This window comes from Paenibacillus sp. Leaf72, assembly GCF_001422685.1.
In the GTDB taxonomy this organism is placed as follows: domain Bacteria; phylum Bacillota; class Bacilli; order Paenibacillales; family Paenibacillaceae; genus Pristimantibacillus.
The window spans coordinates 288358-346028 of the sequence record NZ_LMLV01000032.1; the positions used below are offsets into that span (position 1 = coordinate 288358).

Here is a 57671-nt window from a genome sequence, read left to right on the forward strand (position 1 = left end):
ATCTGACGCCATTTATGGAAAAAGCGGCTGGCGATCTGAAGAAATCGATTGATGACAATTCCTTTACGGCCTTCCAGCTTGACGGCAAGCAGTATGCGGTTCCGGTAGGCAATAAGCCAAACTCGGGGGAGTTCTACAGCGTGCTGGCGCGCCAGGATTTGCTGGAGGAGGTTGGAATGACCAGCCTTTCATCGTTGGCGGAGCTGGAGCAATTTTATGACAAAGTCCATGCGAAGCATCCTGAGCTGATTGGCTTTGCAAGCACGGACGCCCGCAGATTGCTGATGTACGAATATACGGACAAAAATTTGTTCTGGCAAAATGATATGCTCGCTATTGATGAATCAGCCAAGGATGACAAAGTGATCAGCTGGTTTGAAAGCGAGGAGTTCAAAGCGTATGCCGCGATAATGAAGGGCTGGTACCAGAAGGGCATTATTCCTAAATATGCTGCGACTAACCTGCCTCAATTGCAATCCGATTGGAACTCCGGCAAGGCGATGTTCTGGGCTGGAACGGCAGCGCGTCCGTTTGAAGGCGCGGCTTCGATAACGCAGGCTGTTCCGACAGCGAAGCTTGCCAACTATTTTTTGAACAAGGATCAGCCAAAGATTAGCCGTGGCACGTATAGCACCGCATGGTTTGTATCGGCTAATGCTGCTGATCCCGAGCGTTATGTGATGTTCTTCAATTTGCTTCAGAAAAATCAGGAGCTGTACGATTTGTTCGCGTATGGCATCAAGGATAAGGACTACACGCTTGATGAGAGCGGCAGACTGACACGTACCACTACCGATTCGCTTATACCGGATTGGCTGCTGATGAATAAAAACTTTATGCGTTTCGACAATACGGTTCCAGAAGACTTTATTGCCCAGTATAAAGCATGGGACGATGATGCGATTATTTCGAAGGGTGCAGGCTTCAACTTCGATAATACGCCAGTCAAAAACGAGGAAACCAAAATCAATGGCGTATTCTCGGAGCTGTTGTCGCCAATAGCCAGCGGCTTCCTGGACTACGATACGTATTTCCCGAAAGCATTGGATAAGCTAAAGGCCGCAGGCTTTGACAAATACAAGGCGGAATACCAGAAGCAATTTTCCGCATGGTACGCTGCCAAGCCGTAAGGCAGTCTGTCTTATGGGAAGCAGTCGAATAGTGCAAGGCGAGTTAGGAAAGAGAAAGGCGGTACAGCTGCTTACACGAGCGCTGTACCGCCCTTTTTATGTGCAGCCTGCTTTACGGACTTGCCAGCTGCCCTGACTCCAAGCGCCGCCGATTCATGAATACCAAGGAAATTGCAATTACCGTAAGGATAATGCCAAGCACTCGAAATCCCCCAGCGTTGAACGCACCTCCCATTACGATGCTTATCAGTAAGGATGAGAGAATGGTCCCCAAATATCTTGATGTATTAAACAACCCGGAAGCTACACCAATGATTTCTCTAGGAGAGCTTTGGAACAAAGCGGCTTGCATGCCGACATTATTCAACCCGTTGCTAACACCGAATGCGGCTAAAGCGAAACACACACTAATAACTGGTGAAGAAGCATCCAAGGTCATGATCCAAATGGACCCCAGTGCCATCAGTATTGCAGATACTAGCAAGGCGGGGCGAGGACCTGATTTATCGATCCATCGTCCTGCTATTGGAGAAACAACGAGCGAGCATAAACCCAAGCTTAGCATGAGGATGCCTGTATGGAATTCATTGATATGACGTACCATTTGCAAGTAGGATGGAAGCCCGAAAAAGATCGAGTAAAAAAGCAGGTTAACGAGCATAAATTGGACGTTGACCCAAGTCATCGCAGGATATTTGGCGAATGCGCGCAAAGGAATAAAAGGGGATGCTGCCTTTAGCTCGTGTCGTACGAAAGCGACCAGCAGCGCAAGTCCTGCAAGCAAGGCAATGACATTCCAAGCGGAGACGTGCCCTACTGATTTTGCTGACAGCAAGCCAACGAGCAGCGCAACCAGACCTGCTGTGAAGAGCACTATCCCTGGCGCATCCATCAAAGCAAACCATTTACGGAAGGACATGTCCCGAGTAACGGTTGTTGGCGGCTGGTCATTTGGAATCGTCCTCCAAGCTAATAGAAAGCTTGCTACTACGAACGGAATATTGACGAAGAAAATCGCATGCCAATCCCACCAGTGAATCAAAACTCCGCCAATAAAGGGGCCGATTGCCGCCGCTCCTGAAAGGAATATGGACATAACGGACAGCGCAGTCGCTTGTTTCTCCGTAATATGAATCCGTACAATGGCCATGCCAACCGCAACCATCATGCTTGTTCCGATTGCTTGTACAATGCGAAACACGATGAGCAGCCCAAAGCTTTGCGATAGTGGAGCTAATAAAGAAGCAACGAAGGCTACAACAAGCCCCGTAAGAAATATTTTCTTGCGACCGAATAAATCGCTGGCTTTTCCCATCACAGGCTGAGCGACAGCACTCGCAATGTAGAATACAAAAATAATCCATGAAACATCTGTAAATGCAAGGCGGTACACATCCTGCAGCCTTGCAATAGCAACAGCAATCATTGAGGAATTTAATGGGTTCAAAAGCACACCCAGTCCAACGGAAATCAATAACCATCTGTTGCGAACATTCATTTTTGGTCACCCCCAACGTGTATATTCTCATCGTACTTGAAATCGCTTATTCATTCCAACGCATTTTATGTTATGATTTCATTCACTTGAAGGAATGAGTGAATGAATGGAGGGCGGAAATGGAACTTCTTCAATTGCAATATTTTATCACAGTGGCTCGATTGGAACATATGACCGAAGCAGCCCAAAGCTTGCACGTTACGCAATCGTCATTAAGCAAAACGATTCAACGCTTAGAGGAAAATCTAGGGGTCCCTTTATTCGATCGAGTTGGAAGGAAGCTGCGGCTCAATGAGTACGGAAACCGCTTCCTTCAGCGTGCAGAAAGGGCTTTATTTGAATTGGAACAAGGGAGGCAGGAGCTTAGCGATTTATCCAGCCCGGAGCATGGCGCCTTGAAATTGGCGGTGACCGCCGCAAGTACGCTGCCCCATATCCTTCGCGAGTTCCGAAAAAAGCGGCCCAATCTCCAATTCCATGTGCAAATGCTGACTACGCAGGAAATGGTAACGCTTCTGCATAGAGGAGAGGTCGATTTTTGCTTGTCGTCCCCTCCTATAAATGGAGATGACATTGAATGTGAAATCGTGTTCATGGATCCCATCCTCGTAGCGGTTCCAGTGGGGCATCGGCTGGCAGACCGAAGCAGCATATCCTTAACAGAGCTAAGAAATGAATCGTTCGTCGGTGTGAAAAAAGGCTATGGGACCCGCGATTTGGTGGACTCTGTTTGCCAATCGGTTGGATTTGCCCCTCACTATGTGTATGAGGGCAATGAACCTGCAAGGCTAAGCGCACTGGTGGAAGCCGAGATTGGCATCGCCTTCATACCAAGCACGGCAAGGAATTCACGGGAAGCTATCAACTATGTCCAAGTAGAAAAATACGAATTGGTTCGGGAGATCGCTTTATTGCGGCACAGGACTCGGTACCTTTCCCGGGCTGCACTGGAATTCCGCGAGGTTGTTATCGAGTACTTTCGGGGGCTGTCCGAACAGAGCATTTAATCAGATGATTGATCACGAATTCGCCGTTTTTAGAGGGGGATAACAAAATAAAAGCAGGCCTATTTATATTATAATAGTCTTATGGCCCAGTACGAACCGGGACTATTAGGTTGGAAGCAAGGTGATACGGAGAAAAAAGGTTGAGACAGTCAAATTTTTCTATGATATAATACTAAATACCTACAAATTGGAGCTGAAAATGTCGATGAATAGGAATATAAGCCTCTATGAAGCACTTGGTGGAGATAGGTCTTTAAGGCTTATTGTAGAGTCGTTCTACCCAAAGGTACAGGCACATCCATTACTCGGTCCATTGTTTCCGGAAGATATTAATCCGGTGATGGAGAAGCAGCATATGTTTCTCACCCAGTTTTTTGGAGGGCCGACGTTATTCTCCGATGCTTTCGGGCATCCGATGATGCGTGCACGGCATATGCCATTCGAGATTACGCCTGCGCGTGCCGAAGCTTGGCTGGATTGCATGAACAGAGCGCTTCAGGAAGTAGGCATTGAAGACGAGCTGAGACAATTTGTTATCGAAAGACTATCAGGACCTGCCCATCATTTTGTAAACACACCAGAATAGGAGATGTGGTCTGTATGGAACCGCTATATGAAACGAAAGTACAATGCATTTGCTGTGAGACAAGTTTTATGACCTCGCGCGTGCGTCCTAGTTTTAAGAAAGCGGTGAAGTCAGACACAGACTTCTGCGGTTATTATAAAGCGGATATAAATCCCGATTATTATGTCGTTCGCGTATGCCCAACTTGCGGTTATGCATCGACAGAGAATGGCACAGAACGGCTGAGCGATAAACAGAAGCTGAGCTATTATGAAAATGTCGGCTCGCGCTGGGTTGCTCGTGAGTTCAGCGGTGAGCGCTCGCTGCAGCAGGCTATGGCGACGTACAAGCTGGCGCTGTTGTCGGCTCAATCGGTGGGCGAATCCCCGCGTGTGATCGCTGGCATTTTGCATCACATTGCATGGTTGTACCGCTATGAGGGCAACCACGCCCAGGAGCAGCGTTTTCTGAGATTTGCGCTGCAAGCGTATGTGAAAGTTTTTGAAGGGGAAGGCGCGGAGCTCAATGGGGCCAAGCTGATGTATTTGATTGGCGAGCTGAACAGACGCATCGGCGAACGCGCAGAGGCTGTACGCTGGTTCTCGCGCATCGTCAATGACAAGCGCATTATGGATGCCGCGATGATACGGGCGAGCCGCGAGCAGTGGCAGCTCATTCGCGAGGAACAGGAAACGAGCAGAATGCTGGAGCAAGAGCCGCATGGCGAGCTGACATCTGCATAATACGCTTCAAGCAAGCTTGAAGCAGCCTGGAACGAATGAAGAAGCTTCCGCATTTCCGCTGTAAGCAGCGGGTGTGGAAGCTTCTTGTTTTTGCTATGCGGCAAGCGGCTAATAGTCCGAGGCTTCCATTAGTTGAACGGGAGCAGGATGCTTCGGATATGTGATAGGACCTGTCCGCGCTAACGAGTTAGCCGTCCAGCTTGCGCAAGCGCTCGGTTGCCAGCAAGTAGTCGCCATCTACATCGATAATCGTTACTCGGTTGTGGCAGCAGGGAAAGACCAGCAGCTTTTTTTTGCCTTGCTGGATGAGCGGGATTTCCTTGGGACGAATCGGGATTAGCACATTGCTGGCCTGGCAAAACGGGCAATCATGTACATAGATGTCATTCATCATAATGTCGTAGGGCCAGGTGTTCTCAAACGGAATCATACAGGCTTGTCTCCTGAAGCTTCATCTTCTGATGGGTTCGCAGCGGCTGTGTTAGCCTCGGCTTCGGCTTCGGCTTCGGCTTTGGCGAGCTCACCGAGCTTTTGCAGCAAAATATGTTTTGGCATATGCATTAAGTGCTCAATCGGGATGCCGAGCTGCTTGGACAGCTTGATTGCAGTATCCGCTGAAATTTGTAAAGGCTGGGACATGGTAGAAATCCTCCAATCTGTATATAATTAAGTTATACACCGCCTCCAAAGAATGCGCAAATGAAAAGCGAATCTTACGGGCGGTTTTTAATGAAATATAAGCATTAATAAGTTTCACACCTATAAATAGGCTTATATTTCACCCTTGAAACGACAGCTTTGCCGCCGAAGGACGGCTTCAGCCGTTTACGCTTGAAATATAGGAAAGTATATGATTTTCTCATCCTTTCTCTATATTTCTCGGACTGAAACGCGCTGCGCCACCAAAGGACGGCGATAGCCGTTTCACCTTGGTTGATTTAGTCATTAAGGAAGATTGGGCTAGGAGAGGAGATAGACGGATGTCAGTTGGTCATTATTCATTAACATGGAATTTGGACTCGATTTATGCAGGAGGAGCGGGCTCGGAGGCTTTTGCAGCGGAGATGGCTGCGGTGCAGCAGGAACTGTCGGAGCTAGAAGGACTGCTTGCAGCACCGCAGGAGGGAGCCGCTTATTTAAACAGGGCAACGGAGCTTGTGCAGTCGGTTTTGCTGCGGATGCGCCAGTCGGATTCATTCGTAGCTTGTTTGACCGCGCAAAATATGAAGGACAAAGCTGCAACCGCCTTGAATGATCGCATCAAGACGCTGAATGCGGCCTTCCAAGGCGCATTGACGCGCTATGATAATGTGCTGCGCAGCGTTGATGATGCAAGCTGGACAGCATGGATCAGCGAGGGACCAGCGGCTGAGATTGCATTCAGCTTGACGGAGCGCCGCGAGCAAGCGAAGGAGAAGCTGTCTCCAGAGCTGGAGTCTTTAATCGAAGATATGGCGGTAGACGGCTATCATGGCTGGGGAGATTTGTACAATCTCGTCGTATCGCGGGCGAAATTCAATGATGTCGGGGCAGATGGCGAGAAGCGCGAGCTGTCGGCAGGACAGATGTTTAATAAGCTGTCAGCGAGTGACCGTTCGGTTCGTCAGGCGGCTTTTGCCGAGTGGGAACGGGAATGGGGCGAGCAGGCTGATCTGTGCGCAGACGCCTTGAACCGGATTTCCGGCTTCCGCCTGAAATTGTATGGCAAGCGGGGCTGGGACTCAGCGCTCAAGGAGCCGCTGCAAATGAACCGGATGAGCGAGAAGACGATCGGGGCTATGTGGTCGGCGATCAACGAGGGCAAGCCGGAGCTGGTTAAATATATGCAGCGCAAAGCGAAGCTGCTTGGTGTCGAGCAAATGGATTGGCACGATATGTATGCATCCATCGGTACGGCGGAGAAGGTCGTCAGCTATGACGAGGGCGCGGCGCAAATTTTAGAGCAGTTTGCGAAGTTCAGCCCGGAGCTGGCCGCTTTTTCAGAAAAAGCATTTGTAGACCAATGGATCGAGGTCGAGGATCGTCCGGGCAAGCGTCCTGGCGGCTTCTGTACTTCATTGCCGAAAAGCAAAGAGACAAGAATTTTTATGACGTATTCGGGTACCGCATCGAATGTGTCGACACTTGCGCATGAGCTGGGACATGCTTACCATCAGCATGTGATGAATGATTTGCCAGCCTATTCGCAGGAATATGCGATGAATGTGGCCGAAACAGCCTCGACGTTCGCAGAGCTGATCGTATCGGATTCCGCGCTTAAGGCAGCTACGGACAAAGATGAGAAAATCGCTCTGCTGGAAGAAAAATTGAGCAGCGCGGTATCCTTTTTCATGGATATCCATGCGCGGTTTTTGTTCGAGACTCGTTTCTATGAGCGTCGTGCCGAAGGCATGCTGACCGTAGATGAGCTCAACAAGCTGATGGAGGAAGCGCAGCGTGAAGCGTTCTGCGGCGCATTCGGACAGGTGCACCCGCTGTTCTGGGCTTCAAAGCTGCATTTCTACTTCACAGATGTGCCTTTCTACAACTTCCCGTATACGTTCGGCTACTTGTTCAGCGCGGGCATTTACGCACGGGCCGTGAAGGAAGGGGCAGCTTTTGCCGACCGCTATGTGGCGCTGCTGCAAGATACCGGCCGCATGACGGTTGAGGATTTGGCGCAAAAGCATTTGGGCGTCAATTTGGAGGAGCCCGATTTCTGGCGGGAGGCGGTCGCGTTGACGACGGCCGATGTAAAGCTGTTCCTGGAGATGACAGAGGAATAACATAGATCGCTTAATAATGAAGAAAAAGAAGCCAGCAGAGCCGGGAAAAGCTTCCCGAGGCCTGCTGGCTTCTTAGGTTTAGGTTTAAATTTAGGTTTCCGCGCCAATGAGCTGCTTCAGGAGCTGTTGATCTGCTTCGTTGAAAGCTGATCCGAGGCTTGTCTCCGCAGGGCGCATGTTGCTCGTTTGGTATTCTTCGCTGACTTGGATCAGATGATGGGCTTCATGAATGTCCAAGGCTATTGAGGCGGGGGAGCCTGCTAGCAGAACGATTCTCGAACCAAGCCGTAAAGCTTCTTCGCAGTCATGGGTGACGAGAAGCACGGTGGGCTTGTCCATCTCCCACAGCTTGAGCAGAAGCTGCTGCATGTTAAGCCTTGCGGCCGGATCAAGACTTTGAAACGGCTCATCCATCAGCAGCAAATCAGGGCTGGCGGCGAATGCCCGCACGAGCGAAACACGCTGCCGCATGCCGCCACTGAGCTGGTGGGGGTAGTGATGGATGGCAGCCGCAAGTCCTGCTTCGCGAAGCAGCTCCATGACCTTATCGGGTGTGCAGCTGTTTTTAGCAGGCTTGGCGCTGTTTGGACCTAGCACCCAAAGTACATTTTCGAGCACCGTTTTGCCGGGCAGCAAACGTGGCTCTTGGAACACGCAGCTAATGCGATGCTTGTTGATGCTGCTGTTGCGAATCACCCGGCCTTGCTCGGGCTTCTCCAAGCCTGCTGCACAGCGAAGAAGCGAGGTTTTGCCAATGCCGGAGGCGCCCATCAGGCAGGTGATGTTTCCTTCGCCCAATTGCAGGGAAAAATCTTGGAAAACGGTTTTGCCGCCAAAGGTCAGCTTGATGTTGACGAATTGCATCAGCGTTTCTCCTTCTAGATCATGTTAATCGGCAGCTGCCGGTTCTTTGCGATGGAGCAGCTTTCGTGCGATCTGCTCCATTGAAAGGCCGAGCAGGGCAATGACGAGCGTCCATGCCATAACGTCCGGTATTTCCAAATAAATTCGCGCCGTATTCATCGACGCGCCGATCCCCGTATGACCGCTAATAAGCTCCGCCATGACAACCGTTTTCCAGCCCATACCGAGATTGACCATAACAGCGGCCGACCAGAAGGGCTTCAATGCGGGCATATAAATGCCGGCAATTCGTTTGCCTGCGCCTACTTGGTACACAGCGGCCATTTCCAGCAGCTCGCGCGGAGCCTGCCTGACCCCTTCGACCGTATTGAAAAAGAAAACAGGAACAAGCGCAATCGTGACGATTAGCACCTGTGCCCCGCCATTCGTGCCCAGCCACATGATGGCTAACAGCATCCAAGACACAGGCGGTACCGCCTGAAGCAGTGAAATGGCGGGGCGAATATATGCCTGTACGCTGTCCCGCCATCCGGCAGCCACGCCTAGTCCGGCTCCAAGCAGGAAGGCGAGCGCGAAGCCTGCGGCAAAACGGGCGATGGTCCGCTTCAGCGGCTCCCACAGTGCTCCTTCGGCAACGAGTGCTGCCAATGCTTGCAGCGTTTCGATGGGACCGGGCAAAATGACCGGCGGATACAAACGCGCCGCCCCCGCCCAAACGAGCAGCAGGAGCAATGCGGCGCTTATTGGCCGCAAGCCATTACGGCGCGTAGTAGAAGCCATCATCCGGCAGCTTGCCCCCGACCGACTCTGGCGCCATTTTCAGCAATATATCGAAGTAGCGATCCGTTTCTTGACGTGATTCCGCAGCTGTCTTGAAGGAAAGTGTAATTTTGCCCATGGCCTGCGTCAAAACAGCTTCCGGCATGCCGAAGGCTTCGGCAGCCGCAGTTAAATTAGCGCCTGGCAGAATGGCTTCCTCGAGCGCTGATTTATACTGGCTTTGGAAGGCGGCAATTGCTTCTTTATTGGTTTTGGCCCATTCGCGGTTCACGAATACGCCGGTTTGCGGCAAGCTTTCGCCAAATGCTTTCTGCCATTCCGCATCATAATCGACCACCTCGGACAGCTTGCCTCCCAGCTTCATGCGCAGTCCGCTAAGGAATGGCTCCGGCAGCACGGCATGCTTGATCGTACCCGCAGCAAGCTGCTGCATCATATCCGGAATCGTCGAATAGGCGAGCTCAATATCCGAAGCAAGTGCTGCTTCGCTAATCAAATATTTCGTCAACGTGTCGGGAGGGCCGCCTTGGCCGGGAATATAGACGGTTTCGCCTGCAAGATCGGCGAGCGTTTGTTTTTCCGTATCCGTCGATATGAGGTACATGGAGCCCCATGTATTGACTTGAATGAGCTGAACCGGCAAGCCTTTGGCATAAAGATTGCTGCCCACATTAAGCGGAGCTGCAATAAAGGCGGCATCGCCGTTTTGGACGCGGGCGAGCAACTGCTCAATCGTATCCCAAGTTTCTATTTTAAGCGCAATCGTATCCGCAGGCTTGTCTGCTGCAAGAAGTGCTGGAATGAGCGAAGGCGCCTTTGGCGTTAGAAAAGTGACAGCCTGTGCTTCCTGTGCTGGTGCTGCTGTTGCTGTTGCCTGCTGCTGTGCAGCGGTTTCTGCCGATGTTTCCGCTGACGCCGTTGCATTCGAAGCAGGGCTTGAAGCCTGGGGCTCCTTCTCGCTGCTGGAACAGCCGGCAATAATCATGGATACAGCAAGTGTCCCTGCCATTAGCAGCCTGCTGATCTGGTGACGAAATGTACCCATTCGTTTGTCCAACTCCTTAAGTGTTTGTGTGGTTTTGTTAAGAATCATTCTCAATTATAGAGGGTGGAGGAGAATGCACCATCCCATAAATGTGGGATTCACTTGCGCCTGAGGGGCAAGGGGCGTCATATAGCGGTCATTTTTCTCGAAAAGGGGATTTATGAGCATTATATCGTTCTCTTTCATACGCTATCAGAAACACTAATAGCATTATGTTGTCTTATATATTGTGCATCATATTTATATGTGTTATATTAATTGCGGATAATGACCATTCAATATGATGACTATCTTATAGATAGATATGGTCGAGAGGGGGAGAGAACGTTATACAGCTATCATCCAGGCAGTTAGAGCTTATTGAGCTGGTAAAGAAGCATGCGCCTGTTACCGGAGAGCAACTTGCAGATTATATAGGCGTGAGCCGTCCTACTCTGCGCTCGGATTTTTCGCTGCTCGTGATGCTGGGGCTTCTTGATGCCAAGCCGAAAGTCGGTTATTTCCTAGGCAATGCCTACCGCGGCGTGGACAATTCGGAAACGAGGCAGCGCTTTGATCATATGAAGGTTGCCGAAATACAAGGAGTACCAGTGAACATACCGGATACGCTTTCCGTTCATGATGCTGTAATCACTCTGTTTACCGAAAATGCGGATACGCTGCTGATTGTTAATGAAGAGAAAAAATTTGTCGGCATCGTAACGCCTAAGGATTTGCTGAAAATTACGCTAGGCAATGCGGGAGCTGCATCCATTCCTGTAAGCATGGTTATGACGCGTTTTCCGAATATCGTGACGCTTTCCAGTGATGATTCGGTGGCGGATGCGATTCGCAAAATGATTTTACATCAAGTGGACTGTTTGCCGGTTATTACGTCGGTGGACGAGTCCGGTCAAGGTCCCGAGGTTACCGGTTGGGTGTCCAAATCCAATATTATTCGTCTGATGTCGGACATCGCAGCAGCAGAGGAACTGGGGGAACAAGGTTTATGACAGAAGAAATCATATACGTGTGCTCCGATGCGGTGGGCGAGACAGCAGAGGCAGTGGCGAAAGCAACGCTGCGGCAGTTTTCTTCGGAGCATGTCAAAATTAAACGTTATGGCCATATGAAGACGGAGGATGAGGTTATTCAGGTTGTTGCTGAAGCAGCCCGCACCGGCGGCTTTATCAGCTATACCCTCGTACAGCCGGAGCTGCGCGAGCTGATGAAGGAAGAAGCTTTACGCTGGGGTGTACGCGCAGTCGATGTGATGGGACCGATGATGCAAGCCTACGTGGATACCTTTGGCAGCTTTCCGAAGCGTAAGCCAGGCTTGCTCCATTCAATGGATGATGAATATTATCGCCGTATGGAAGCGATTGAGTTTGCGGTTAAATACGATGATGGCAAAGATGCAAGAGGATTTATACAGGCCCAAGTGGTGCTGATTGGGGCATCGCGGACGTCGAAGACGCCGCTTAGCGTATTCTTGTCCCACAAAGGCATTAAGGCAGCGAATTTGCCGCTGATGCCCGAGGTGAAGCCGCCTGCTGAGTTGTATCCGCTGCCAGGCCGCCTTATTGTCGGCTTGACGATGCAGCCAGAGCAGCTGCTGCACATTCGCTCCGAGCGTCTGAAGACGCTGGGCTTGCCGGGTTCGGCCCAATACGCTTCCATGGAACGCATCATGGAGGAGCTTAATCATGCGTCACGCGTCATGGAGGAGCTTGGCTGTCCAGTCATCGATGTAACGAGCCGGGCTATTGAGGAAACAGCTGGCATTATTATAGAAATGATGAACAGCTAGCAGCGCAGCCTTTTTCCACCACACTTCCAGGGTTGCTGTGCGAAGAGGTATAGATGACGAAAAGTTGGCAATACGAAGGAGAGGGAGATTACAGATGCTGGAACGCGAATTATCTTTGGAGCTTATACGAGTAACGGAGCTTGCCGCACTTGCGGCTTCTCCTTGGATGGGACGCGGGGACAAGCATAGCGCAGACGGCGCGGCAACGGAAGCAATGCGCAGCATGTTCGACACCGTATCGATCCGTGGAACCGTTGTAATTGGCGAAGGCGAAATGGATGAGGCGCCGATGCTGTATATCGGAGAGCAGGTCGGCAGCATGAACGGTCCTGAGGTTGACGTGGCAGTAGACCCGCTGGAGGGAACTGAAATCGTTGCCAAAGGATTGAATAATGCGATGGCTGTCCTTGCTGTAGCGCCGAAGGGCCAATTGCTGCATGCGCCTGACATGTATATGGAGAAGCTCGCAGTGGGCCCCGCACTTGCCGGGAAGCTGTCGCTGCGCGATCCGATCGTGACAACGCTTGAAAAAGCGGCCCTCGCCCTTGATAAGCCAGTATCTGACCTCACCGTCATGATTCTCGACAGAGAGCGTCATGCAGATACCATTCTAGAGCTGCGCAAAGCAGGCGTGCGAATCAAGTTTCTGTCAGATGGAGACGTAGCGGGCGCGATGGCACCGTCCTTTCCTGAAGCGGGTATTGATTTGTATGTAGGCTCTGGCGGCGCGCCTGAGGGTGTGCTGGCAGCTGCCGCACTTAAATGTCTGGGCGGAGAAATTCAAGGCCGTCTCATGCCGGAAAATGAAGAGCAGTATGAGCGCTGCATTTCTATGGGGCTGTCTGATCCTCGCAAAATTTTGTATATCAACGATATGGTCGGCACGGATGATGTGATTTTCGCTGCTACTGGCGTAACACCAGGCGAATTTATGGGCGGTGTTCGTTATTTGCCCGATCAGCGGGCGGAAACACATTCCATCGTCATGCGGGCCAAAACACGTACAATCCGTTACGTGAAGTCGCTTCATTACTTACCGAACAAACCGCTTTTGCGATAGGGTGCTTTGATGAAAATGGAATTTTTTGCTGAAAATGATAGGTTTGCCTTTGATGTTCGCAGAAGCATTTTGCTTAGTGCTTATATGGAGCAGTGGGGCATGCCCGAATATCGGGTAATCATGTCCAAGATGGAGAGCGGCGTCTATATTGAAATGTACCTTTTTCCTGATAGGGGAGGGGTTTCAAGATTTGTGACAATTGGCTTGTCCAATACGGTTTACAAGTCCGGGCAGCCCGCAGCCTGTGAATGGATGATGGCTCTTCCATCGGATTTGGGCGGAGAGAAGGCAGATCGGATTTTTAATTATTTTGCCGATTTAATCGCTCATCATATTGAAAGCGCCACCGACTTGTCCGTACCTCTCGTCATGGGCTCAAGTGCTTTAGCGCCGGAGAACTGGCATGCGAAAGCTTTGTTGCTTGATGAGCTGCGCGGTGAAAGCGATAGCTTGGAGGAGCTGCAGGTCGGCAGCGAAGTTTTTCCACTCTTATGGGCAGTTCCGATTACCGAAAAAGAAGCAGCGATCATTTTGGAAAAAGGAATTGAGGATTTCGACGAAATCTTTGAAAAGTCAGATTATTCTATAATTGATCCTTGCCGTCCGTAATCTAGCATTAGATCAGACAGGAAATGAAATGGATAAAAACAGTTTAGAATAGAAGAGAGGAAGTTAGCGTATGAGTCGTACTTTTGTAATGGTGAAACCAGATGGGGTTAAACGCGGCCTAATTGGCCATATCGTAGCAAAGTTTGAGGGAAAAGGGTTTGAGATTGTGCAGGCCAAGCTGATGAATGTAGATGTTGCCCTTGCCAAGCAGCATTATGTGGAGCATGTCGAAAAGCCATTTTTCGGCGAATTGGTAGATTTCATTACTTCGGGCAAAGTGTTTGCGATGATTTTGGAAGGACCGGATGCGGTGCAAAATGCAAGAAACATTATTGGCAAAACCAATCCGAAGGAAGCCCAGCCCGGAACGATTCGCGGCGATTATGCGTTAACCGTAGAAAGCAACATCATACATGGCTCTGACTCAGATGAAAGCGCTGCTCGCGAAATCAAATTATTTTTTCAACAATAGAGATGACGGATATCGGCATTGAGAAGTTTCTCGCCGACTATCGAAGCTCGCAAGCGAAATAAGCTGCTCGCTGTCCTTGTATTAGCGCAAGCCGCCGGTCATGGTTCATGGCCTGGCGGCTTTTCTTTTGCCGCTAACCCGCTCCCTAATGTATGATAGAAGCAGATGGAATAGGATGCGCTTGAAAGCAGAGCGAATAGAGAAAAAGGGGAAAACAAGGAGGCTATTAGAGATGGAGATCAGAGCACTGGAAGCCAAACATTTTGAGGAAAGATTGAAGCTGTCCGAATATGCCTTTCAATTTAAGCTTTCACCTAGCCAGCGGGAGCAGGACGAGCAAAAATTCCGCCCGGAGCAGGAGCTGGGCGCATTCGATGAGCAAGGGCAGCTTCTCTCGGCACTTACTTTGCTGCCACTGCAAATTTGGGTGCAAGGCAAGCCGTTCGCTATGGGCGGGCTTGCGGGAGTTGCGACATGGCCGGAGGCGAGAAGGCTTGGCTGTGTAAGCGAATTATTGAAACGGTCGCTTGAGTTAATGAAAGGTGCGGGGCAGACGGTAAGCATGCTGCATCCGTTTGCGTTTGCCTTCTATCGAAAATTCGGCTGGGAGATGACGGTGGAGCGCAAGGCGTATACGATTGCAGCAGGCCAGCTTCCTCTGCGTAAAGCGACAAGCGGACGAATTCAGCGGCTGGCAGAGGTGGATAGTGCGCTGCTGGATCAGGTGTACGCCAAGTTTGTATCACGGTATACGGGAACGCTTGTTAGAACATCCGAGTGGTGGGCTCAGCGAGTACTCAACAAGCCTGGCCATACAGCCGTATATTATAATGCGGACGATGAGGTGGCAGGATATGTGAGCTATCAAATCGAAAACCGTAAAATGACGATTCACGAGCTGGCTGTACCAACAGAGGAAGCTCGCACTGCGATTTGGACATTCATTAGCAATCATGACTCCATGCTGGATGAAGTTACTGTGACGGTGGCAAATGATGATCCACTGCCATTTCTGCTGCCGGACCCGAGAATCAAGCAGGAGCTGCAGTCTTATTTTATGACGCGGATTGTGGATGCGGAAGCTTTCGTGAGCCAGTATCCTTTCGCTTCGTGCGAGCAGGAAGAGGCATTGGAGCTTGTCATTACAGATGCGCACGCCGAATGGAACAACGGCCAATTCCGGTTAGCATTCGATGCAGCTGGTTCGGCACGTTTGACGAGAACTGGCGAAGAATACTCGGGCAGCAAGCAAGCGCAGGCTGCTCCTCAGCTAGCCTTGGATATCCAGACCTTGTCAGCGCTGCTGCTTGGTGGCCGTAAAGCCTCCTGGCTTGCAGAAGCGGGACGGATAACGGGCGATACGGAAGCTGCTGCGCTGCTCGAACGCCGGATACCGCAGCATAAGACGTTTTTGATGGACTTTTTTTAAGAGGAGTACCGCAGCATTTGCCATAGTTAGGACAGCAAGCAGGGTATGGGACGATATTCGTTCCCATGCCCTGTTTTTTGACATGGATAATTATAAGCCTTCATTAATAAATAGGAGACGTGGCGATCAGATCAGGGGTCAATATATAGGTATGGTTAGCGCTTCTTCCACACGGTTATTCCCATCTACCTCTTTTGGCCGAAGCCATTAGTCTCAGGACCTTCTATCTACTTTTATATACATATTGTATCGAATTTTGTCTGCAAGTCTACCTCGCTATATTTCGGGCTTTTCCTCGTCTCCCCTTCAGGAATAAATGTATAATTTCCGCATATAAGTTAGTTTGATTTATGAAAAAGGCCCATTTTTCCCAGAGAATACGGAGTTTTTCAGTGAAAACGCTGTCTTTGTTCGGATTGCGCTTTCAGTTACGTTCTGACGCAATTTTATGAAAATATGTGAAAAAGCTATTGACATGATACGTATTGTATCGTAAAGTTAGGGTTGTAAAAATACATAATGTATCACGCAGCAGGCGTTAGACGTTGTAGAAATATAGTGAAAGGATGGATGATTGACGCCGTTATGTCAGCTACTGAGAAGTCTCGACTCTAAGAGACAAGTTTCTGCTTTTGGGAAATAGACAAAGAAAAACGGATAGCCTGTGGAGGGATAACAGTGGAGTTGAAACAATATATGAAAATGATCCGAAAAAAAATAGGGCTGGTTGCGGTCATTGTTCTTATCGCCTGTGTGGCAGCAGCGGTAAAAAGCTTCTTTTTTACGACCCCTATCTATCAAGCCCATGCCAGGCTGCTCGTTAATCAAACCGCCTTGCCTGACGGCCAATTTTCCCCAAGTGTAGGAACGCTGCAAACGAATATTATGATGATCAACTCGTACAAGGTCATTATAAAATCAGAGACGATACTCGGTCAGGTAACAGAGCGTTATCCCGAGTTGAACATTACACCTGCACAGCTGGCCGGGCGAATATCCGTCTCCTCGGCTGAAAATTCGCAGGTCATGGATTTGCTGATTCGAGATCAATCGTATGCACGGGCCGCACAAATGGTCAATGCAGTATCCACCGTCTTCAAGGAACAAATTCCCCTCATTATGAAGGTCGACAACGTTACAGTCCTGGATAAGGCGAATGAAAAAGCCGCTGCATATCCCATTAACAACAATCCCATTTTCGTCATTCTGGTTAGCTTTGTTGCAGCGCTTATGCTGGCGATTGGACTTGTGTTTTTAATTGAGTATTTGGATGACACGTTTAAGATGGAGTCCGAGGTTGAAGCGGTGCTGGGCATTCCCGTCATTGCCTCTGTACCGAAGATGACGAAGGAAGATGTCCGTCCTTCCCGCAAACGTGTATTGAATAACCAAGGGGTAGGTGAAGGGCAGCATGCGACGATTAACCAGTGAGACGAATTTAGTAGCGTTAACGAATCCCAATTCTCCCATTTCGGAAGTTTACCGAACGCTTCGCACCAACATCCAATATGCCGAAATCGACACGCCCAAGCAAATTTTAATGATTGCCTCCTCTCAGCCGGATGAAGGAAAGACGACGACGATTACCAATCTGGCGGTCACGATTGCCCAAGAGGAACGCAAGGTGCTGTTGGTTGATGCCGATATGCGCAAGCCGTCACTGCATCAGGTGTTCGACAAGCCGAATCGCATCGGCCTCAGCAGTGCCATTTCCAATCAATTTTCATGGCAGGAGGCGGTTATGGATACGATGGTTGAGCATTTATCGGTCATTACATCCGGTCCGATTCCTCCGAATCCTTCCGAGATGCTTGGCTCTAATAGGATGAAAGCACTCGTGCAGGAGTGGAAAGAGCATTATGACGTGATTTTATTCGATACGCCGCCGGTGCTCGCTGTAACCGATGCCCTTATCGTAAGCGCGTTTTGCGATGGCGTCGTCCTGGTTGTGCTGGCAGGCAAGGTGAAGAAGGAAATGGTCAAAAAGATGAAGGCGAATCTCGACCGCGTACAGGCGCAAATTGTCGGAGTCGTCATGAATAAAATCAATCCGAAGGACAGCGAGGATATTCAGCTGCAATATTATGAAACAGCCAAATCTTAAGCTGTCAGCTCCAGCCTGTTTTTAAAAAAAAGAGTAAATGAATAACGGAGCCGAATGGCTCAGGTCATGCCTATAACACCTTTATCAGGGTAGGCACTCGGTCACGCTGTGGGTCAAGCGACCTTAGACATGATTGTCGAGGGTGTGATGTGAGGAAGGGTTAAATGCCCTGTTAAAAATAATAGTTATTGCCTTTTGTTATAGGCAAGAGGCAATAACTAGCATTTTTAACTTCTAAGAATGGCATTCATAGATAAAGAATAAATAGGGATAGGGTGATGGATGATGAAGAAGGTCAAAAAAGCAATCATACCTGCAGCAGGGCTAGGAACACGTTTCCTGCCAGCGACGAAAGCCATGCCGAAGGAAATGCTGCCAATCGTGGATAAGCCAACGATCCAGTACATCGTCGAAGAGGCGGTGGCGTCAGGCATTGAAGACATCATTATTGTAACGGGCAAGGGCAAACGGGCGATTGAAGACCATTTTGACCATGCGTTCGAACTGGAGAACAACTTGTTCAGCAAAGGCAAGTTCGATCTATTGGATGAAGTCAGGCGCTCCTCTAATGTAGACATTCATTACATCCGGCAAAAGGAAGCGAAGGGGCTTGGCCATGCCGTATGGTGTGCGCGTAATTTTATCGGCAATGAGCCGTTTGCGGTGCTGCTCGGAGATGACATCGTCCAGGCGGAAGTACCTTGCGTGAAGCAGCTGATCGAGCAATATGAAAAAACGCAAAAATCAGTGATTGGCGTCCAGACGGTGGCCGATGATCAGACGGATCGTTACGGCATCGTAGACATTTTAGAAAAATTTGACCGCCTCTATGAGGTGAACCATTTCGTGGAAAAGCCGGCGAGAGGCCAGGCGCCATCGAACTTGGCGATTATGGGGCGATACATATTAACCCCTGAAATATTCGGCTTTCTGGAAAAGCAGGAAGAGGGCGTCAGCGGCGAGATCCAGCTTACAGACGCGATTCAGAAGCTGAATGAGCATCAGGGCGTTTTTGCTTATGATTTCGAAGGCATTCGGTACGATGTCGGCGAAAAGCTCGGCTTTATTAAAACGACACTTGATTTCGCCTTGCAAAATCAAGAGCTTCGCGGCCAGTTGCTATCCGTTCTGGAGGACATTTTGGTCAGAGAGCAGCTGATTAAAGCAAACTAGCGCAGCACGCTTTCTATTTTTTTAAAATATAGGAAAGTATAAGATTTCGTCATACTTTCTCTATATTTCTCGGACTGAAACGCCGCACGCCGCCAGAGGACGGCGACAGCCGTTTCACCTTGGAGTATTGGAATCGTTATTCTACTATTTAATTGAGGTGATTGCGAATGCCCCCATCCCCGCAGCGCAATGATGCCAGGGCCGTATTGGAAGGCGGTTTTAATGCAAGCTATGAAAAAAGAAAGTCGCTACGCCTCTATTTAATGGCAAAGCGGGCAGTGGATATTATCGGGGCAGCTACAGGCATTATGATTTTATCACCGATTCTGATTCTCGTGGCTGTTCTCATCAAGCTGGAGGACCCGCGCGGCAAAATCTTCTTTTACCAGACGAGGGTTGGACGTAATGAACGCACGTTTAAGATGTATAAATTCCGCTCCATGGTGTCCAATGCCGAAGAGATGCTGGAGGATTTGCTTAGCCAAAATGAAGTAGAAGGCGCCATGTTCAAAATGAAGGAAGACCCGCGCATAACGAAGATCGGCCGTTTTATACGAAAAACGAGCATTGATGAGCTGCCGCAGTTTTGGAATGTGCTTCGCGGCGAAATGTCGCTCGTTGGTCCTCGTCCACCGCTGCCGCGCGAAGTCGAAAGCTACAGCAGCTATGACAAGCTGCGCCTGCGCGTAACGCCTGGCTGTACCGGTTTATGGCAGGTGAGCGGCCGAAATGAACTGAATTTTCATGAAATGGTGGAGCTTGACCTCCAATATATTAAGCAAAGAAGCATTATTTTTGATATTAAAATTATTTTGCTGACTGTTAAGGTGATGTTCGGCTCAAAGGATGCGTATTAGGGGCGGGGCTTTAAAACCTTTACTTTGAAAAGGCAGCATGAAAAAGAAGCTTCGCTGCATGAAAAGCTTGGCTTCCGATCGCCATTGACCCCCAATTTCTCCATCTAAACCGCATCTGCGGTGGAAATTTCGGGTCAATTGTGAATGCTTACGAAGCGGCTTTCCTACGGAAAGCTTTAAGCGAACGCTGTCGCTTCTCCAGTCCAAGCTTTTCATTCCGCTACGTCTTTTTCACTTCACCTTTAAACAAGAAAAGATTTTAAAAGCACCACCCGCTAAAAGGGAGAGGAATAAAGGGATGGAACTAGGTGCTAAAATTTATGTGGCGGGACACCGCGGGCTTGTTGGCTCGGCAATCGTCAGAGCCCTTCACGAGCAAGGCTATCAAAATCTTGTCTGCCGCACTAGCGCGGAGCTGGATTTGCGCAAAAAGGATGAGGTGCTCGCTTTTTTTGAGCAAGAAGCCTTCGATTATGTGTTTCTCGCTGCAGCTAAAGTGGGCGGTATCGTGGCAAACAACGATTACCCAGCCGACTTTATTCGCGATAATTTGCTCATTCAAACAAACGTCATTGATGCTGCTTATCAAACGCGTGTTGGCAAGCTGCTGTTTCTTGGATCAACCTGCATTTATCCAAAATTTGCTCCGCAGCCGCTGAAAGAGGAATATTTGCTGACAGGCGAGCTGGAGCCAACCAATGCGCCTTATGCGATTGCTAAAATCGCCGGCATCCAAATGTGCCAATCGTATAACCGGCAATACGGTACAACCTACATTTCAGCTATGCCAACGAACCTCTACGGGCCCAACGACAACTTCGATCTAAAAACTTCGCATGTGCTGCCCGCCCTTATTCGTAAATTTCATGAAGCTAAACAATCCGGCCAGCCATCTGTGGAAGTATGGGGCTCCGGCAATCCGAAGCGCGAGTTTCTTCACTCCGATGATTTGGCGGATGCCTGCATCTACTTAATGCGCCATTATGAAGGCAATGACATCGTCAATATTGGCGTAGGTGAAGATATCTCAATTAAAGAGCTCGCAGAGCTGATCGGTTCTATCGTGGGGTATGAAGGGGAAATTACATTCAACACAACCGTTGCTGACGGAACACCGCGCAAGCTGGTCGATGTATCCAAGCTGAACAGGCTCGGCTGGAAATCCAGCATTACGCTGGAAGAAGGACTGCGCTCGGTATATGCCGCGTATCAGAAGGAAGTTCTAGTCAATCATTAAGATTTAAAAACCAGACACATGTGATGAAATGTCGTAGCGGAGTGAAAAGGGCCTGTTGGAGAAACGGTAGTGTTCGCTTTTGTCCTTGAATTTCTACCGTTTAAGGGTGGATTCAGAGAAATTCAAGGGCAATGGCGATCGGAAGCAGGTCCTTTTCACGCAGCGCAGACACATTTCCATCACAGTATACAATAATCCCTTTGGAGGAATGAAAATGAAGAGAGCGCTAGTAACTGGTGTAACCGGGCAGGACGGATCGTATTTGGCCGAATTTTTGCTGGAAAAAGGCTACAAGGTGTATGGGATGAGAAGAAGAACAAGCACGCCAAACTATGAAAATGTCGCTCATATTAAAAATCAGATCGAGTGGATTTCCGGCGATTTGACAGATCTTGCTTCTTTAATCGAAGCGGTACGTATTTCCGATCCGGATGAGGTATATAACTTGGCGGCGCAATCGTTCGTAGCCGCTTCCTGGCCACAGCCGCTGGCTACCGCGCAGCTGACGGCGCTTGCGGTAACCAATATGCTGGAAGCCGTGCGCATCGTTAAGCCGGAAGCGCGTTTCTATCAAGCATCCAGCAGCGAAATGTATGGCAAAGTGCAAGAGACGCCGCAAAAGGAAACGACTCCTTTTTACCCGCGCAGTCCCTATGGCGTTGCCAAAGTATATGGCCACTGGATTACGGTCAATTACCGCGAAAGCTTTAATATGTTCGCCTGCTCGGGCATATTGTTCAACCACGAATCGCCTCGGCGCGGCCTTGAATTCGTAACGCGCAAAGTAACGGACGCCGTAGCCCGCATTAAGCTCGGTGTGCAAAATGAGCTGCGCATGGGCAATTTGGATGCGCTGCGCGATTGGGGCTTCGCAGGCGATTATATTAAAGCGATGTGGCTGATGCTCCAGCAGGATGAAGCGGATGATTTCGTTATTTCGACGGGGGAAATGCACACGGTTCGCGAGCTGCTGGAGGTTGCGTTCTCCTATGTAGGGCTTGATTACAGCAAATATGTCGTCATTGATCTTGAATTTGTACGTCCGGCAGAAGTCGATCTGCTGCTGGGTGATTGCACAAAAGCGAAAGAGAAGCTTGGCTGGGAGCTGGAGGTTGGTTTTCAGCAGTTGATTCATATGATGGTAGATGAGGATTTGAAACGGGTTCGTGCAGAAACAGCCTATAACAACAGCTTGATTGGCGCAGCAGGAGCAGGCGTTTAAAAAAAAGCAGAACAGGGTGGCAGAGCAAATCTGCCGCTCTTTATTTTTGAAGAAAGCTGGAGTGAGTGATGATTAAAATTAAACCGGTAATCGAGCATGAAGGCATTTGCCGGCATTGCGGCGTTGTTCTTGCCAATGAACGAGTGCTGTGGCAGGGCATTCATGTATGCGTGGAAGCGTGCTGTCCTGCCTGCGGCGGCGAATATGTGGAGGATTTGAAAGTGGGTCATGCGACGACCTATCCTTATTTAATTGACCGGGCGTCGTACACGCTTAGTGGTCATGAGGAATCCAAAGGCTGGCTCGGCAATCCGCTGCTTCACAGCCTCCAGCATCCAGCTGCTGATGAACAGGTCAGGCTTGAGGTAGAGATTAAAGAGGCTTGCCGTGATGTGGTCATCATTAACTGCATCGACTTTCTCTACGGTCATTCCCTGCTCAAGCTGTTGAACGCTGAACGTGAACGTATCGAAAATCCGGATATTGGCATCATCGTCCTCGTGCAGTCGTTTATGAAATGGATGGTACCGGATTATGCAGCTGAGGTATGGACGGTCAATGTGCCGCTCTCCAAAGCGCAGCAGTTCTATCCACAGCTGGATGAGCAAATTTCAGCGCAATGCGAGCGTTTTGAGCAGGTTTTCGTCAGCAGAGCGTATTCGCACCCGAGCCGGTTCAATATAGAGCATTTTACGAAAATGCGTCCGTTTCAGATGGAGGAGCCCCAGCCTGGGCCGACACGAATTACTTTTATTTGGCGTGAGGATCGGGTATGGCTCGATAATCCTTATGTCATTAAAGCGGCGAAGCGCTATAAGCTGCTGCGCATGCTGCTTAAGCCGATTATTTGGTCGCAGCGCAACAAGATCGTCAAGCTTTTCAGCAAAATTAGAAAGCAGGAGAAGGACGTCAAGTTCAGCGTAGTCGGCCTCGGCCGCTCCTTCGCTTTCCCGGATTGGATTGATGATTGCCGTGTAAGCAAATTCAATCTGGAAGCGGAGCTGAAGGCTTGCGAGATTTATGCATCCAGCGCGGTCATTGTCGGGGTGCATGGTTCCAATATGCTGCTGCCCTCCGCGCTTGGCGGCATGGTTGTTAATTTAATGCCGGCGGACAAATGGGGCAATTTCGCCCAGGATATTTTGTTCACGGAAGAGAATAATCGCATTTCGGCGTATATGTACCGTTTTCTGCCCTTGGAAACGAAAATTAAGGTGCTGGGCAAAATCATCTCCAGCCAAATTTCCGGCTTTACACATTATCACGATCAAATGAAGGAAGACATTATGATGAGTAGGAATGGGTAGGCTTATGGGCAAAATAAAGCAAATCTTGCAAGCGAAGGACCATCCGTTCTGGGTCATTATCCAGCAGTTTGTGACGAAGGTGCTGACGGGCGTCAAGTTTCTCATTATCGCCCGCATGCTCGGTCCGGCTGAGATGGGCTTGGTCAGCATTGCGCTCGTGAGCCTTTCGATTATTGAGCTGCTCACGCAGCTTGGCGTCATGGAAGGCATTATTCAGAGAAAAGAAGACTTGAACCATCAGCAGAAAAATGCGCTTTGGACGATGATGCTGGCGAGAGGCGTAGGCATCAGCCTCGTACTGCTCATAACCGCGCCTTATATTGCGCAGCTGTTCGGCGAGGGACGGGCGACGTCCTTGCTGCTGCTGGCAGCGGGCGTTCCGCTCGCAACCAATGCGGTTAGCATTAAATGGTATGAGCGAATGCGCCATAAGGATTTTCGCTCGACGGGCATTTTGCAGCTGATTACGATTATGCTCGATTTAAGCTTATCCGTCATGCTCGTCGTTATGCTGAATTCGCCAATCGGCGTCATTGCCGGCCAGCTTATCGCCCAGTTGTTCCGCTGCACGGCTTCCTTCGTCTGGTTCAAGGATAAGCCGAAGCTGAGCCGCGATATGGGCAGCATCGCGGATATTCGCAAATATGGCAAATGGATTTGGGCGAACAGCATTTCGACACTTGTGCTTTATCAATTGGATAAGGTTATTGCCTCCCGCTTTCTGGGAACGACGATGCTCGGACTATATCAGACGTCGCAGAAGCTCAGCCAAATGAGCATCAGCGATGCGTCTTATGCGCTCGGGCAATATTTTTTCCCGGTGCTTTCCAAGCTTAATCGGGAGGATCACAGCCAGCTGAAGGTGCAGTTTATACAAATGCTGTTTATTATCTTCTCGTTTTCAATTGTTACTTCAGGTTATGTGTTATTCAACGCAGAAACAATTATTGTTTTATTATTGGGTAATGAGTGGATTGAGTTAAGTCCGTTGCTCGGTCTAATGCTGCTTAACGCAAGTATTGCTGGTATTATGAATGTTTTTGTTGTTGCATTGCGTGCCATAGGTAAGCCACGGGTAGTAACCATTACATCTTATATTCAGTTGGGTATTTATGTGCCATTAGCTATAGCTGGCGTTTTCTATTATCAAGTTTATGGACTGATTTACGCCAGTATTATAGGAGCAGCCACCACCACGGTTTTATTGTTTATTTCCTGTTTTAAAAGAATGAATCTATGGGGTGAGCTCGTTTATTTAAGAGGGGTTTTTGCTAACCTCTTATTTGTCATTATTATGTTTATTATTTCAATTACAGCTGGAAATCAACTGACCTTTATTATATCAACAATCTTATATCTAATATTTGCATACAGGTTAGTAGCGAAGCTAAAAGTCAAGGTGAAACGGCTGTCGCCGTCTTTTGACGGCGCGGCGCGTTTCAGTCCGGGAAATAGAGAGAAAGTATGAAAAATTCATATACTTTCCTATATTTTAAAAAAGTGCAGGCGATTGATGAAATAAGCGTACCTGTAAAAATTTAATTGCGCAAAAGGAACGTGCTTATGGAACCTAAATTAGCTTTGCATAAAAACAATTCAATTGATTATATGGTAGGGTTTTATTTCATTATCTTTTGCTACACAGCTATTCTAATTCCTTTACTGGAGCTTTATAAAACGGTATTGCTAGATACGTCATTTAATTATCTTAACCTGGGCTTGAGCTGGTTTATTATGTTTTATGCAATGGGACGGCTTTCTTTACTTATGATGGGCGATACAAGAAGATTAATTGAACTGTTTTTCTGGATTTTTGTATACATTTGGATGGGTTATGTTCCTTTCCAACAAGTCCTTACGGAGAGTTTTCCTTTGTCGGGAACTTACTCCAGTGATGATATTCGCTTTGCGCTGTTTGTTGTTATAGCGGGCATTCTTTCCTTCGACCTTGGTGGTTTTCTCCATAATAGCTTGAACAAGAGACGGGAGAGAAAAGCCGATTATGATGATCGATCGAATTTAAATTTGTTTAAAATCGACAAAATACAAGTAAACGAGAAAAAGTTTATTATTTTTACGCTGATTGCGCTGTTTATATGTGCAATTATTATTTTGAAAATTGGAGGCGTTAGTGCATTATTTCTCAATAGACAAATCTTTAATGCTCAGTTTGGCGGGAAAATTGAGTTTCTTTTGTTATCCAGTTTTTTAAAGGTATCCATATTCGTATGTCTTGTACTTGGCGTTATATATTATAAGCATTCAAAAATAAAGCTTTCCTTAGGAACACAGCTATGGATCTTCTTTATTGGTATCGTTAATTTTATGATCAATAATCCTATTTCGGGAGCTAGATACTGGATAGGCTCGATGATATTAACCCTATGCTTTTTACTATTGCCATGGGGGAAGCGATCATTTTATAAATGGGTCATTATGCTTTTATGTTTATTGCTATTTGTATTTCCTAAATCAGATATGTTTAGGCATACAACAGATACGACGAAAATTGTCCAAAGTCTTACTGCCCAAAGTAATATGGCGACAGATGGAGATTATGATGCCTTTCAAATGACGCTAAACACAGTTAAATATGTTGATCTGTTTGGTCATACGAATGGGGAACAGTTATTAGTTGCTTTTCTTTTCTGGGTTCCAAGATTTATTTGGGCAAATAAACCTTTTGGCTCAGGAACGACAGTAGCGGATGCCCTCGGATACGATTTTACTAATTTATCATGTCCGCTATGGGCAGAGTTTTACATTGACTTTGGTTTGCCTGGAGTTGTGCTTCTGTTTATATTGTATGGATATTTTACTCAGAAGGCACAGAAGGCCTATGAACGAGCGGTAACAACGAATGAAATTTCAGTGGCGAGATTATGTGTGCCTTATTATGCTCCGTTTCAAATTTTTTTGCTAAGAGGAGAGCTGATGAGCGGAACCTCCTATTTAACGGCATATCTTTTCTTTGTTTTAATCGGATATTGGTTTTTTAAGCAAAAACAGGAGCCGTTAAATCAGGCATATCCAGACTTTAAAAGTGTCTCGAGTTAAATGAATATAAAAATGATTGGAGCAAGCCTATGAACAAGGTACTTCTTCTAACCAATACGATTGCGCCCTATCGCATACCCGTATTAAACAAGCTGCATCATGATGACAATACGAGCCTGACGGTCTGGTATTTGGAGGAGAAGGAGCAGAATCGCAAGTGGGATATTGATTATGGCGAAATCGAATATGCATACAAATGTCTGCCGGGCGTGCATGCTTTTATTCAAAAACTGGATATGGGCGTTCATCTTAATCCCGGCATTTTTTTGCGGCTGATGAAGCATAATCCCGATGTGGTCATTACCTCAGGCTACGATTCGCTTGGTTATTGGTCGGCACTGCTGTACAGCAAGCTGTTTCGGAAAAAATTTATCATTTGGTGGGGGAGCACGCTGGAAAGCAGCCGGGTACAGAATAAACTGGTGAACACGGTGCGCAAAGTGTTTTTCAAGCTAACGGATTCCTTTATTACATACGGGACACAGTCAGCGGAATGCCTAGAGTATTACGGCGTCAGCAAGGATAAAATCGTCATTGGCTACAATACGGTGGACATTCGATTTTTCCATAAAAAATATACCGAGCATAAGCAGAGCAAGCAACGCAGCGATGAGGGGCCGATCAAGCTGCTTTTCATCGGACAATTGATTGAACGCAAAGGTCTCGCGCAAATTATTGACGCCATCCAGCAGACGCATAGCGATGCGGCCTGGCAGCTGACCATTGTCGGCTCCGGCCCGGATGAGCAGAAGCTTAAGGCACGTGTAGAGCAATATGGGCTAACGGGGCAGATTAGCTTCGAAGGCTATAAGCAGAAGAATGAGCTGATTGGGTATTTGGTGGAAGCGGATTGCCTGATTTTTCCTTCCTTAATCGAGGTGTGGGGTCTCGTCGTCAACGAGGCGTTAAGCACGAATACGTTTGTGCTGGCGTCCAAATACGCGGGAGCAACGAAGGATATTATCGTCGATAAGCAAAATGGCCTCATTATTGATCCGCTTGATCCGCAAAACTTAAAGGAATCGATGGACTGGGTGTTCGTGAACAAACGGTATATTCAGTCGAGCTGGAAGCTGAAGTTTGGACTTTGGCGCAAAATGCACCCGAATTATTATGCCAGAGCCGTAACATCTGCCGTAAACCGGGCTTTGTCAACGGAGGGATAGAAAGTGGAAAATATTCTTTATATTCAGCCGTATGCAAGCCATGTTGGAGGTGTGGATACGGTGCTGCTGCAGCTGGTTCAAGGTCTGGATCAGGCGAAATACAAGCCATATGTGGTGCTGCCGGAATGGAGCCCTTATGTGGAAAAATATGAGGAGAGCGGAGCAACGGTGCTGTTTGCAGCTCTTGCCGTCTTCGGCAAGCCGACCGATGCGCTTTATTATTTTCGCAATATGGTTAAATTGGTCAAATCGATGCGGGCACTTCGAAAAATCGTAAAGCAGTATCAAATTAAGCTTATTCATTCGCATAAAATGGAAGTCATTGGCGGCAATATTGTCGGTAAAATGCTCGGTATTCCGACGCTGCAAACCGTCCATGAGCTGCCGAGAAAGCCGCTGATCGCCTATAAATTTGTCGGCTATCTGGACCATCTGTTTAATGACCGCATTATCGTCTTATGCGAACGCAGCAAAATCATGTTTCAATGGGGCGGCCATACGTCAAAGAAGCTGATCAAAATTCATAATGGCATTGAGGTGAATGCGCCTTCCGCTACCCCCGCGCCAAGTGAAGCGGCCCACAGCTTGCTGCGTGAGGAGCTGAACTTGGCCGAGACAGACCGCATCGTCATTACGGTGGCAAGGCTGTCGCCGATGAAAGGCATTGAATATTTGCTCAAGGCTGCGCACCTGATGAAGAGGAAGAAAGTCGAGCAAAATCTGCATTTTGTCATCGTAGGCGATGTTGCTTTCGATACGGATCAGGAATACAAGCAAGGCTTGCTTGCCATGGCCCTGCAATATAAGCTCGACAATGTGCATTTCCTCGGCATGCGCAGGGATGTTGCCGATTTGCTGCAGCAGGCGGATTTGTTCGTGCTGCCGTCAGTCTACGATATTTTTCCGACGGTGCTGCTGGAAGCGATGGCGGCTTCGCTGCCAATAGTAGCGACCGATGTTGGCGGCGTGCCAGAAATGCTGAATGGGGCGAACGGCCTGCTCGTGCCGCCGCAGGATGAGCTGGCGCTTCAAAAGGCGATAACGAGCATTTTTGAACAAAATTACAAGCTGATGGGAGAAGAAGGCTATTCGCTGCTCCAGCAATCCTTCACCCGGGAGCAGTATGTGAAACGAACGACGGAGGTTTATGAGGAGTTGTTGAAAATCGGATGAAAAATCTCATTCGCTTGGACCAGTATGAGCAGGCTGGCTATTCAAGGGGCAGAAGCGGCGCTTATGTTTTGTTATGGTGGCTCATTCAAGGCACGCTGTTCCGGTTTTCCCTGCACAATATGTATGCGTGGCGAAGCTTTCTGCTTCGTCTGTTTGGCGCGAATATCGGCAAGGACGTATTAATTCGCTCAACGGCAAAGTTCACGTATCCCTGGAAGGTCAGCATCGGCGATTTTTCCTGGATCGGAGATCATGTCCAGTTTTATAGCTTGGATGAAATTGAAGTGGGCAGCCACTGCGTCATTTCGCAAAATGCTTATTTATGCACAGGCAGCCATAAAATCAATGATCCAGCTTTTTCGCTGGAGGTTCGGCCGATTGTCATTAAAGATGGCGCTTGGGTGGCAAGCGATGTATTCGTTTATCCCGGGGTCATCCTGCATGAAATGGCCGTTGCGGCAGCAAGAAGCACGGTGTTGAAAAGCATCCCGGCCAATGAAATTCATGCCGGTTATCCGGCGCAATATTTAAGAGAGCGATTCGCGAAAGAGGTCATGGCATGAAGCCTAATATCGTATTCGTAATAAATTATTTTTATCCTGATTTCGCTTCAACGGGGCAGCTGCTGACGGAGCTGTGCTTATATTTGCAGGATGATTTCAACATTACGGTCATCGCAGCACAGTCCGAGCAGGGCGAGAAGGAAGCGGAAGCTGCGGGTGACAAACGGCGGGTCGTCTATGACCAGTTAGAGGGCATTCAAATTATTCGCATTCGTCTGCCTAAGGTAGATAAGCGTAACAAGCTGAGTAGGCTGCGTTATATCGCATCCTACTTTTTTCATGCCAATATTCAGCTGCTGAAGCAGAAAAAGGTTCATTTTATTTACACGATATCGCAGCCGCCGATTTTGGGCGGATTGATCGGAACCATTGGCAAGACGCTTAAGCGCTCCAAGCATATTTACAACATTCAGGATTTCAACCCTGAGCAGGCAGCAGCCGCAGGTTATATGAACAATAAAGCGGTGCTCGAACTGGCGCGCTGGGTGGACACCCTGAACTGCAAATACGCTGATCATATTATTACCGTTGGCTATGACATGCAGGATACCCTTCTTAAACGTTTTGCCAGCCGGAGAGTGACGGACAATACGGTCATTAACAACTGGACGAATGAAGAGGAAATTATTCCGCTGTCCAAGGAGCATCCACAGGTTCAAGCGTTTCTTCGCGAGCATGATTGGCAAAATAAATTCGTCATTATGTATTCCGGAAATTTAGGTCTGTATTATGACTTAGAAAATCTGGTTGAGCTTGCGAGCCGATTTCGTGATTACCCGGATGTGATTTTCGCTTTCATCGGCGAAGGCGCTGTGAAGAAGCAGATGCAGGATTATGTGCAGCGGGAGGGGCTGGCGAACGTAGCCTTTCTACCTTTTCAGCCGAAGGAGCAGCTCAGGTATTCACTTAATGCGGCGGATGTGCACCTCGTCGTGAACCAGAAGGGCATTAAGGGCGTGTCGGTGCCGAGCAAAATTTATGGCGTCATGGCAGCAGGAAAGCCGGTTCTAGGTGTATTGGAGCAGGGCAGCGAGGCATGCCGGATTATTGAAGAGAGCGGCTGCGGCATCGTGGCGGAGCCACAGCAGTATACGGAGATTGCGCGAAAGCTGAATGCGATGATTGAGCTTGGCGGCGCGGAGCTGGAGGAGCTGGGCCTCAGTGGCCGGGATTATTTGGAGGCGCATTTGCGCAAGGAAATATCGCTTAATAAGTATCGCAAGCTGCTGCTTTCCATATAAGAAGGGGAGGAATCCATGATGAAGCTGGTATTATTGTCCGGAGGTTCAGGCAAGCGGCTATGGCCGTTATCGAATGATGCGAGATCGAAGCAATTTCTGAAGGTGCTGGAAAATGAGAATCAGGAAATGGTTTCCATGGTGCAGCGTGTATGGGGCCAAATTAATGAAAATGGCTTGGGCGATTCCAGCTATATTGCGACGAGCCAGGCCCAGATTGAAATGATGCAGACCCAAATTTCACTGGACGTTCCGCTCATTATCGAGCCGGATCGGCGGGATACGTTCGCGGCCATATCGCTTGCCGCCACCTATCTATATTCCCATGCGGGAGTAGGGCTGGATGAGGCAGTGGCGATTTTGCCTGTTGATCCCTATGTGGAAAGCCATTTTTTTGAAGCGGTAAAGCAACTGGAGGAGGTTCTGAACCGCTCTGATGCCGAGATTGCACTCATAGGAGTGAAACCAACGTATCCGTCGTCCAAATACGGCTATATTATACCGGAAAAGGCGAGTTCAGCAGTGGCGGGTACGGTAATGGCAAGCAAGACAGACAGTGAATATGTTGCGGTCAGCCACTTTCGGGAAAAACCGACGGAGGAAATCGCTGAGCGGCTTATTGCAGAAAATGCCTTCTGGAATTGCGGCGTTTTTGCCTTCAAGCTGGGTTATGTGATTGAGCTGCTGGCAAGCAGAGGGCTGCCTATTCAATATGAGGAGCTTGCGAAGCAATACCAGCTGCTGCCGAAAATCAGCTTTGATTACGAAGTGGTCGAGAAGGCGTCGAGCATCGTCGTTCTGCCTTATGAGGGCTACTGGAAAGACCTTGGCACGTGGAATACGCTGACCGAGGAAATGCAGAACAAGCAAATAGGCAGAGGTATCATCAGTGAGGATTGCATTAACACGCATCTTATTAATGAAATCGATATCCCCGTTTCCATTCTCGGCTTGTCAAATGTCGTAGTCGCGGTGAGTCCCGATGGCATATTGGTGACGGATAAAAGCGCGAGTCCGCGCATTAAAGATTTTATCAGCTCCGACCAGGGGCCGATGTATATTGAGCGCCAATGGGGATGGATCAGAGTGCTTGACGATCGCACTTATGAGGATGGCCGCTGCGTATCCACGAAGCGCGTAGGCATTCAGCTCGGCAAAAACCTCAGCTACCGCCTGCATTCGGCTCGCGAGGAAGTATGGACCATCGTCAAAGGCAGCGGAGAGTTTATTCAAAATGGCAATTTTATGCGCGTCGGAGCTGGCAATGTGCTGCATATTCCGATGAAGATGCTTCACAGCATTCGTGCTTTAACAGAGCTTGAAATTATTGTCGTACAAAGCGGCATGGCCGAGGAGCGCAATCAGGTTGTGGAAATTTATCATACCTGGGACGAAGTGTCCGAGCATTGCATTAAGGTATAACCATGCTTGGCGCTCGCGGCACGAATGGCCGTTTAATAACGCTTGGGTACTATATTTCAGATTATGGCTATGGCCATGCAACGCGCAGCATTGCGCTTATTCGAACGCTGCTGCTTTATTCGCCGCGGCGTTATCGGCTAATAATCTGCTCGGGCAAAACGCTTCCCTTTATTCAGGCTTCATTAGCGGAATACAGCACTGAATATAGCCCGGAACGGATAGTGTTCCGCAGCTGTTCATCCGATCTTGGCTATGTGCTTGGCGGAGGAAGAGGCTCGGTTGAGCCCGATCAAGAAAGGTTAAGGCTCGGTTACGAGCCATATATGGCGGCATTTTCAGCTGAGGTAAGGCGGGAAGCAGATTTTATGATGAGTGAGCGGCTGGATATGGTCATTTCGGATATTTCTCCGATTTCGATTGCCGCAGCCGCGCTTGCGGGAGTGAAATCGGTGGGCATATCCAACTTCACCTGGCATACCGCATATGCGTCTTTTGTGGAGCGGGAGCAGCTGGCTCCGCTGCGCCAGGCTTATGAACAGCTGGACTATTTTATTCCGCTAGCGGGATCGGGCACGGAGGAACGGAAATGGGCAGCGGGAAGCGGGCTGGAGACAGGCTTTTATTGCCGAACGCCGCAAGCTGCTGAGGTGCAGCGGATCGTGCGGGAGCTGAATCCGGACGGCAGCAAAACGATCGTTTATTTTGCCCTAGGCATGGGAATAGAGACAGAAGCGCTAGACTCGCTTTCTCTGTGGAACGATCACTCCTGTGTATTTATCGTATCGGAAAATATGCGGGTGAGTGGGCCGAATATTGTCCAAATTCCGCAAGGCTACACCGAATCGCAAAATTACGCGGCGGCGGCGGATCTCATCATTTCGAAGCCAGGCTGGGGTGTAGTCGGAGAGGCGGTCACGCTCGGGAAGCCTTTGATTGTGCTGGTCAGGACATCCATGACGGAGGATCGGAATACGATTCTAGCATTGCAGGGCAAGCATCCGCATATGCTGGTTACTTGGGAGGCTCTAATAGAGCTTAACCTACAGCAAAGCTTCTCGCAGCTAACAATGGAAGGATGGAGCCGCGGCGCTTCAATCGCCATGAATGAGCGGCGTAAATACCAGATTGTCCAATGGATTGAGCAAATTGCCGATGAAACGAATGCCAATCGTACCTATCGCACCTCGGTTTAGCATAGTGACAAAGTATATAAAACAGCAGTCTGCGATCAAGCGTCGAGGCTGCATATGGAGAGGAGTGGGCAGCATGAAGCTTGCTGTAATTGGAACGGGTTATGTGGGACTGGTATCGGGCGTATGCTTCTCGGAACTGGGCAACGATGTCATCTGCGTTGACCACCTGAAGGAGAAGGTTGCCTTGTTGAATAAAGGGGAGGTGCCGATTTATGAGCCGGGCTTGAAAGAGCTCATAGCGAGCAATAAATCGGAGGGACGCTTGCAATTTACTACGGATTTGCCAGAAGCGGTAAGGAAATCCGACATTATTATTATTGCGGTAGGGACGCCATCGCTCCCAAGCGGCAAAGCTAATTTGAACTACATTGAGCAGGCTGCCCGCGAAATCGGCCTGGCGATGAATGGCTTTAAAATTATTGCGACCAAAAGCACGGTGCCTGTCGGCACGAATGAGCATATTCAGACGATTATAGCCAGCCAGACGGCTTTTCCGTTCGAGGTCGCTTCTGTACCAGAATTTCTCCGGGAAGGCACAGCCGTTCAAGATACGCTTCACCCCGACCGCATTGTCATTGGCACATCAGGGGAGACGGCACGCAAGTATTTAACAGAGCTGCATAGGCCGCTCACCGAGCACATTATGAGCACCGATATTCGCAGCGCCGAAATGATTAAATATGCCTCCAACGCTTTCCTCGCTGCCAAAATCTCCTTCATTAATGAAATTGCCAACATTTGCGAGAAGGTAGGCGCAGATGTGACCGAGGTAGCGGAAGGAATGGGTTATGATCAGCGAATTGGTTCTTCATTCTTGAAAGCCGGAATAGGCTACGGGGGCTCCTGTTTCCCTAAGGATACGCAGGCGCTTATTCAAATTGCCGGACAGATGGATTATGACTTCAAGCTGCTTAAATCGGTCGTAGATGTGAATCGTGACCAGCGCTTTAACGTCATACGCAAGCTGGAGGCTTCGCTTGGCGATTTGGCGGGCCGCACCATTGCGATTTGGGGCTTGGCATTCAAGCCGGAAACGGATGATGTGCGCGATGCTCCAGCCTTTGAAATTATTGATGCGCTGGTAAAGCGGGGTGCAAATGTCAAAGCCTACGATCCGATAGCGACGGCTAATTTTCGCCAGCAATTTGGCGAATCGGGCGTCGTATATTGCGCAGAAGCGGAGGAAGCGGCCATTCAGGCGGATGCTCTATGCATTTTGACTGAATGGAAGGAATTCCAAGATATTAAACCGCTAAGTATTCAATCCTGGCTGAGAACGCCTAATCTCATTGATGGGCGCAACATTTATAGTGAGCATGAACTAGCCAATACGCAGCTCATTTATTATTCGGTGGGCCGTCCCAATATGAACCATGGAGTAAAAGAACAAAAACCATTATTGTCGCTGTGAAAAATGGTGAAGCATAGGAAAAAAACGCACAATTATTTTAATAAAAATGATACAAAATGTATCTTTATATGCTATAATAAATACAGTTAGTATCAAAAAGAAGAGAGGTACCGCATGAGCGCAATCGCCGCTATTTATCAGAAGGATTCCAAAGCTCCCGTTTCCGTAGAAGCGGGGTTGCGCCTAATGCAAGCCTTGAAAAAATATCCAGCGGATGCCGTCGATACTTGGCATGACGGCCGCGTTTTCCTAGGCTGCCATGCCCAGTGGATTACGCCTGAATCGGTCGGACAGCCGCAGCCCTTTCACGCAGCTGAGCTGGGACTAACGATTACGGCTGATGCCATGATCGATAATCGTCCATATCTGTGGGAGCAGCTGCTCATCGACCGCGAGCGGCGAACCAGCATGCCGGATAGCGAGCTGATTATGCTGGCCTATGCCAAATGGGGAGAGGAAGCGCCGCGTTATTTAATTGGCGACTATGCCTTCATCATTTGGGATCAGCGCAAATCTGAGCTGTTCGGTGCGACCGATCTGTTCGGCAGCCGTACGCTGTATATCCACTCTGATGCTCAGCAAAGCTCCTTTTGCACCACTATTGCTCCCTTGCTTGCTGCCCATCATGTGGAGAAAAAGCTGAATGAAAGCTGGCTGGCCGATTATTTGGCGGTTGCTATAGTTCATGAGTCGAGCGACCTGTTCGCAACGCCCTATGAGCATATTCGCCAGGTGCCGCCGGGTCATGCTTTTCGCATAATGGACGGACAGCTCGATTTTTGGCAGCACAGCAAGATCGAGCCCCCAGAGCAGCTGCGGCTGAAGCGGCGTGAGGAGTATACGGAGGCTTTCCAGGAGGTTTTTCAGGAAGCGGTCAATGCCCGGATGAGGACGTTTCGGAAGGTAGGCGCAACGCTTAGCGGCGGCCTCGATTCGGGCTCGGTCGTCAGCTTCGCGGCAAAATCGTTGCAGGCGCAGCAAAAGCAGCTGCATACCTTCAGTTATGTGCCAGAGCCGGACTTTCAGGATTGGACGTCCAGGCGGCATATGGCAGACGAACGTCCCTTTATCCAGGAAACCGTAGGGTTTGTCGGCAATATTGCCGATCAATATTTGGATATGCAGGGCCGCAGTCCATTGTCGGAAGCGGATGAATGGCTGGAAATGCTGGAGATTCCCTTTAAATTTGTAGAAAATTCATTTTGGATTAAAGGGGTTTACGAGCAGTCGCATCAGCAGGGAATGGGCATTTTGCTCACGGGAGCAATGGGGAACCATTCGATCTCGTGGGGCCCTGCCATCGATTATTATTCCTTGCTTCTCAAGCGGCTGCAATGGCTGCGGCTGTACCGGGAAGTGACGATGTTCGGCAAGCGCAAGGCAGTCGGGCGCAAACGGATAATGTATTATGTTGGGAAAAACGCCTATCCGAAGCTGTTTCCTCAGGACCAGGATCATGGGGAGCAGGAGATGCCGCTCATGATCAATCCGGCTTTTGCCAAGCGGATGAACGTCTTTGCCAGATTGAAGGAGCGGCAGGCAGGAGCCGGCAGCGTTTTTGAAAAGGATGCGCTTAAAGCGCAGCCGGGGCCTTTTCAGGATATGGCGATGACCAATATGAGCGGTACGCAGCGCACGAAGCTATCGCTCAATTACGCGCTATGGGAACGGGACCCGACCAGCGATCCGCGGGTTGTGAAGTTTTGCTTGTCTGTTCCGATTGAGCAATACGTTCATGATGGCTACGACCGTGCTTTAATCCGCGAGTCTACGGCGAGCTATTTGCCCGATCAAATTCGGCTAAACCAGCGGGTGCGAGGCATTCAAGCGGCAGATTGGGTTCACCGAATGACGCCGGTTTGGTCAACATTTGTAGAGGAGCTGCGTCACTATTGCGAGGACCCGTATCTTGCGCAGTTTTTCAATGTAGAACAGATGAAGGCTTCGTTGGAACAGGTGGGCTTAGCACCAAAGCCGGAATACGCGGTTGATTTAAACAGCCGTTATTTATTGCATTGCTTGGTGGCCTGCCGATTTGTGCAGCAGTTTCATTTGAAAGGAGGTGAATAAACATGGAAAAACAACAATGGCAAGCTCCGGTTCTCGAAACGCTGCAAGTGAGCGAGACGATGGCTGGCGTAGGTACACGTTACATTGATTTTGTAAAAGCGGGGGACTTTGACGTCACTGATGACCCAACTCCGTTCCCTGTCGATCCAGGCACTTCCTTTTCCTAGAAATAAATCCATTATACTTATGCAGTAAAAGTGATCAACAAGGTCCTTATACAGCAAGACATCCTTGTACAAGGACTTTGTTGGTTTTGTTCAAATATAGGCAAGTAAAGGTTTCACCTTGTTTTTGATTGATGGCTTGAAGCAACGCGATTTTATTCATATAAGGGTGAACGCGATGATATTAACGGGGAAAAAAGCAATCTACGACGCTTTCGGCCTCCGCATCAGGAGTGAAATCGAGCTTCCTGAGCTGCTTGCGTCGGTAAATTCGGAAGCGCTTGCAGATGTTGAAATAGAGCTAGCCAAGCCAGAATTTACGTGGCCGATTTTGGATCAAACGCAGGATCATTACGCTGTTCACGGCGCAAAATTATTTTTTTATATTCACGAGGTCGCAAGCTTCTGCATTCAAGAGGGCAAACGGATTATTGTGGCGCCATGCGAAAACATGGATGAGGGAAGGCTCCGGCTTTACCTGCTTGGAACATGCATAGGGGCTCTGCTCCTGCAAAGAAAGCAGCTTCCGCTGCATGGGAGCGCCATAGCCATAGACGGCAAGGCCTATGCCTTCGTAGGAGACTCTGGGGCAGGAAAGTCGACGCTGGCCGCAGCTTTTATAGACCGTGGCTATCCCTTGCTTAGTGATGATGTAATTGCCTTAAAGGAACCGGAGGCTGGCACAAATGGCGCGTCTATTATCATGCCCTCCTATCCGCAGCAAAAGCTGTGGCAGCAAAGCGTCGAGCAGCTTGGAAGAACGAGTCAGCTTTACAAGCCGCTGGCCTATTCCGTATCTAAATTCGCTGTTCCGTTATCTGCCAGCTTCCTATCCTCTCCACTTCCACTCGCCGCCGTATTTGAGCTTTCGCGCACAGAAGCAAATGCGGTATCGCTATCACAGCTGCATTCGCTAGCAAAGCTGCCTGTATTGCTGAACCACACCTTCCGACATTTTCTAATCGCACCTTTAAAGCTTCAAAATTGGCATTTTTCTGCCACTGTTCGGCTTGCAGCAACCGTGCAGGCTTATCAATTGCAGCGTCCCGCAGAAGGGGCATTTTCCGCTTATGAAATGGTTGATCTAATACTGGCAGCGACTCAGAAAGGACGTGAGGCAAATGTCTAAACAAGCTAGACCGCTTCTGCAGCCTGAACAGGTTATCCAGCGGACAGAAGGTCATTTGGCTACTGATATGGATGGCGATAAAGTGCTGTTAAGTCTGTCTTCGGGCAAATATTATAACATGGGCAAGCTGGGCGGCATCATTTGGGAGCGGACGGCGACACCCGTGACACGCCGCGACATTGTTGCCCAATTGCTCAAAGAGTATGAAGTGGAGCCAGCGGCATGCGACCAGCAGGTGGCGGACTTTTTACAGGACCTGTACGCGGAAGGGCTGCTTGAGCCTGTCACACATGCAGGCGCACAGGGTGGCGGAGCAGGGGATACGGCAGGCTAGCGAATAGTTCAAGGAAAGGGCGGTTCGATCGTTTTGCTTAAAAAATGGAGCCATTTCATCGCGATTCCGCTTCGCAGCAAGCTGCTTCTGTTCGAAGCCTATATGCTGCTCGCCTGGGCGCGCCTTCTCAAACTGATACCTTTCGCTAAAGTTGCCCCTACGCTAGGTGTTCCGATGAAGGAGACGCCCTATGAGCGGGTTGTGGAGCATGAGCAGATGCTCGGTGAGGTGGCGAAAGCGATACGGCAGATGAGCCGCTATACTTGGTGGGAAAGCGAATGTCTCGTTAAGGGAATCGCCGCGATGAAGCTGCTGAAACGCAGAAAAATAGCGAGCACGCTCTATTTGGGCACAGCCAAGGACGCATCAGGCAAACTAATTGCCCATGCTTGGCTTCGCAGCGGCCCCTACTACATAACGGGCGTGGAGGAAATGGGACGTTTCACCGTCGTTGGCTTGTTTGGTAATCAGATTAAGCGGGAGAAGGAGCATCGCTATGGACAAAACGTATGAATGGGAAGTGGCTAACCTTCCGCTTGAATTGCAATTTATTCTCGAGTGCTTGCAGCCGAATGCCGATACGGCAGTCATTGGCCGCCGCTGGGCTGGCAGCAGGCTGAATGGAGAGAAGATTATCGACTTGGCGCGACATCATCGCGTATATCCAAGCCTCTATTTAAAGCTGAAGCAGCTTGCGAAGCCGGTGCTGCCGAATTCGGTGCTGCAGACGCTCCAGCAGGATTATTACGCCAATACGCTGATGATGCTGAGGCTCAGCGCCGAGATGCAGCGGGTTGTAGCGGCTTTGGCAGAGCACGGCATTCGCTCCTTGCAATTGAAAGGGCCCGTTATTGCTCATGAGCTGTACGGCGATATTTCCCAGCGCACGAGCAAGGACTTGGATATTTTAGTACCCATAGAGGATGTTGACCGGGCCGAGGCGGTGCTTGAAGAGCTTGGTTATTATGATCGGGACCCAGCGCCGCGCTTGTTTAATGATTTAAAGTGGAAAACGCATCATAGCTGCTTTGAACATACGGCCAATCATACGCAAATTGAGCTGCACTGGCGACTAAGCCCCGATGCGGTAAAGGAAGTATCCTTCGAGCAGCTATGGGCGCAGCGCAGAATCTATGAGCAGACGGGGAGTTCGATCCCCTATTTGGGGCCGGAGCATCTGTTTCATTATCTCGTCAGCCATGGGGCAAGACATGGCTGGTTCCGGCTGCGCTGGCTGCATGATATTGCCCAGCTCGCTTCTGCCTGCGAGGACGGCGGCGAATCGCTGATGGAGGAAACGCGTAGAAACGGAGGGGCGGCGGCCGTAGGGCAGGCGCTTGTTTTGGCGCGGGAGCTGCTTGGGGTGAGGCTTCCCCGGGAGCTGCTGCCGTTGGCCGACAGCCCGCTTGCGCATAGGCTTGTCCGCTGCATTTTTCCATTTATTCAGGAGACCGTTACGATCAGCCCGATTCCGGAGGAGAAAAAGATGGCGCTGCTTTATAAGCGTTATACCTTTATGCTGCTGACAAGCCGGGAGAAGCTGACCCATTTCATCGGCAAGCTTTATCCAAGTGCCTGGGATGCGCAGACGCTGCCTTTGCCTAAGGGATTGCATTTTCTTTATTTTCCGCTGCGGCCGTTTCTGTATTTTTATCGAAGGCTCAAGCAGCCTCGCAAAAGGGTGAGCATATGAAACCAATTTTGCTATATATGAAGAAGCTGCATCAGTTTGCAGGGAAAAAGCTGTACCTGAACATGCTGGGCATCATGATTGTGAGTTCGCTTGAGGGCGTAGGGCTGCTCGTCTTAATACCGCTGCTGGGCATCATCGGTTTATTTGATGTGCAAAGCGCAAGCTTGCCGGTCATGCCGCAGGTCAGTAACTGGCTTGGCGAGCTGCCGCAGGAGCTGCTGCTTGTCGCTGTACTGGCCATCTTTATTGGCATTAATGTTGGGCAGGGCCTGCTGCAAAGACAGCAGACGAATCAGGGCTTTGCCCTGCTTCAAAGCTTTGTAACGAAATTGCGGATGGATATTTATCAGGCGCTGCTGCAATCGAACTGGGCTTTTTTTCTCGGCAAGCGCAAGTCGGACTTCAATCATATTTTGTCTTCCGAGCTTTCCCGGGTTAATCAGGGCATGCAGCTCTCGCTGCGTTTAGTTACGACGGGGATTTTTACCCTTGTGCAAATCGGGTTGGCGTTTTATTTGTCGTATCAGCTAACGCTGCTTATTTTAGTTTGCGGCGGCCTGCTCAGCTTGTTCTCACGTAAGTATACGCGAGGGGCAAGGTCGCTTGGCACCCGATTGACGGAGCTGTCGCAGAGCTATGTGGCGGGTATAACGGATCATTTCAATGGCATTAAGGAGATCAAAAGCAATCGGCTGGAGGAAAGCCATCTGTCCTGGTTCAGCAAGCTGACGCAGCAAATGGAGCACAATAATGTGCAGTTTGTGAAGCTGCAATCCAATAGCCAGCTCATATTTAAAAGTATCTCAGCATTGATGATTGCGGGCTGCGTATTTTTATCTGTGCAGGTTCTGCAGGTTGGGGTAGCCCAGCTCACATTAATTGTGCTGATTTTTACAAGGCTGTGGCCGAAGCTGACGCTCATTCAAACCTCTATGGAGCAAATTGTGCTGACGCTCCCGGCGTTCAAGAGCCTGAATGACTTGATGAAGGAATGTGGCGTTGCTGAGGAGATGCAGCTGAATCAGCCTGCTGCGCGGACAGAGCGAACAGATGAGCGGACAGAGCGCACAGAGCCTGCTGCGCTGAAGCTTGCGCATGAGCTGGTCTGCCAAGATGTGTATTATCGCTATCGGGAGCAGGATGAGACGTATGCGCTGAAGCATATTAATTTGCGTATCCCGGCGAACAGCATGACGGCAATTGTCGGCAAGTCTGGGGCGGGAAAAAGCACGCTAATCGATACGTTGATCGGGCTGATCGTACCCCAGCACGGAGCGGTGCTGCTTGACGGTGCCCCGCTGGACGATAGCAATCGCTTTGCTTACCGCAGTGCGGTAAGCTATGTCTCGCAGGATCCGTTTCTTTTTAATGCCAGCATTCGTGAAAATTTAAAGCTCGTATTGCCGGAGGCAACGGAGGAGCAATTGTGGGAGGCGCTCGCTTTTTCGGCGTCTGATGCCTTCGTTCGCGCGCTGCCGCGGGGACTGGACACGATCGTGGGCGATCGCGGGGTACGGCTGTCTGGCGGTGAACGGCAGCGCATCGTATTGGCGCGGGCGATGCTCAGGCAGCCATCGATCCTTGTATTGGATGAGGCGACCAGTTCGCTCGACAGCGAAAATGAGCTAAAAATTCAGCAGGCGCTTGAGCAGCTGAAGGGCAAACTAACGATTATTGTCATTGCTCATCGTTTGTCTACGATTCGTGACGCCGATCAGGTTATCGTTTTGGAAGAGGGTAGGATCATCCAGCAAGGCGGCTATAATCAGCTTTATCGCGAGTCCAAGGGGACGTTCAGCAAGCTGCTGGAGTTTCAGGCGGGCGGGCCGGGATAAGCACCGGGATAGTAAAAAAAGCAAGAGAGTGCGGCGGAATTGCCTGTACTCTCTTGCTTTTTTTTAGTTTATAGAGATTATTTATGTACTAAAGCAGGAATGTATACTCATTGCAAAAGCTTAAACACACAATGGAGCCAAGAAGAATATTTTACTTGTATCAAAGCTTTTATCCTCCATTGATTGAAGTTCTTAATCATCTGTAAACAGGTTAATGAAATGAATTTTTAAATAATACTCTATTTAGATAAAGAGAGGAAGTAAAAATTTATAGTCAATAGGAGGAGAGGCATGTGGCATCTAATGAAACAGATAATCTCAAAATGAGCGTTAATGCTGGAGATGAAAGCTTGAAAATTATTGAAATACAAAATAATTTTCAGAAAATTGATAAGGAATTTGAAAGTCGTGGTTCCAATATAGAATGGTTTAGTGCTGATAATACCGGATTGACCAATTCGAATCAGGCATTTATTGATCTTGAAGCTTTCATTCAATCTCGCATTACAAATAATGTAAGTGAAATAACGAATCCACAGGGAAATACGGTTATTGATTTGCCTGCTGGCACCTATGTCGTTTCAAGCAGTAATCCGAAAATTTTGGGGAATTCCAATATAAAGAGGGCTCGTGGCTTAGCTTTCCGAGGCTCTGGAAGAGGAATTACAAGGATTTTATTTAAACCAAATTCAGGTACGAACGGATATTTGTTTTACAATAATGACAAATGGCTGCACATTCATTTTGAAGGGATTACATTTGTCGGTGATTACGAAAAACAAACCAATTTTATGTATTCGTATTCAAAAGGCGGGGCTCAAAACTATACGTTTGATAAATGCGATTTTATTAATTTTAATTATGGTTGGAAGCTAGAAGGGTTAAATACAAATAGTGAATTTACGTGGTTTCACTGTGGTTTTTATGGGAAATGGAATAAAACGATATTTTCGGAAAGTACAACAGCAAATGACCAATTCCTAAATTATAATTTTTTTGCTTGTCAATATGAGGCTTCTAGAGGAGATTTTCTGCATTTCGAAAAAGGTGGAAATATCAATATCTGGGGGGGAAGCTTCATAAACACGGATAGTAATGCTGGTAACACTACTTTTTTTAAATTGCTTGGAACTTCACATGTAAGCGGTGTACAGAGATTTTTATGTATAGGGGCTAGATTTGAAACAAAATATGGTTTAGCGAAGCTAATTGAATGTGAATGGGCTGATGGTGCTGTTTCATTCATAAGCTGCGATTGTGATTCTCAGCAATACAATGATGGGAGCCATCAGTGGGTTACCGCCTTATTTAAATCAACTAATGTGAAAATGCCCATTATTAAATTTGATGGCTGTACGCTTATGGGGCAACATCAATATTATTACACGGGTAATTCATGGGCATTCCCTCATAATATCATTTATGAGAATTGCCAGATTGCCAAGCATACTAGACCGAAGGATTTTATTTCGTATGTAAATACGAATTCGCTTGGGAATCTTGGAGGGCAACCCCAAATTAAATTTAGAAATTGTCGTGGTTTAAATGACAGCCCTAAAAATATATGGGAGTGTACGCTCGGATATGAGAGAGCAAATGTTGGAATTGTACAAAAGAAGATTGTATCTGTAAAGGGACCTAACGGGAGATTTCCTTATTTGGGGAATCAAAATTTAGAAATTATATTGCCTATTAATTCTATTATTACGCAAGTAAGGCTCTATTCCCCTGCCAACGCTGTAACGGAAGATACCCCTGCCACATTCACACTTAAAACCGCGGAAGCCAATCCAACTATATTAGCAGTAGCAGATGTAGCTCGTCATAAACTTGGTTTTAATGTTACGGCCGAGCTTTTTTTCGTATGTGATACCGATGAGAAATGCAAAATTATCATTTCATCAAGCAATAGTGTTAAACAGTCGAATCCGTCTGCCCTATGTTTAATTGAATATATCGGATAACTGTAGGTTTGATAAATACTAATTTAGTTTTTATCTACTGACATCAAAAACCGTAAAAGGCCATAAGTAAATATGGTCTTTTACGGTGTAATTGTTTTTAACTATGTTTATCTAGCTGCAGTTTGAGAAAGCTATGGACATACAATTAGATTCGCAAATTGAGGAGGGCTAAGAGAAATCGGAACATCTATAGCATTAGAAGTGAAAATGCTGTCAAAAGTAACCTGGTTTATTAAATAGTTTACGGCAAGGACGTATTTAACACTTGTCCCAACCATTAAATATTGGCCTCTGCCAATATTCATTACACTTGAAACATTTGTAGCTACAGCTGAGTTATCAGAAACGGTACAAGTGATTGGTGTTGTAGGTGGGCTTCCATACATGCCACCCTGAATGCAAATTTTCTCATACACTTGACCGCTAACAATGGTTTTATTCTGAACACGATCATGCTGATTCCACACACGAGCCGTGTTTGCGGCATCTGGAGTAGCTGAATTGAATAAATTGGCAAGCTTTGGGCGATTATTAATACGGTCCCCTTCCCATACGGCACAGCGTCCGTGGAAGGAGGTGTCGCCATCAGGACTTACTGAATGAGTTTCTTTAACATCAACAAAATCATTGTTGCGGATTATAAGTGTCCCACCTCCTTTAAGTCCATTATCGATGCCGGTATAAGTGTTTCCACTTTTTAATTTGACGTAGTCGCTTGCCAGATTCCCCGGTCTAAGTTGGATTCCTTTAATGCACTGGTTAAAATAATTGTCTTCTATTGTTGAATAAGGCGTATTACGCATAGCAATAGCAAGAGTACAATTGTGAAACTGATTTGATTTTATTAATGTACCATTTACACGAAAGGTGTCCAGAAGGATGCCATAGGTTCCGCAATTTTTAAAAGTATTTCCTTCGATTATTGATTGTTCTACCTCGCTATGCTCTCTCGGGCTGCCTGCCCACTGAATCCCCGTTTGAAAATAATCGATGCGATTGCCTCTAATTTCTGCACTCAGTAACCATTCGCTGCTATCAACTATGATGGCTGCGCCTTGAGCAAGCGTGGGGAAGTTTACTTTTTCTCGAATAATATCATTATTAATGATCCGACAATTGGGAATTTTCACATGAATAGCCGCATCAATGGCTGTGTTATTTCTCCCAGGATTAACAATGCGATTATTGATAATATCTATGCCTATCTGATCCGATGGAAGCGCAGAATGTTTGGGTAGTCTAAACGGATTTATTCTTGTCACGATGGCCCCAACTGACGAGCCTCCAGGGTTGCTGGCGCCAGCAAGAGCCAGTCCTGCGCATTCAATATGGTTATTAGATACAACAATTCCATTCGTTTGTCTAATGTATATCCCTTGTTCCCATGCAACATAGAGGCGATTAGAGTCAATTTGAATATTGCCTCGAAAGGTTTCCGCATATCCAAGATCATCGTAACTGCCACGATATGCTTGAATAGAGCATTGCGCGCCTATAATAATATTATTTGAAATGATGCAAGGGTTCTCATCATAAGTTTGCGCAAGGGCGTCAACGCCTATATCAAGACCCATCGCTTCTATGTAATTATTGGATATAATAAAATTTTTGGATTTTTGCGGATCGGGTTGGTTACCCAAATGTCCAAATATAATGGCTCCTGTGTAACCATAATCGTTATAAGGTTGGTATGTTCCATCTAACATGGACGCAAGTGTTTTCCCAGTATCAGAAAAGAAAGAGTTGCCTACAATAGAGAAATTGCTGCAACCTCGATAAAGAATGGCTTGTGAGAACTTGCGGAAAACACAGTCTTTAATGGCCCAATCGTAGCTGCGATAGGCATCAATGCAGGAGTTGTTTCTTGAAGGAGCAAATCCGGAAGTAATTCCTTTAGCCAGTTTAGTGCCTAAATCAATGGCTTCAAACTCAATTCCTCTGATGGACCATGACTTTGTATTCTCTGGAGCGTATACGAGGCTGAATGAAGAAACGCTAGGATTTGCATTATCGATTCTTCTTATTTTTGATTTATAGCCAAACCAATGGGAGTTAGACTTCTTGACAATAGATGCACTGATAGCGAAAGTTCCTGAAAAAATAACTGTAGCACTGCCGATACTGGCTAAATCCTCTGCATGTTGGATAGCTAAATAATCATTGGTGATATTATCTGCTTTTGCACCAAACCATTGTGGGTAAATGTTATCAACTTTTAAGGAACCAGCGATTTTACCCGAATTTGTTAAATCGAAAATCCAGTCAAAGGCATTAGCGGTTACAATCCCATCAATGGTTAGCGTTATATTTCGATTAGGTCGGAATCTGGCATTTTGATCAAAAACAAGTCTTTTTGCAGTAGGGACTGTGAGGTTTGTGTGGAGAGCATAAACGCCTTTGGGGATGAAAATGGTATCCGAGTTTTCTGCAATGGCATTTAGCAGAGCAGCAGAACTGTCAGTAGCCCCGGTAGGATCTGCTCCTTTCCATAATAAATTTATTCCACGCTGAGCAAACTCGCTGTCGATTAATGCAAAATTGTTATTCATTTCGCTTAGATTTAAAGTATCTGTTCCAATACAATCAGAAAAATTCAGGTGATTAGATGTCATAGGCTAATTTGTCTCCTTACTCATAATGGGAATGACATTGTCAAGCAGCCTAGGCAAGTTCACGAATGCAAGGTTGGATTAAAGGATGAGGTGATTACCTAGGAAAAGTAAGGCTCATCTGCAAATTAAATTAAGTATTATATTTCTATTTTATGAAAAAAATAAATACAAGTAAATCTTAGCATATTATAAGTTTAATAACTATAAAGGAACTAGGTAGCTGTTTTTGTAATCAGGATGATAGTGACTGAGAACAATAGACCTTCATGTTTGTCAGGCATCACTCATTCTCCTGTTTAGGATGCATGGTAATTTTATTTTACATATGAATCAGTCAGTGGAAAAAAGCAGTTGACAGTACATACTTAAACGTGATAAATTTTTCTCAATCTTAAATCGGATGACTACGGAAGCACCGTAAAGGATCGCAGGTAAACTGCGCCTTTACGGTGCTTTTTTGCGTTGTCTGAGCTCAGATTGCGGGTTGTAGCATTGCTTCGGAAGGAGGGTGAATGGTGCGTTATCAATTAGCTGTTGCAGTAAGTGAGCTGGAATATGCAATAAGGCTTGCAGAATATGTGAGGGATAGTCCCTTCGGCGAGCAGTGGCAGCTTACAGCTTTTACGAATCCAGCCTCTCTCATCCAGTTTCTCAAGGGAGGTTATGCCGTTGATTTGATTGCGGCCCAGCCTGCCATGCTGGCTGCTGCATCTCCACACCTGCCTGCTGGTGTGCCAGTGGCGGCATTCGTAGCTGCCAAGGGGCAATATGCCCAGTATGATGCGGAGCTGCTGCAATATCAGCCGCTCCCGGAGCTATTGCAGAGCTTGGTGGCTCTGCATGGCGCAGTCCGGTCGAGTGCAGTTCGTGCAAGCAGTGAGGGCGGCGCGTCAGTTATCGCTATCGGCTCGGCATCTGGGGGAGTTGGCAAGACTGCACTTGCGCTCAAGCTGGCGAATACAGCTGCCAAGCATGGCTGCCGCGTCTTTTATTTGACGCTGGAGCGCTGGAGCGCCCTTGAGGTGTGGCTGGGAGCGGGAGACCAGTTCGTGCTCCCCGAGGGAGAAGGCATGTCACAGCTGCTTTATCATCTGAAGGCTGAGCCAGATAAGGCTGGAGCGTGGCTTGCGCAGCATCGCAAGCGCCACTCGGCGCTGAAAGCCGATTTTATTTTGCCCTGCGATAATGAGGAGGATCGTTACAGCTTGCTGCCAGCGGATGCAGCGGCGATGGTGGAGCTGCTGCGAGCTTCAAGGCAATATGATCTCATTTTGATCGATTTGCAGGATGGGATGGGGGAGATCGAGCTGTCGATTTGGAGGGAAAGCAGCTTGGTTTTGTGGCTGGTTACCGATGACCCATCCATTCAGCGGAAGACAGAGCTGGCGTTTAGCTACGCCGAACGCAGGTGGAAAGAAGATTTTCAGTCGCTTAGCCGCCGTATCCGACTTGTTGTTAACCGCCGTATTGTACCAGCCGGAGGTGATGAAGCAGAGGGGAGGCCTCCAGATATGTTTACGATTAAGCTGCGAAATGGTAGCCGTTCGATTGCCGCAGCGCTGCCCGAAGCTGCCGAAGGGCGTCCATCGCCGGCGGCAGTTGCTGCATCGCCATTGTATAAAGCTGCCGTGGAGCGGTTGTTTCAGCAATTGGTAAGCGAGGGAGGTATCCGGATTGCTAACCGATGAGTTGGTGCTAGCATTAAGAAACCAGATTAGGTCGCAGCTTGATTTCAGCGGTGCTGTAACGGATGCAGAGCTGACGCGAAGCGTGGAGCAGACGGTATTTGACTATTGCAATAGCGGACATCCGCTTACGGCGGCGGAGAAGGTCCAGTTGGTACGCAGGCTGTTTCATTCCTTTCGAGGCTTGGACATATTGCAGCCGCTGATGGATGATCCGTCAGTTACTGAAATTATGATCAATCATCACGGCGAAATTTTTATTGAACGAAGCGGAACGATGACGCAGCTGCCAGCTGCCTTTGAAAGCAAGGAGCGGCTGGAGGACTTAATTCAGGCTGTCGTTGCAGGAGTCAATCGTGTAGTAAACGAGTCTTCTCCCATCGTGGATGCCCGTCTCAAGGATGGCTCTCGTGTCCACGTTGTACTGCCGCCTGTAGCTTTGCGCGGGCCAGCAATGACGATTCGCAAATTCCCTGAGCGCCCGATGACGATGGAACTGCTCGTTGCGGCGGGAGCTTTAACCGCAGAAGCAGCAAGCTTCCTGCAGCAGCTGACCGCAGCGCAATACAATATTTTTATTAGCGGAGGGACGGGGACGGGCAAGACAACCTTTCTGAATGCGTTGTCGCAGTTCATTCCTGCTGATGAGCGAGTTGTAACCATTGAAGATTCTGCTGAGCTGCAAATTCGCAGCGTTGCCAATCTGGTATCGCTGGAGACGCGCAATGCCAACACCGAGGGCAAAGGGGAAATTACGGTTCGCGATCTCATTCGCGCATCGCTGCGGATGCGTCCGAATCGAATTATCGTTGGCGAGGTAAGGGGAGCGGAAACGCTGGATATGCTGCAAGCGATGAATACCGGGCACTCGGGTATGTCAACAGGTCACAGCAACGGTGCGCGCGACATGATGGCAAGGCTCGAGACGATGGCGCTTGGGGCAGCTGATTTGCCCGTTCAAGTCATTCGGAAGCAAATCGTTTCTGCCCTGGATATTGTCATCCATCTATCGCGGTTTCGCGACCGTACGCGCCGTGTAACGGAAATAGCTGAAATTGCCGGCATAGATGGCGGGGAAATCGAGATTCGCCCCTTGTTCCGTTTTGAGGAGGAGGGCGAGAAAGACGGCAAGGTGCTAGGAGCTTTAAAGCGTACCGTCCATTCACTCCTTCACCGGGATAAGCTGCAAATGGCAGGTCTAACACTGGAGGGGGACCGTTATGGAGATACCGGGGAATGCCAGGAAAGACGAGAAAACCAAGAAAACCAAGAAAACCAAGAAAGCCGAGAAAGCCAAGAAAGCCAAGAATACAGGGAAGGTCGGGCAATCGCTGCTTACTAGAGTGCTTTTCTGGTGCGGTCTTGAGCTCGAAAGCGGCAAAGGTGAGGAAGGGAACGGGAGTAATGCGAGCAGGCAGCCAGCCAAGACCGGATATTTAACAAATTATGATAGGTATGTGCTGTCTTATCGCGAGTTCGCAGTGGTAGCGATTATCGGTTATGCAGCTGTTTTTACAGCTCTGTATACGGTGTACCATTCCCTTCTGGTTTGTCTCATCGCTGCCGGATTGGGATTATGCGCACCACGTTATTACAAAGCTTCATTAATTTCGCGTCGCAAGGAGAGGCTGAAGCTGCAATTCAAGGAGGCGCTTTATTCGCTGACATCCTGTCTTGCAGCAGGAAGATCGGTGGAAAATGCCTTTATTGCGACGCTGGATGATTTACAGCTGCTATATCCTGACCCAAGAACGGAGCTGCTGCTGGAGTTTCAAATCGTGAAGCACCGTCTTGAGCATGCGGAGCCGCTGGAGCAGGCACTGCGGAGTTTAGCAGCCCGCTCCCATGTAGAGGATATCGTTCAATTCGTTGATGTATTTGCTGCCTGCAAGCGTTCGGGTGGCGATTTGGTAGAGGTGATGAAGCGTACGGCGCAGACAATTGGTGAAAAGCTGGAAATCCAGCAGGATATTATGGTGCTGCTGGCACAAAAACGCTTTGAGGCACGCATTATGATGGCGATTCCCTTTATATTTCTTGGGTTTCTGAACCTAATGGCTCCAGATTATATGGCGCCTCTATATGGAGGCATGGGCTATCTGCTGCTGACGATTGGCCTTGGTGCATTGTTAGTATGCTTTTGGTCTATCCATAAAATAATGAGCATTCGAGTATAGGAGCGGGCGCAAATGACAGCAATTCCGATAGTACTCATGGTGGCATGGCTATTTATTATCGGTGGGAAGCGACTCCGAATGATTCTGTCTGCATCCCGCCAACTAACACTCAAGCAGGATGCTTTAAAGCATTTGCTTTTCATTGAGCCGTTCAGCGAGCTATTGGAAAGAAGCCGTTTGTATGAGTATATGGCACTTTCACTTAGCAGCTATCACGCTAAGCTCGTTATTTTACGGGGAATCCGGTGGCAGCTGCAGCAGACGAAAGAACTGCTCGGCGGCGCTGCTGGTTACGGATATGCCGCGATGATAGGCTGCGCTTGGCTGGCTTGTGCAGCAGGCGAACCGCTGCTGCTGGCAATGGGTGCGCTGCTCGGATTGCTGCTGCCTGTGCGCCAGCTGCTGGAAGCAGGGAAGCTGATCAAGCAGCGCAAGCAGGAAATTATTTTGGAGCTGCCGGAAATGATCAGCAAGCTGATGCTTTTGGTTGGGGCAGGCGAAACCGCCTTGCAGGCGCTGGGGCGCTGTCTTGATGGTAAGGATACTGCTCAGCATCCGCTGTATAAAGAATGGAACAAAGTCGTATATTCACTGCACAATGGCGAGTCGTTTAGTACGGCGGCAGAAAAATTCAATCGCAGCTGCGCGGTGCAGGAGGTTTCGATTTTTACGACGGTGCTGCTGCTGAGTTATCGCCGGGGCGGGGAGCATTTTGTGCTGGCGCTGCGGGAGCTGTCTTATACGCTATGGGAGAAGCGCAAGGCTGTTGCGCGAGCACGCGGCGAGGAGGCATCCTCCAAGCTCGTTTTTCCGCTGGTTGGCATTTTGCTCGTGTTGATGGTTTTTATCGCTGCTCCTGCCATGCTGTTAATGTCTTAAGCGTTAACGGAGCAATTGAAAATAGAGAGGAAGCTGGAATGATGACAACAGTAAAAAAAGCATGGAAAAGATTTTGGAAATCGGAAAGCGGCTTAGGCACGCTGGAAATTATTTTAATTATTGCCGTCGTTATCATTATTGCATTGCTGTTCAAGGATTGGATTATAGAACTTATTGAGCGTTTAATGGGCAAGGCTGATGACCAAGCAGACAAAATTTTCTCTTAGACCGCTGTTTCGCAAGTGGCTGCTCGGGGAGCAGGGGAGCTTTACGCTGGAATCAACGCTTGTGTTCCCGCTGCTGCTCACTGTTATTTTATTGTTTCTCCTGCTTGGGATGTACATGTACCAGAAGACAGTGCTTTATTATTCGGCTTCCGTTACAACGGAGCGGACGGCCTTCGGGTGGGACAACAGCTTCCGAAATTCACGGACGGGCCTATTGCCTGAAGGGGAATACGACAGCCTATACTGGCGAATGCATGAGGATCGATTGCTCAGCTCTTTGTTTGGCTTAGGCGGCGAATCAGCGGATGTGCAGCTTGCTTTGCCTTTGCACGGGGCGGCAGGAGATAGCTTGCCTGAACAAAAAATGGCAGCTGCCGCAGGGTGGATGAATGCTGAGCGAGGGCTTCCTTTTGAGGGAAGCATTGGCTACCATCGTACGGTCATTCAGCGCCATATTGAGACAAAGCTTATACAGCCTGTGTCGCTGGAGCCGCTTGAGCGTGTATTAGGCATTCGAGAGCCTAAGACGGTTGCTTCGAGTCCGGTTACCGATCCTGTCGATTTTATCCGCGGCGTTGACTTAGCTAGATATTATACGGCTAAATTCGCCGGAAGCCCTCAGGGCAGCGGGAAGGAGCAGGCTAGTCAGGTACTATCCTCCTACAGCAAACAAAACAGCAATAGCAAAGCCAAAGGCCTGTTGAATGGAGGAGAAAAATGAAAGCAAGCCGATTTGAAAGATTGAGTCAGCATTTAGCCAGGAAAAGCTGCTTAAGCAAATGGCTGTTGCAGAGAGACGGTGCAGTCACTATATTTTCCGCTATGGTGCTGTCGTCGCTTTTGCTGTTCATGTCGATCCTTATTGACTACGCCAGAATAGCGGCTCTCCATAAAATAACCGAGGATGCAGCGAGAGCAGGCGCAAGATCCGTATTATCAGCCTTCGACAGTCAGCTTTATGAGCAATACGGATTATTTGGGCGAGGCGGTACGAGTGGAGATACGATTTACAGCGAGGTTGTGAAAACGAATGTGGAGCGTAGTGCGTCATCCGCTGCCTTTTATCGGCCAATTGATGCCAAAATAGTCCATTCACATACGGATCAGGCTGCAGTATTGGGCAGCCATACGGTGTTTGAAAGACAGGTGCTGGAAGAAATGAAATATAAAGCACCGATTGATTTTACGCTGGAGCTGGCTTCCAAGTTTGCTCCCATGGCGGGGGCGATGAAGGAGTCTGCGGTGACAGTGGACTTGCTGGAGCAGCTGCGCAAGCTGTATGACAAACGCCAAGCAAGCCTCGCCCGTATATTAGCTTTGCAAAAGCAGGCAGCTGAAGAACTGGGAACAAGCGGCTTGAAGGCACTGCTGCCGTATGGGGGGCTGGATTCCTCAAGTACAGAGGAGGGCACAGCATCATCACTTGCCGGGCGTTATGAAGAATATGCTGGCTGGGTTATCGTTGACGAGCAATTAATAGCCGCAGGCAAGGCACCCAAATATACGCAGGAAAGAGCGGAATATAAATCAGAAGCAATTGCGCTGATTAATGAGCTCAAGAAACGAACGGCCAAGGTGATGAACGAACATATAAAGCTGCAGAGCACGGCAAAGGAACAGCTGGAGCAAGCAAGGCTGTTGAACGGGGAAATGCGGCTAATAGAAAGCAAGGAGAGACAGTCTCCTGCTTATAGCGGATATGACCGCGTTTCTGGCAAACCAGTAGTAGGCTCTGATGCCTACACCTTGCCTTCTGTAGCAGCCTCTGAATTGCAGGATATACAAAAGACAGCAGATCAGCTGATTTTACCAGATGCTTGGTTTACTGAATATAGTGCTGAACTGGACGATCAGGCACAGTTGTATACAGCATTTCATAATGAAGCGAGTGGATTCACCTCAGCTTTTACGCTGCTGCTTGACTCAGTAGATCGTTATACAACAATGCTCCGTACGGGAACAACGAAGATGATTGCGTTATATGGACAATATGAAGGTCTGTATGTCCATCCAGGCTCCATCGTTGCCAAGCGCCAGCAGGAGCTAGCCAATGGAGGGCTCGAGAAGCAGCGCAAAGAGCAAGAAAAGCAGCTAGGTTCGTTATGGAAACAGGCCGGGAATATGCTGGGGGGCTTTCAAAGCGTAGCTGGTTCAGAAGAGCAGCAGGCATTATTTAATCAGCTGGAAGAGCGCTACAAAGGAAATTTGCAATTTAATACAGTCGCAGCGCAAGGTTCAAATGCTGAAACAAAAGCATTCAGCGAGGATGCCCATTCGCAGGCTGAAGCTTCTGCGGAGCTTTCTAATGGCTTGTTCGGCGGAGTAGCCGATATGCTGGAGCAGGCTAGAGATACCGTATATTTGGGCGAATATGTATTGCAGCGATATTCGGTTTTTGCCCCGCAGCAATTGAAGATGATGCTTGAAAATGGGGATACCGCTGAACTTTCGCGGGCGCTGACCTTTCATAATCAAGAAGCCGAATATGTGATTTATGGTTTTCATAATCGCATAGGCAATGTGGCCGCAGCTTATGGCGAGCTGTTTAGCGTGCGCATGGCTATTCGTACTATGGAAGGCTTATCTACTTGCCGCTCTGCTGGACATCCCCTCTTGATTTTATCGTGTTCGCTTATTTACGGCTTGGAGAAGACGATGGAAGATATGCTCGCCTTTGCTGATCGGGGATCGGCCCCATTATCTAAATATGCAAATGTGGAAATTTCGTACACGGATTATTTACGGCTTTTTATGCTTCTGCATGGCGGAGCCAATAAAGAAGCATCCGTATCCAGAATGATTGCAGTCATTGAGCAAAATAGCGGGGTTACTCTATCTGGCGTTTCCACAGCTGTGACAGGAGAGGTACGAACATCTGCACAGCTGTGGTTTTTGCCTGGCGTTATGCAACTGCTAGGAAGCTACGGATTATTACAGGGAAGGGTGACGAATGGCCGCTATGAAACGACGCAGACGATTGGCTGGTCATACTGATTGCCGAGAGGGAGAGCGCGGCAGCATCGTTATGGAGGCAGCGCTGGTTATGCCAATGCTTCTGCTTGTGCTGATGGTATTCATTATTTTTATACGCATGAGTACGTTACAAATAGCGCTTCAAGCAGCAGCCTCGCAATCCGCCCGGCAAATTGCCGCGCATATATATCCTGTAGAGTTAGCCTATCAGAGAGTTTCCGCATCAAAACCGGAATTTAGTGCCGCACAAATGCCGCTGGCAGATTGGAGCGCGGCGGCATCTAATGCTGCTAAGTGGTTGCCTGATCCGGCAGGGGCACTAGCATCCTCTGCATTAAGCGGCGATTGGAAGCCGCTTATAGATATGGCTGCAACGGAAATTGGACGAGGAGCGATAGAGCCGCTGCTCCGTCAAAATGCAGACGAGGCCGTGTTGGAGACAGCTAGAATCAAGCTTTCAAGGCTGGCGCTGCCGGATTTGAAAAATAAGCAGCAGCCTTATTTGATTATTGAAGCGGAATATGAATTTCCAATGCAGCTTCCTTTCATGAAGCAGAAGCTTATTTTAAGAGAGCAGGCTTCAGAGCGGGTATGGATCAGCGACGCCGCGGCGGCGCAAGATACAGCAGCGCAAAATGATCCCGATCATATTCCGATTCAGATTATATCGATATCGCCTGTACCGCTAAGGCCGGGCCACAAAGCAACCGCTATTGTGCTTACAAAGCCGGGAGTGACTGCTTCATTAAAGGTGATGTACAAAAGTGGGCAAAGCCAGGCCAAGCATCTTGGCGAGGCGACAGCGGGCAGCGACGGATTTGTCCAGTGGACCTGGCTCGTATCGGGCAATACGACGCCAGGCATGTGGGAGCTGACAGCAGGAGTGGGCGATCAGCAAGCATCCATGCATTTTCAGGTTGAGAAAAAATCAAATTAGTAGTGTGTGCAAGCCTATAGGCTTACAAATAGAAAGGGGCAGAGTTTTATGCTCACCTTACCGTTTGCAGTGGCAGCCGTGCTGCTCATCGCTGCATTACTGACAGATTTGCGTTCCATGCTTATCCCTAACCGCTTGACCGTGTCTTTTTTTGCGGCAGGCTGCTTATATCAGACAATCGCTGGCGGCTGGAGCGGATTGTGGACGGGGTTAATCGGAGCTGTTGCAGGGTTTGTCCCGTTGTTCATTTTGCATTTGGCGAGAGGAATTGGCGCAGGGGATGTTAAGCTATTCGCTGCACTGGGTATGTGGGTTGGCACAAGTATGGTGCTGCAAATGATGATGTATGCCATTTTGTATGCAGGCTTAATTGGCGTGCTGCTAGTTTTGTTTAATAGGCCATTTAGCAGGAGGATGTTGAGTGGCTTGCTGCTGCTATTGCACCGAAGCACTGAGCCGAGACGCAAGGAGCTTGGAGGCTGGGCAGCGGGGGGAACCACCTTCCCATTTATGCTTGCAGCCGTACCCGGGGCATTAACTGCGTGGCTCATGATTACATAAGCCCAGCAGCGTATTTGTTTAACTCAGTTCAGCTGTTCATAAATTAAGAGAGCTGCAAGCTAAGGGGGAGAAGCGATGGGGAACTTTATTGTAGATTATGCGATGAATCGTGGACATGAGCTAATTATGGATCGCGAGGGAGGCATACGCAGACAAGAGCTTGAAGAAGTAGAGCTGCAAATGCTGCAAGGCAGCTCGATTCCACATCTGCTGCCCATTGAATGGTTCGAGCTGAATGGGCTTATTACGTTTAGCTATCGCATAAGTGGCAAAAAATTGCTGCTTCATCGCTTGCAGATACAATCGCTGACGATGGAGAAGTTTTATGCCGTACTGCTAGGTATTATAGAAGCGCTCGATGAGTGCCATCATTATATGCTTCGTCCTGAAGGCTGCCTGCTGGAAGAGTCATATCTATTTGTTGGCGAGCAGCTAAGCGATATTTTTCTCGTTTATATGCCTCTAAAATCGATAAATTCAGGCCAGGCTGCTCCAAACTGTATCCACTCCCTGCTAGCACTGGCAATACGATGGTCTTCTTATATAGAAGAAATAAATGGCGAGGAGTTTCAGCATCTATTGCGCTTGTTAAGCAGAGAAGATGCCACGATCAGCACGATTCGTTCTCAATTGCTGGAACGTATTAGCAAAATGTATGAGGGTACGTATCGCCTTCCTGCTTCCGCTTCAAGCACAAGCAGGCCAAATCCTGCTAGCAGTGCTAGCAGTGCTAGCAGTGCTAATATTGCTGGCATTATGAGGCCGGACAAGGCCGCTGATCATGGCAGCTCTAATCATTATGGAGAAGCTGGCGAGTTTGGCCGTGATATAGAAAATATTAAAAAAAGCGAAACGAATATGCAAGAGTCTCTAAATGAACGTTTTTTTGCCGCCGGTGATTGGGATATAGAAGTCGAACCTCTGCCTCAATATAGCTTTAATGAGGAGGAGCCTGCGCCAGCTAGGAAAGGAAAATGGCTGATAAGCGCGATGATCTTTGTAGCAGTAGCTTGTATATGGCGCTATATTTATTTAGCGGCTCCTTCCAGCAGCTTGCTGTTCATATGTCTAGGTTTATCGCTTATTGGTGTTGCCGGACTGCTAGCCCTATGGCTCAAAAAAAGCAAAATGGCTGAATCAGAATCAGAATCAGAATTAGTAGAAGAAGACAGCCTAAAGGAAGATAGAATCGGAGAAGAGTTTAGCCGTTCACGATTTAGAGGAGTCATTCAAAATGGGGAAGACGACGTTCAACATCCTAAATCATCAATTGATTCGGAGGAAGCTGTGCCCCCGTTTAAAAAGAGCGTTTCCTCCCAAACAGCAACAACTAGAAGAGAAGAAGCGACGGTACTTCTAGGGCAGCATAACAAAAAGCCCACTGCCGATAGCGGATTCTCACTCCAGAGGGAGTGGGAAGGGCAAGGGCAGAGGCTTATTTGGGAGAATGACCGATTTACTATTGGCCGAATTGGCGAACAGGTCAGCTATGGTGACGAAGCGCAGGGAATATCCCGGCTTCACCTTGAATGTTATAGAGACAACAAAGGCT

At 48.5% G+C, this 57671-nt stretch carries 52 protein-coding genes (2 of these 52 only partly in view); 45 read left to right on the forward strand and 7 right to left on the reverse strand.

Annotated features, from left to right (window positions below):
• Nucleotides 1-1130, forward strand: partial view of a DUF3502 domain-containing protein gene (locus ASF12_RS26695; RefSeq protein ID WP_056041260.1) — the 3' portion only. Its footprint begins 385 nt before the window's first position; only the last 1130 of its 1515 coding nucleotides appear in the window; its start codon lies off the left edge, out of view; the stop codon is at nucleotides 1128-1130.
• A gap of 112 nt (nucleotides 1131-1242) precedes the next feature.
• Here ASF12_RS26695 and ASF12_RS26700 read toward each other — a convergent pair whose 3' ends face one another.
• Nucleotides 1243-2628, reverse strand: a complete 1386-nt coding sequence (locus tag ASF12_RS26700; protein WP_056041262.1) for an MFS transporter — start codon at nucleotides 2626-2628, stop codon at nucleotides 1243-1245.
• 119 nt (nucleotides 2629-2747) lie between these two features.
• Between ASF12_RS26700 and ASF12_RS26705 the strand changes: the two genes are divergently transcribed.
• The 3 genes from ASF12_RS26705 to ASF12_RS26715 all read left to right on the forward strand — a co-directional run bounded on the left by ASF12_RS26705 (nucleotide 2748) and on the right by ASF12_RS26715 (nucleotide 4943).
• Nucleotides 2748-3635 (forward strand): LysR family transcriptional regulator, encoded by an 888-nt coding sequence (locus ASF12_RS26705; RefSeq protein WP_056041264.1) that lies wholly within the window; start codon nucleotides 2748-2750, stop codon nucleotides 3633-3635.
• Nucleotides 3636-3840: 205 nt separating this feature from the next.
• Nucleotides 3841-4221 carry a globin domain-containing protein gene (locus ASF12_RS26710; RefSeq protein WP_172455524.1) on the forward strand — a complete coding sequence of 127 codons (381 nt, stop codon included), beginning with the start codon at nucleotides 3841-3843 and terminating at the stop codon, nucleotides 4219-4221.
• Nucleotides 4222-4235: 14 nt separating this feature from the next.
• The gene (locus ASF12_RS26715; RefSeq protein ID WP_056041266.1) at nucleotides 4236-4943 is read left to right on the forward strand and encodes a DUF2225 domain-containing protein; all 708 of its coding nucleotides are present in this window, start codon (nucleotides 4236-4238) and stop codon (nucleotides 4941-4943) included.
• 187 nt (nucleotides 4944-5130) lie between these two features.
• Here ASF12_RS26715 and ASF12_RS26720 read toward each other — a convergent pair whose 3' ends face one another.
• On the reverse strand, nucleotides 5131-5373 hold the full coding sequence (locus ASF12_RS26720; protein ID WP_056041267.1) for a hypothetical protein: 243 nt from the start codon (nucleotides 5371-5373) through the stop codon (nucleotides 5131-5133).
• The gene (locus ASF12_RS26725) at nucleotides 5370-5582 is read right to left on the reverse strand and encodes a YycC family protein (RefSeq protein ID WP_056041269.1); all 213 of its coding nucleotides are present in this window, start codon (nucleotides 5580-5582) and stop codon (nucleotides 5370-5372) included. Before ASF12_RS26725 ends, ASF12_RS26720 begins: the two co-directional genes overlap by 4 nt.
• A gap of 341 nt (nucleotides 5583-5923) precedes the next feature.
• On the opposite strand from ASF12_RS26725, the gene ASF12_RS26730 reads away from it, so the two are divergent.
• Nucleotides 5924-7708 (forward strand): M3 family oligoendopeptidase, encoded by a 1785-nt coding sequence (locus ASF12_RS26730; protein WP_056041270.1) that lies wholly within the window; start codon nucleotides 5924-5926, stop codon nucleotides 7706-7708.
• A gap of 90 nt (nucleotides 7709-7798) precedes the next feature.
• Here ASF12_RS26730 and ASF12_RS26735 read toward each other — a convergent pair whose 3' ends face one another.
• From ASF12_RS26735 to ASF12_RS26745, 3 genes are read right to left on the reverse strand one after another with little or no spacing between them, the layout of a single operon-like run.
• Nucleotides 7799-8572 (reverse strand): ABC transporter ATP-binding protein, encoded by a 774-nt coding sequence (locus ASF12_RS26735; protein ID WP_056041273.1) that lies wholly within the window; start codon nucleotides 8570-8572, stop codon nucleotides 7799-7801.
• A 24-nt stretch (nucleotides 8573-8596) separates the two neighbouring features.
• A complete protein-coding gene (locus tag ASF12_RS26740) occupies nucleotides 8597-9355 on the reverse strand; it encodes an ABC transporter permease (RefSeq protein ID WP_056041275.1) in 759 nt (252 codons plus the stop codon).
• Nucleotides 9330-10397: an ABC transporter substrate-binding protein gene (locus ASF12_RS26745; RefSeq protein WP_056041276.1), complete on the reverse strand. Its 1068-nt coding sequence runs from the start codon at nucleotides 10395-10397 to the stop codon at nucleotides 9330-9332. Before ASF12_RS26745 ends, ASF12_RS26740 begins: the two co-directional genes overlap by 26 nt.
• A 329-nt stretch (nucleotides 10398-10726) precedes the next feature.
• On the opposite strand from ASF12_RS26745, the gene ASF12_RS26750 reads away from it, so the two are divergent.
• The 30 genes from ASF12_RS26750 to ASF12_RS26890 all read left to right on the forward strand — a co-directional run bounded on the left by ASF12_RS26750 (nucleotide 10727) and on the right by ASF12_RS26890 (nucleotide 44068).
• Nucleotides 10727-11389: a CBS domain-containing protein gene (locus ASF12_RS26750; protein WP_081419067.1), complete on the forward strand. Its 663-nt coding sequence runs from the start codon at nucleotides 10727-10729 to the stop codon at nucleotides 11387-11389.
• Nucleotides 11386-12186, forward strand: a complete 801-nt coding sequence (locus ASF12_RS26755) for a pyruvate, water dikinase regulatory protein (protein WP_056041279.1) — start codon at nucleotides 11386-11388, stop codon at nucleotides 12184-12186. Before ASF12_RS26750 ends, ASF12_RS26755 begins: the two co-directional genes overlap by 4 nt.
• Nucleotides 12187-12283: 97 nt before the next feature.
• Entirely contained in the window at nucleotides 12284-13246 is a 963-nt protein-coding gene (gene glpX / locus ASF12_RS26760) for a class II fructose-bisphosphatase (protein ID WP_056041492.1), read from the forward strand.
• Between the two features lie 9 nt (nucleotides 13247-13255).
• Entirely contained in the window at nucleotides 13256-13855 is a 600-nt protein-coding gene (locus ASF12_RS26765) for a suppressor of fused domain protein (protein ID WP_155973482.1), read from the forward strand.
• 70 nt (nucleotides 13856-13925) lie between these two features.
• Nucleotides 13926-14327 (forward strand): nucleoside-diphosphate kinase, encoded by a 402-nt coding sequence (ndk, locus tag ASF12_RS26770; protein WP_056041281.1) that lies wholly within the window; start codon nucleotides 13926-13928, stop codon nucleotides 14325-14327.
• A 232-nt stretch (nucleotides 14328-14559) separates the two neighbouring features.
• Nucleotides 14560-15756 (forward strand): GNAT family N-acetyltransferase, encoded by a 1197-nt coding sequence (locus ASF12_RS26775; RefSeq protein ID WP_056041284.1) that lies wholly within the window; start codon nucleotides 14560-14562, stop codon nucleotides 15754-15756.
• A 678-nt stretch (nucleotides 15757-16434) separates the two neighbouring features.
• Nucleotides 16435-17187 carry a YveK family protein gene (locus ASF12_RS26780; protein WP_056041286.1) on the forward strand — a complete coding sequence of 251 codons (753 nt, stop codon included), beginning with the start codon at nucleotides 16435-16437 and terminating at the stop codon, nucleotides 17185-17187.
• Entirely contained in the window at nucleotides 17168-17860 is a 693-nt protein-coding gene (locus tag ASF12_RS26785; protein WP_056041288.1) for a CpsD/CapB family tyrosine-protein kinase, read from the forward strand. The genes ASF12_RS26780 and ASF12_RS26785 overlap by 20 nt, the downstream gene beginning before the upstream one ends.
• Nucleotides 17861-18145: 285 nt before the next feature.
• Nucleotides 18146-19033 carry a UTP--glucose-1-phosphate uridylyltransferase GalU gene (galU, locus tag ASF12_RS26790; protein WP_056041290.1) on the forward strand — a complete coding sequence of 296 codons (888 nt, stop codon included), beginning with the start codon at nucleotides 18146-18148 and terminating at the stop codon, nucleotides 19031-19033.
• A gap of 167 nt (nucleotides 19034-19200) precedes the next feature.
• A complete protein-coding gene (locus ASF12_RS26795; protein ID WP_081419068.1) occupies nucleotides 19201-19890 on the forward strand; it encodes a sugar transferase in 690 nt (229 codons plus the stop codon).
• 298 nt (nucleotides 19891-20188) lie between these two features.
• The gene (locus ASF12_RS26800; protein WP_056041291.1) at nucleotides 20189-21127 is read left to right on the forward strand and encodes a GDP-L-fucose synthase family protein; all 939 of its coding nucleotides are present in this window, start codon (nucleotides 20189-20191) and stop codon (nucleotides 21125-21127) included.
• Nucleotides 21128-21341: 214 nt separating this feature from the next.
• Nucleotides 21342-22349, forward strand: coding sequence for a GDP-mannose 4,6-dehydratase (gene gmd / locus ASF12_RS26805; protein WP_056041293.1), 1008 nt, complete (start codon nucleotides 21342-21344; stop codon nucleotides 22347-22349).
• A gap of 68 nt (nucleotides 22350-22417) precedes the next feature.
• Nucleotides 22418-23656, forward strand: coding sequence for a hypothetical protein (locus ASF12_RS26810; RefSeq protein ID WP_056041295.1), 1239 nt, complete (start codon nucleotides 22418-22420; stop codon nucleotides 23654-23656).
• 4 nt (nucleotides 23657-23660) lie between these two features.
• Nucleotides 23661-25124 carry an oligosaccharide flippase family protein gene (locus ASF12_RS26815; protein WP_056041297.1) on the forward strand — a complete coding sequence of 488 codons (1464 nt, stop codon included), beginning with the start codon at nucleotides 23661-23663 and terminating at the stop codon, nucleotides 25122-25124.
• Between the two features lie 95 nt (nucleotides 25125-25219).
• Entirely contained in the window at nucleotides 25220-26713 is a 1494-nt protein-coding gene (locus tag ASF12_RS26820) for an O-antigen polymerase (RefSeq protein WP_056041299.1), read from the forward strand.
• Between the two features lie 29 nt (nucleotides 26714-26742).
• Nucleotides 26743-27879: a glycosyltransferase family 4 protein gene (locus ASF12_RS26825; RefSeq protein WP_056041302.1), complete on the forward strand. Its 1137-nt coding sequence runs from the start codon at nucleotides 26743-26745 to the stop codon at nucleotides 27877-27879.
• Nucleotides 27880-27882: 3 nt separating this feature from the next.
• Nucleotides 27883-29052 (forward strand): glycosyltransferase family 4 protein, encoded by a 1170-nt coding sequence (locus ASF12_RS26830; RefSeq protein WP_056041303.1) that lies wholly within the window; start codon nucleotides 27883-27885, stop codon nucleotides 29050-29052.
• The gene (locus tag ASF12_RS26835) at nucleotides 29049-29615 is read left to right on the forward strand and encodes a putative colanic acid biosynthesis acetyltransferase (protein WP_046233296.1); all 567 of its coding nucleotides are present in this window, start codon (nucleotides 29049-29051) and stop codon (nucleotides 29613-29615) included. Before ASF12_RS26830 ends, ASF12_RS26835 begins: the two co-directional genes overlap by 4 nt.
• Entirely contained in the window at nucleotides 29612-30856 is a 1245-nt protein-coding gene (locus tag ASF12_RS26840) for a glycosyltransferase family 4 protein (protein ID WP_056041305.1), read from the forward strand. The genes ASF12_RS26835 and ASF12_RS26840 overlap by 4 nt, the downstream gene beginning before the upstream one ends.
• 18 nt (nucleotides 30857-30874) lie before the next feature.
• Nucleotides 30875-32275, forward strand: a complete 1401-nt coding sequence (locus ASF12_RS26845; RefSeq protein WP_056041308.1) for a sugar phosphate nucleotidyltransferase — start codon at nucleotides 30875-30877, stop codon at nucleotides 32273-32275.
• Between the two features lie 2 nt (nucleotides 32276-32277).
• The gene (locus tag ASF12_RS26850; protein ID WP_056041310.1) at nucleotides 32278-33468 is read left to right on the forward strand and encodes a glycosyltransferase; all 1191 of its coding nucleotides are present in this window, start codon (nucleotides 32278-32280) and stop codon (nucleotides 33466-33468) included.
• Between the two features lie 73 nt (nucleotides 33469-33541).
• Complete coding sequence (locus ASF12_RS26855) at nucleotides 33542-34879, forward strand: UDP-glucose dehydrogenase family protein (protein ID WP_056041312.1); 1338 nt, start codon at nucleotides 33542-33544, stop codon at nucleotides 34877-34879.
• Between the two features lie 114 nt (nucleotides 34880-34993).
• Entirely contained in the window at nucleotides 34994-36949 is a 1956-nt protein-coding gene (locus ASF12_RS26860; protein ID WP_056041314.1) for an asparagine synthase-related protein, read from the forward strand.
• Between the two features lie 2 nt (nucleotides 36950-36951).
• Nucleotides 36952-37116, forward strand: a complete 165-nt coding sequence (locus tag ASF12_RS34760; protein WP_155973484.1) for a paeninodin family lasso peptide — start codon at nucleotides 36952-36954, stop codon at nucleotides 37114-37116.
• 175 nt (nucleotides 37117-37291) lie between these two features.
• Nucleotides 37292-38242, forward strand: a complete 951-nt coding sequence (locus ASF12_RS26865; protein ID WP_063892670.1) for a hypothetical protein — start codon at nucleotides 37292-37294, stop codon at nucleotides 38240-38242.
• Nucleotides 38235-38576: a lasso peptide biosynthesis PqqD family chaperone gene (locus ASF12_RS26870; protein WP_063892665.1), complete on the forward strand. Its 342-nt coding sequence runs from the start codon at nucleotides 38235-38237 to the stop codon at nucleotides 38574-38576. The genes ASF12_RS26865 and ASF12_RS26870 overlap by 8 nt, the downstream gene beginning before the upstream one ends.
• Before the next feature lie 27 nt (nucleotides 38577-38603).
• Nucleotides 38604-39089, forward strand: coding sequence for a lasso peptide biosynthesis B2 protein (locus ASF12_RS26875; protein ID WP_056041318.1), 486 nt, complete (start codon nucleotides 38604-38606; stop codon nucleotides 39087-39089).
• Nucleotides 39073-40269 carry a nucleotidyltransferase domain-containing protein gene (locus ASF12_RS26880; protein ID WP_056041320.1) on the forward strand — a complete coding sequence of 399 codons (1197 nt, stop codon included), beginning with the start codon at nucleotides 39073-39075 and terminating at the stop codon, nucleotides 40267-40269. Before ASF12_RS26875 ends, ASF12_RS26880 begins: the two co-directional genes overlap by 17 nt.
• Nucleotides 40266-42104, forward strand: a complete 1839-nt coding sequence (locus ASF12_RS26885; protein ID WP_056041322.1) for an ABC transporter ATP-binding protein — start codon at nucleotides 40266-40268, stop codon at nucleotides 42102-42104. Before ASF12_RS26880 ends, ASF12_RS26885 begins: the two co-directional genes overlap by 4 nt.
• A 293-nt stretch (nucleotides 42105-42397) precedes the next feature.
• Nucleotides 42398-44068 (forward strand): hypothetical protein, encoded by a 1671-nt coding sequence (locus tag ASF12_RS26890; RefSeq protein WP_056041325.1) that lies wholly within the window; start codon nucleotides 42398-42400, stop codon nucleotides 44066-44068.
• A gap of 131 nt (nucleotides 44069-44199) precedes the next feature.
• On the opposite strand, the gene ASF12_RS26895 is transcribed toward ASF12_RS26890, so the two are convergent.
• Complete coding sequence (locus tag ASF12_RS26895; protein WP_056041327.1) at nucleotides 44200-46680, reverse strand: right-handed parallel beta-helix repeat-containing protein; 2481 nt, start codon at nucleotides 46678-46680, stop codon at nucleotides 44200-44202.
• Nucleotides 46681-47192: 512 nt separating this feature from the next.
• Here ASF12_RS26895 and ASF12_RS26900 point away from each other — a divergent pair.
• From ASF12_RS26900 to ASF12_RS26945, 10 genes are all read left to right on the forward strand, one after another.
• On the forward strand, nucleotides 47193-48368 hold the full coding sequence (locus ASF12_RS26900) for a ParA family protein (protein WP_056041329.1): 1176 nt from the start codon (nucleotides 47193-47195) through the stop codon (nucleotides 48366-48368).
• On the forward strand, nucleotides 48355-49707 hold the full coding sequence (locus tag ASF12_RS26905) for a CpaF family protein (protein ID WP_081419070.1): 1353 nt from the start codon (nucleotides 48355-48357) through the stop codon (nucleotides 49705-49707). Before ASF12_RS26900 ends, ASF12_RS26905 begins: the two co-directional genes overlap by 14 nt.
• Entirely contained in the window at nucleotides 49592-50542 is a 951-nt protein-coding gene (locus ASF12_RS35935) for a type II secretion system F family protein (RefSeq protein ID WP_235533299.1), read from the forward strand. Before ASF12_RS26905 ends, ASF12_RS35935 begins: the two co-directional genes overlap by 116 nt.
• 12 nt (nucleotides 50543-50554) lie before the next feature.
• Nucleotides 50555-51421 carry a type II secretion system F family protein gene (locus ASF12_RS26915; RefSeq protein WP_056041330.1) on the forward strand — a complete coding sequence of 289 codons (867 nt, stop codon included), beginning with the start codon at nucleotides 50555-50557 and terminating at the stop codon, nucleotides 51419-51421.
• 38 nt (nucleotides 51422-51459) lie between these two features.
• Nucleotides 51460-51648, forward strand: a complete 189-nt coding sequence (locus ASF12_RS26920; protein WP_056041332.1) for a Flp1 family type IVb pilin — start codon at nucleotides 51460-51462, stop codon at nucleotides 51646-51648.
• Nucleotides 51620-52369, forward strand: coding sequence for a TadE/TadG family type IV pilus assembly protein (locus ASF12_RS26925; RefSeq protein ID WP_056041333.1), 750 nt, complete (start codon nucleotides 51620-51622; stop codon nucleotides 52367-52369). The genes ASF12_RS26920 and ASF12_RS26925 overlap by 29 nt, the downstream gene beginning before the upstream one ends.
• A complete protein-coding gene (locus ASF12_RS26930) occupies nucleotides 52366-54642 on the forward strand; it encodes a TadE/TadG family type IV pilus assembly protein (protein WP_056041335.1) in 2277 nt (758 codons plus the stop codon). Before ASF12_RS26925 ends, ASF12_RS26930 begins: the two co-directional genes overlap by 4 nt.
• Nucleotides 54599-55558 carry a TadE/TadG family type IV pilus assembly protein gene (locus ASF12_RS26935; RefSeq protein ID WP_081419072.1) on the forward strand — a complete coding sequence of 320 codons (960 nt, stop codon included), beginning with the start codon at nucleotides 54599-54601 and terminating at the stop codon, nucleotides 55556-55558. Before ASF12_RS26930 ends, ASF12_RS26935 begins: the two co-directional genes overlap by 44 nt.
• Nucleotides 55559-55606: 48 nt before the next feature.
• Nucleotides 55607-56119, forward strand: coding sequence for an A24 family peptidase (locus ASF12_RS26940; RefSeq protein WP_056041338.1), 513 nt, complete (start codon nucleotides 55607-55609; stop codon nucleotides 56117-56119).
• A 75-nt stretch (nucleotides 56120-56194) separates the two neighbouring features.
• Nucleotides 56195-57671 carry the 5' portion of a DUF6382 domain-containing protein gene (locus ASF12_RS26945; protein ID WP_056041339.1) on the forward strand. The gene runs 149 nt beyond the window's last position, so 1477 of the gene's 1626 nt are visible here — the first part of the coding sequence; the start codon lies at nucleotides 56195-56197; the stop codon falls past the right edge of the window.

What these genes read in the sequence shown, in the direction of transcription:
- ASF12_RS26725 (WP_056041269.1), bottom strand. Translation starts at nt 5,582, where the DNA reads ATGTCCCAGCCTTTACAAATTTCAGCGGATACTGCAATCAAGCTGTCC.
- ASF12_RS26715 (WP_056041266.1), top strand. Translation starts at nt 4,236, where the DNA reads ATGGAACCGCTATATGAAACGAAAGTACAATGCATTTGCTGTGAGACA.
- ASF12_RS26825 (WP_056041302.1), top strand. Translation starts at nt 26,743, where the DNA reads ATGAACAAGGTACTTCTTCTAACCAATACGATTGCGCCCTATCGCATA.
- ASF12_RS26850 (WP_056041310.1), top strand. Translation starts at nt 32,278, where the DNA reads ATGCTTGGCGCTCGCGGCACGAATGGCCGTTTAATAACGCTTGGGTAC.
- ASF12_RS26720 (WP_056041267.1), bottom strand. Translation starts at nt 5,373, where the DNA reads ATGATTCCGTTTGAGAACACCTGGCCCTACGACATTATGATGAATGAC.
- ASF12_RS26940 (WP_056041338.1), top strand. Translation starts at nt 55,607, where the DNA reads ATGCTCACCTTACCGTTTGCAGTGGCAGCCGTGCTGCTCATCGCTGCA.
- ASF12_RS26755 (WP_056041279.1), top strand. Translation starts at nt 11,386, where the DNA reads ATGACAGAAGAAATCATATACGTGTGCTCCGATGCGGTGGGCGAGACA.
- ASF12_RS26710 (WP_172455524.1), top strand. Translation starts at nt 3,841, where the DNA reads ATGAATAGGAATATAAGCCTCTATGAAGCACTTGGTGGAGATAGGTCT.
- ASF12_RS26870 (WP_063892665.1), top strand. Translation starts at nt 38,235, where the DNA reads ATGTCTAAACAAGCTAGACCGCTTCTGCAGCCTGAACAGGTTATCCAG.
- ASF12_RS26855 (WP_056041312.1), top strand. Translation starts at nt 33,542, where the DNA reads ATGAAGCTTGCTGTAATTGGAACGGGTTATGTGGGACTGGTATCGGGC.
- ASF12_RS26900 (WP_056041329.1), top strand. Translation starts at nt 47,193, where the DNA reads ATGGTGCGTTATCAATTAGCTGTTGCAGTAAGTGAGCTGGAATATGCA.
- ASF12_RS26765 (WP_155973482.1), top strand. Translation starts at nt 13,256, where the DNA reads ATGAAAATGGAATTTTTTGCTGAAAATGATAGGTTTGCCTTTGATGTT.
- ASF12_RS26880 (WP_056041320.1), top strand. Translation starts at nt 39,073, where the DNA reads ATGGACAAAACGTATGAATGGGAAGTGGCTAACCTTCCGCTTGAATTG.
- ASF12_RS26815 (WP_056041297.1), top strand. Translation starts at nt 23,661, where the DNA reads ATGGGCAAAATAAAGCAAATCTTGCAAGCGAAGGACCATCCGTTCTGG.
- ASF12_RS26730 (WP_056041270.1), top strand. Translation starts at nt 5,924, where the DNA reads ATGTCAGTTGGTCATTATTCATTAACATGGAATTTGGACTCGATTTAT.
- ASF12_RS26705 (WP_056041264.1), top strand. Translation starts at nt 2,748, where the DNA reads ATGGAACTTCTTCAATTGCAATATTTTATCACAGTGGCTCGATTGGAA.
- ASF12_RS34760 (WP_155973484.1), top strand. Translation starts at nt 36,952, where the DNA reads ATGGAAAAACAACAATGGCAAGCTCCGGTTCTCGAAACGCTGCAAGTG.
- ASF12_RS26920 (WP_056041332.1), top strand. Translation starts at nt 51,460, where the DNA reads ATGATGACAACAGTAAAAAAAGCATGGAAAAGATTTTGGAAATCGGAA.
- ASF12_RS26835 (WP_046233296.1), top strand. Translation starts at nt 29,049, where the DNA reads ATGAAAAATCTCATTCGCTTGGACCAGTATGAGCAGGCTGGCTATTCA.
- ASF12_RS26820 (WP_056041299.1), top strand. Translation starts at nt 25,220, where the DNA reads ATGGAACCTAAATTAGCTTTGCATAAAAACAATTCAATTGATTATATG.
- ASF12_RS26795 (WP_081419068.1), top strand. Translation starts at nt 19,201, where the DNA reads ATGCCCCCATCCCCGCAGCGCAATGATGCCAGGGCCGTATTGGAAGGC.
- galU (WP_056041290.1), top strand. Translation starts at nt 18,146, where the DNA reads ATGAAGAAGGTCAAAAAAGCAATCATACCTGCAGCAGGGCTAGGAACA.
- ASF12_RS26885 (WP_056041322.1), top strand. Translation starts at nt 40,266, where the DNA reads ATGAAACCAATTTTGCTATATATGAAGAAGCTGCATCAGTTTGCAGGG.
- ASF12_RS26845 (WP_056041308.1), top strand. Translation starts at nt 30,875, where the DNA reads ATGAAGCTGGTATTATTGTCCGGAGGTTCAGGCAAGCGGCTATGGCCG.
- ASF12_RS26700 (WP_056041262.1), bottom strand. Translation starts at nt 2,628, where the DNA reads ATGAATGTTCGCAACAGATGGTTATTGATTTCCGTTGGACTGGGTGTG.
- ASF12_RS26775 (WP_056041284.1), top strand. Translation starts at nt 14,560, where the DNA reads ATGGAGATCAGAGCACTGGAAGCCAAACATTTTGAGGAAAGATTGAAG.
- ASF12_RS26895 (WP_056041327.1), bottom strand. Translation starts at nt 46,680, where the DNA reads ATGACATCTAATCACCTGAATTTTTCTGATTGTATTGGAACAGATACT.
- ASF12_RS26925 (WP_056041333.1), top strand. Translation starts at nt 51,620, where the DNA reads ATGACCAAGCAGACAAAATTTTCTCTTAGACCGCTGTTTCGCAAGTGG.
- ndk (WP_056041281.1), top strand. Translation starts at nt 13,926, where the DNA reads ATGAGTCGTACTTTTGTAATGGTGAAACCAGATGGGGTTAAACGCGGC.
- ASF12_RS26915 (WP_056041330.1), top strand. Translation starts at nt 50,555, where the DNA reads ATGACAGCAATTCCGATAGTACTCATGGTGGCATGGCTATTTATTATC.
- ASF12_RS26865 (WP_063892670.1), top strand. Translation starts at nt 37,292, where the DNA reads ATGATATTAACGGGGAAAAAAGCAATCTACGACGCTTTCGGCCTCCGC.
- ASF12_RS26800 (WP_056041291.1), top strand. Translation starts at nt 20,189, where the DNA reads ATGGAACTAGGTGCTAAAATTTATGTGGCGGGACACCGCGGGCTTGTT.
- ASF12_RS26810 (WP_056041295.1), top strand. Translation starts at nt 22,418, where the DNA reads ATGATTAAAATTAAACCGGTAATCGAGCATGAAGGCATTTGCCGGCAT.
- ASF12_RS26930 (WP_056041335.1), top strand. Translation starts at nt 52,366, where the DNA reads ATGAAAGCAAGCCGATTTGAAAGATTGAGTCAGCATTTAGCCAGGAAA.
- ASF12_RS26735 (WP_056041273.1), bottom strand. Translation starts at nt 8,572, where the DNA reads ATGCAATTCGTCAACATCAAGCTGACCTTTGGCGGCAAAACCGTTTTC.
- ASF12_RS26785 (WP_056041288.1), top strand. Translation starts at nt 17,168, where the DNA reads ATGCGACGATTAACCAGTGAGACGAATTTAGTAGCGTTAACGAATCCC.
- ASF12_RS26745 (WP_056041276.1), bottom strand. Translation starts at nt 10,397, where the DNA reads ATGGGTACATTTCGTCACCAGATCAGCAGGCTGCTAATGGCAGGGACA.
- gmd (WP_056041293.1), top strand. Translation starts at nt 21,342, where the DNA reads ATGAAGAGAGCGCTAGTAACTGGTGTAACCGGGCAGGACGGATCGTAT.
- ASF12_RS26840 (WP_056041305.1), top strand. Translation starts at nt 29,612, where the DNA reads ATGAAGCCTAATATCGTATTCGTAATAAATTATTTTTATCCTGATTTC.
- ASF12_RS26740 (WP_056041275.1), bottom strand. Translation starts at nt 9,355, where the DNA reads ATGATGGCTTCTACTACGCGCCGTAATGGCTTGCGGCCAATAAGCGCC.
- ASF12_RS26860 (WP_056041314.1), top strand. Translation starts at nt 34,994, where the DNA reads ATGAGCGCAATCGCCGCTATTTATCAGAAGGATTCCAAAGCTCCCGTT.
- ASF12_RS26935 (WP_081419072.1), top strand. Translation starts at nt 54,599, where the DNA reads ATGGCCGCTATGAAACGACGCAGACGATTGGCTGGTCATACTGATTGC.